The sequence below is a fragment of the Enterobacter sp. LM3 genome (genome assembly GCF_046622475.1).
Classification (GTDB): Bacteria; Pseudomonadota; Gammaproteobacteria; order Enterobacterales; family Enterobacteriaceae; genus Enterobacter; species Enterobacter cloacae_P.
Genome location: NZ_JBJURN010000006.1, coordinates 195,289 through 239,814, shown reverse-complemented (window position 1 = coordinate 239,814; position 44,526 = coordinate 195,289). Strand labels below are relative to the sequence as shown.

Annotated in this window: 44 protein-coding genes (1 of these 44 only partly in view); 23 read left to right on the top strand and 21 right to left on the bottom strand. The window is 53.6% G+C overall.

Annotated elements, in window-relative coordinates:
- The first annotated feature begins 381 nt into the window (after positions 1-381).
- Positions 382-1,488, top strand: coding sequence for a GGDEF domain-containing protein (locus ACJ9N4_RS10050; protein WP_182271328.1), 1,107 nt, complete (start codon positions 382-384; stop codon positions 1,486-1,488).
- Between the two features lie 39 nt (positions 1,489-1,527).
- Here ACJ9N4_RS10050 and ACJ9N4_RS10045 read toward each other — a convergent pair whose 3' ends face one another.
- Complete coding sequence (locus tag ACJ9N4_RS10045; RefSeq protein ID WP_182918478.1) at positions 1,528-3,027, bottom strand: aldehyde dehydrogenase family protein; 1,500 nt, start codon at positions 3,025-3,027, stop codon at positions 1,528-1,530.
- 241 nt (positions 3,028-3,268) lie between these two features.
- Between ACJ9N4_RS10045 and feaR the strand changes: the two genes are divergently transcribed.
- The gene (feaR, locus tag ACJ9N4_RS10040; RefSeq protein WP_182918479.1) at positions 3,269-4,177 is read left to right on the top strand and encodes a transcriptional regulator FeaR; all 909 of its coding nucleotides are present in this window, start codon (positions 3,269-3,271) and stop codon (positions 4,175-4,177) included.
- On the opposite strand, the gene ACJ9N4_RS10035 is transcribed toward feaR, so the two are convergent.
- The 4 genes from ACJ9N4_RS10035 to gstA form a co-directional block, all read right to left on the bottom strand.
- Positions 4,178-4,498 (bottom strand): YdbL family protein, encoded by a 321-nt coding sequence (locus ACJ9N4_RS10035; protein ID WP_182271325.1) that lies wholly within the window; start codon positions 4,496-4,498, stop codon positions 4,178-4,180.
- A gap of 7 nt (positions 4,499-4,505) precedes the next feature.
- Positions 4,506-4,697 (bottom strand): YnbE family lipoprotein, encoded by a 192-nt coding sequence (locus ACJ9N4_RS10030; protein WP_182271324.1) that lies wholly within the window; start codon positions 4,695-4,697, stop codon positions 4,506-4,508.
- Complete coding sequence (locus tag ACJ9N4_RS10025; protein ID WP_196391251.1) at positions 4,694-7,333, bottom strand: YdbH family protein; 2,640 nt, start codon at positions 7,331-7,333, stop codon at positions 4,694-4,696. The genes ACJ9N4_RS10030 and ACJ9N4_RS10025 overlap by 4 nt, the downstream gene beginning before the upstream one ends.
- Before the next feature lie 308 nt (positions 7,334-7,641).
- Positions 7,642-8,247, bottom strand: a complete 606-nt coding sequence (gstA, locus tag ACJ9N4_RS10020; RefSeq protein ID WP_411500437.1) for a glutathione transferase GstA — start codon at positions 8,245-8,247, stop codon at positions 7,642-7,644.
- Positions 8,248-8,376: 129 nt separating this feature from the next.
- On the opposite strand from gstA, the gene ACJ9N4_RS10015 reads away from it, so the two are divergent.
- From ACJ9N4_RS10015 to ACJ9N4_RS09990, 6 genes are all read left to right on the top strand, one after another.
- Positions 8,377-9,267, top strand: coding sequence for a LysR family transcriptional regulator (locus ACJ9N4_RS10015; RefSeq protein WP_182271321.1), 891 nt, complete (start codon positions 8,377-8,379; stop codon positions 9,265-9,267).
- A gap of 375 nt (positions 9,268-9,642) precedes the next feature.
- The gene (locus tag ACJ9N4_RS10010) at positions 9,643-9,954 is read left to right on the top strand and encodes a type II toxin-antitoxin system HigB family toxin (protein ID WP_182271320.1); all 312 of its coding nucleotides are present in this window, start codon (positions 9,643-9,645) and stop codon (positions 9,952-9,954) included.
- Entirely contained in the window at positions 9,951-10,370 is a 420-nt protein-coding gene (locus ACJ9N4_RS10005) for a type II toxin-antitoxin system HigA family antitoxin (protein WP_182918482.1), read from the top strand. Before ACJ9N4_RS10010 ends, ACJ9N4_RS10005 begins: the two co-directional genes overlap by 4 nt.
- A 69-nt stretch (positions 10,371-10,439) precedes the next feature.
- Positions 10,440-10,754, top strand: coding sequence for an Imm63 family immunity protein (locus ACJ9N4_RS10000; RefSeq protein WP_411500436.1), 315 nt, complete (start codon positions 10,440-10,442; stop codon positions 10,752-10,754).
- A 197-nt stretch (positions 10,755-10,951) separates the two neighbouring features.
- A complete protein-coding gene (locus tag ACJ9N4_RS09995; RefSeq protein ID WP_196391247.1) occupies positions 10,952-11,542 on the top strand; it encodes a hypothetical protein in 591 nt (196 codons plus the stop codon).
- Position 11,543: 1 nt separating this feature from the next.
- Complete coding sequence (locus tag ACJ9N4_RS09990) at positions 11,544-11,798, top strand: DUF2569 family protein (RefSeq protein WP_230857859.1); 255 nt, start codon at positions 11,544-11,546, stop codon at positions 11,796-11,798.
- A gap of 130 nt (positions 11,799-11,928) precedes the next feature.
- Here the strand turns inward: ACJ9N4_RS09990 and ACJ9N4_RS09985 are convergent, their stop codons facing one another.
- Positions 11,929-13,194: a Y-family DNA polymerase gene (locus tag ACJ9N4_RS09985; protein ID WP_182918483.1), complete on the bottom strand. Its 1,266-nt coding sequence runs from the start codon at positions 13,192-13,194 to the stop codon at positions 11,929-11,931.
- A 2-nt stretch (positions 13,195-13,196) separates the two neighbouring features.
- Positions 13,197-13,616 carry a translesion error-prone DNA polymerase V autoproteolytic subunit gene (locus ACJ9N4_RS09980; RefSeq protein ID WP_182274505.1) on the bottom strand — a complete coding sequence of 140 codons (420 nt, stop codon included), beginning with the start codon at positions 13,614-13,616 and terminating at the stop codon, positions 13,197-13,199.
- A 447-nt stretch (positions 13,617-14,063) separates the two neighbouring features.
- On the opposite strand from ACJ9N4_RS09980, the gene ACJ9N4_RS09975 reads away from it, so the two are divergent.
- The gene (locus ACJ9N4_RS09975; protein WP_182918485.1) at positions 14,064-15,053 is read left to right on the top strand and encodes a 2-hydroxyacid dehydrogenase; all 990 of its coding nucleotides are present in this window, start codon (positions 14,064-14,066) and stop codon (positions 15,051-15,053) included.
- Positions 15,054-15,092: 39 nt separating this feature from the next.
- On the opposite strand, the gene dcp is transcribed toward ACJ9N4_RS09975, so the two are convergent.
- Entirely contained in the window at positions 15,093-17,123 is a 2,031-nt protein-coding gene (gene dcp, locus ACJ9N4_RS09970; protein ID WP_182918486.1) for a peptidyl-dipeptidase Dcp, read from the bottom strand.
- A gap of 143 nt (positions 17,124-17,266) precedes the next feature.
- On the opposite strand from dcp, the gene ydfG reads away from it, so the two are divergent.
- Positions 17,267-18,013, top strand: a complete 747-nt coding sequence (gene ydfG / locus ACJ9N4_RS09965) for a bifunctional NADP-dependent 3-hydroxy acid dehydrogenase/3-hydroxypropionate dehydrogenase YdfG (protein WP_182918487.1) — start codon at positions 17,267-17,269, stop codon at positions 18,011-18,013.
- A gap of 91 nt (positions 18,014-18,104) precedes the next feature.
- Complete coding sequence (locus ACJ9N4_RS09960) at positions 18,105-18,791, top strand: GntR family transcriptional regulator (RefSeq protein ID WP_182918488.1); 687 nt, start codon at positions 18,105-18,107, stop codon at positions 18,789-18,791.
- A 41-nt stretch (positions 18,792-18,832) separates the two neighbouring features.
- Here ACJ9N4_RS09960 and ACJ9N4_RS09955 read toward each other — a convergent pair whose 3' ends face one another.
- The 5 genes from ACJ9N4_RS09955 to ACJ9N4_RS09935 all read right to left on the bottom strand — a co-directional run bounded on the left by ACJ9N4_RS09955 (position 18,833) and on the right by ACJ9N4_RS09935 (position 24,648).
- Positions 18,833-20,296, bottom strand: a complete 1,464-nt coding sequence (locus ACJ9N4_RS09955; RefSeq protein WP_182918489.1) for a mannitol dehydrogenase family protein — start codon at positions 20,294-20,296, stop codon at positions 18,833-18,835.
- A 224-nt stretch (positions 20,297-20,520) separates the two neighbouring features.
- Positions 20,521-21,888: an MFS transporter gene (locus ACJ9N4_RS09950; RefSeq protein WP_182918490.1), complete on the bottom strand. Its 1,368-nt coding sequence runs from the start codon at positions 21,886-21,888 to the stop codon at positions 20,521-20,523.
- Positions 21,889-21,961: 73 nt separating this feature from the next.
- Complete coding sequence (locus tag ACJ9N4_RS09945; RefSeq protein WP_182918491.1) at positions 21,962-22,981, bottom strand: Zn-dependent oxidoreductase; 1,020 nt, start codon at positions 22,979-22,981, stop codon at positions 21,962-21,964.
- Between the two features lie 14 nt (positions 22,982-22,995).
- Entirely contained in the window at positions 22,996-24,210 is a 1,215-nt protein-coding gene (manD, locus tag ACJ9N4_RS09940) for a D-mannonate dehydratase ManD (protein WP_182918492.1), read from the bottom strand.
- 111 nt (positions 24,211-24,321) lie between these two features.
- Positions 24,322-24,648 carry a YnfA family protein gene (locus ACJ9N4_RS09935; protein WP_182271304.1) on the bottom strand — a complete coding sequence of 109 codons (327 nt, stop codon included), beginning with the start codon at positions 24,646-24,648 and terminating at the stop codon, positions 24,322-24,324.
- Between the two features lie 153 nt (positions 24,649-24,801).
- Here ACJ9N4_RS09935 and ACJ9N4_RS09930 point away from each other — a divergent pair, with 153 nt between their 5' ends.
- Positions 24,802-25,140, top strand: a complete 339-nt coding sequence (locus ACJ9N4_RS09930) for a DUF1283 family protein (protein ID WP_182271303.1) — start codon at positions 24,802-24,804, stop codon at positions 25,138-25,140.
- Entirely contained in the window at positions 25,140-25,700 is a 561-nt protein-coding gene (gene speG / locus ACJ9N4_RS09925; protein ID WP_182271302.1) for a spermidine N1-acetyltransferase, read from the top strand. The genes ACJ9N4_RS09930 and speG overlap by 1 nt, the downstream gene beginning before the upstream one ends.
- A 16-nt stretch (positions 25,701-25,716) precedes the next feature.
- On the opposite strand, the gene ACJ9N4_RS09920 is transcribed toward speG, so the two are convergent.
- Positions 25,717-26,463 (bottom strand): YnfC family lipoprotein, encoded by a 747-nt coding sequence (locus tag ACJ9N4_RS09920; protein ID WP_395122927.1) that lies wholly within the window; start codon positions 26,461-26,463, stop codon positions 25,717-25,719.
- 69 nt (positions 26,464-26,532) lie between these two features.
- Here ACJ9N4_RS09920 and ACJ9N4_RS09915 point away from each other — a divergent pair, with 69 nt between their 5' ends.
- The 4 genes from ACJ9N4_RS09915 to clcB all read left to right on the top strand — a co-directional run bounded on the left by ACJ9N4_RS09915 (position 26,533) and on the right by clcB (position 31,554).
- Complete coding sequence (locus tag ACJ9N4_RS09915) at positions 26,533-26,826, top strand: DUF1161 domain-containing protein (protein WP_182918493.1); 294 nt, start codon at positions 26,533-26,535, stop codon at positions 26,824-26,826.
- A gap of 135 nt (positions 26,827-26,961) precedes the next feature.
- Complete coding sequence (ynfE, locus tag ACJ9N4_RS09910) at positions 26,962-29,403, top strand: selenate/tellurate reductase subunit YnfE (protein WP_182918494.1); 2,442 nt, start codon at positions 26,962-26,964, stop codon at positions 29,401-29,403.
- Positions 29,404-29,504: 101 nt separating this feature from the next.
- On the top strand, positions 29,505-30,119 hold the full coding sequence (dmsD, locus tag ACJ9N4_RS09905) for a Tat proofreading chaperone DmsD (protein ID WP_182918495.1): 615 nt from the start codon (positions 29,505-29,507) through the stop codon (positions 30,117-30,119).
- Between the two features lie 124 nt (positions 30,120-30,243).
- Positions 30,244-31,554 (top strand): voltage-gated ClC-type chloride channel ClcB, encoded by a 1,311-nt coding sequence (gene clcB / locus ACJ9N4_RS09900; RefSeq protein WP_182271297.1) that lies wholly within the window; start codon positions 30,244-30,246, stop codon positions 31,552-31,554.
- Here clcB and bioD read toward each other — a convergent pair.
- The 3 genes from bioD to ACJ9N4_RS09885 all read right to left on the bottom strand — a co-directional run bounded on the left by bioD (position 31,489) and on the right by ACJ9N4_RS09885 (position 34,562).
- Positions 31,489-32,184, bottom strand: a complete 696-nt coding sequence (bioD, locus tag ACJ9N4_RS09895; RefSeq protein WP_182271296.1) for a dethiobiotin synthase — start codon at positions 32,182-32,184, stop codon at positions 31,489-31,491. The two genes, clcB and bioD, sit on opposite strands and share 66 nt — an antisense overlap.
- A 130-nt stretch (positions 32,185-32,314) precedes the next feature.
- Positions 32,315-33,535: a sugar metabolism global transcriptional regulator Mlc gene (gene mlc / locus ACJ9N4_RS09890; protein ID WP_182918496.1), complete on the bottom strand. Its 1,221-nt coding sequence runs from the start codon at positions 33,533-33,535 to the stop codon at positions 32,315-32,317.
- Between the two features lie 121 nt (positions 33,536-33,656).
- Entirely contained in the window at positions 33,657-34,562 is a 906-nt protein-coding gene (locus tag ACJ9N4_RS09885) for a LysR family transcriptional regulator (protein WP_182918497.1), read from the bottom strand.
- Positions 34,563-34,683: 121 nt separating this feature from the next.
- Here ACJ9N4_RS09885 and ACJ9N4_RS09880 point away from each other — a divergent pair, with 121 nt between their 5' ends.
- The 5 genes from ACJ9N4_RS09880 (at position 34,684) to ACJ9N4_RS09860 (ending at position 40,026) form a co-directional block, all read left to right on the top strand.
- Entirely contained in the window at positions 34,684-35,937 is a 1,254-nt protein-coding gene (locus ACJ9N4_RS09880; protein ID WP_182271293.1) for an MFS transporter, read from the top strand.
- Between the two features lie 74 nt (positions 35,938-36,011).
- Positions 36,012-37,496: a carboxypeptidase M32 gene (locus ACJ9N4_RS09875; protein ID WP_182918498.1), complete on the top strand. Its 1,485-nt coding sequence runs from the start codon at positions 36,012-36,014 to the stop codon at positions 37,494-37,496.
- 161 nt (positions 37,497-37,657) lie between these two features.
- Positions 37,658-38,200, top strand: coding sequence for a thioredoxin fold domain-containing protein (locus ACJ9N4_RS09870; protein WP_182271291.1), 543 nt, complete (start codon positions 37,658-37,660; stop codon positions 38,198-38,200).
- Between the two features lie 178 nt (positions 38,201-38,378).
- Positions 38,379-38,927 carry an acid resistance repetitive basic protein Asr gene (asr, locus tag ACJ9N4_RS09865; protein WP_411500435.1) on the top strand — a complete coding sequence of 183 codons (549 nt, stop codon included), beginning with the start codon at positions 38,379-38,381 and terminating at the stop codon, positions 38,925-38,927.
- Positions 38,928-39,204: 277 nt separating this feature from the next.
- Positions 39,205-40,026 carry a trypsin-like serine peptidase gene (locus tag ACJ9N4_RS09860; protein WP_182271289.1) on the top strand — a complete coding sequence of 274 codons (822 nt, stop codon included), beginning with the start codon at positions 39,205-39,207 and terminating at the stop codon, positions 40,024-40,026.
- Between the two features lies 1 nt (position 40,027).
- Here ACJ9N4_RS09860 and ACJ9N4_RS09855 read toward each other — a convergent pair whose 3' ends face one another.
- From ACJ9N4_RS09855 to ACJ9N4_RS09840, 4 genes are all read right to left on the bottom strand, one after another.
- Positions 40,028-42,190, bottom strand: a complete 2,163-nt coding sequence (locus ACJ9N4_RS09855; RefSeq protein ID WP_411500434.1) for an EAL domain-containing protein — start codon at positions 42,188-42,190, stop codon at positions 40,028-40,030.
- Between the two features lie 84 nt (positions 42,191-42,274).
- Positions 42,275-42,604: a multidrug/spermidine efflux SMR transporter subunit MdtI gene (gene mdtI / locus ACJ9N4_RS09850; RefSeq protein ID WP_182271287.1), complete on the bottom strand. Its 330-nt coding sequence runs from the start codon at positions 42,602-42,604 to the stop codon at positions 42,275-42,277.
- Positions 42,591-42,953 carry a multidrug/spermidine efflux SMR transporter subunit MdtJ gene (mdtJ, locus tag ACJ9N4_RS09845; protein ID WP_182271286.1) on the bottom strand — a complete coding sequence of 121 codons (363 nt, stop codon included), beginning with the start codon at positions 42,951-42,953 and terminating at the stop codon, positions 42,591-42,593. Before mdtJ ends, mdtI begins: the two co-directional genes overlap by 14 nt.
- 440 nt (positions 42,954-43,393) lie before the next feature.
- Positions 43,394-44,341: a zinc-dependent alcohol dehydrogenase family protein gene (locus tag ACJ9N4_RS09840; RefSeq protein ID WP_182918500.1), complete on the bottom strand. Its 948-nt coding sequence runs from the start codon at positions 44,339-44,341 to the stop codon at positions 43,394-43,396.
- A 171-nt stretch (positions 44,342-44,512) separates the two neighbouring features.
- Here ACJ9N4_RS09840 and yajD point away from each other — a divergent pair, with 171 nt between their 5' ends.
- Positions 44,513-44,526, top strand: partial view of an HNH nuclease YajD gene (yajD, locus tag ACJ9N4_RS09835; protein ID WP_182271284.1) — the 5' portion only. Its footprint extends 334 nt past the window's final position; 14 of the gene's 348 nt are visible here — the first part of the coding sequence; its start codon is at positions 44,513-44,515; the stop codon falls past the right edge of the window.

Here is a 44,526-nt window from a genome sequence, read left to right as displayed (position 1 = left end):
ACAACGGAGGGTTAACACCTGCCGAGATGGAAAGACAAAGAACCTCAGGTCGTGTCCAAATTAAGTAGACCACTTCACTTGAGTCGAGCCGACCGCAGGCAGCGGGTCGGGAGGTGAGCGCAGTGCGAAGCACCGATTTCTCCGCGGGGCCGCGGGGATTGATAAGGGGGCCGCGGTGGCCCCCTTATCCCGTTCACAGGTTGTGAGCGTATTATTTTCTGCGGATATTAAGGTGAACGGAATTATCCACCATGCTTAACTGACAAGCATTAGGCGCGATGCCCGTTTTTTTCCCCGTAAATTTGAGGAATCATCGAGCCTGATTATAGTTACTGATACATCGCTTACCCCATCTCTCCCTTGGACGGGAAAACAACGCCAATGGAAAAACGAAAAAATTCGCCACCCGAACGTGCAACATGGCCGACGCGTCAGGCAATGGTACTTCACGGACTGGCAATGAACCTGCCGTGGCTGGCGTTTGTCAACGTGAGCTTTGCGCTCATGATCCTGCTACGCAACGTCCTGTTTCAGGACAGCGATACGCTTTACCCGATCCCGCTCCACCTGACGCGAATTGTCGATGCATCAATGTTCGGCATCATTATGCTGTCAGCCGCCTTAATCATCATGGCCTGGCAGCGCATTGCCGGTATCAGCGTTGTTCTGTTCGTCTGTAGTGCAATCTGGTCGATAACCTGTTACTGGTTTATCACCGACTGGCAACTTCCCCACGTCTGGCCGCTGTGTGCCATCCTGCTACTGGCAGGCCTGACGGCGCTGTATTTCTACCCGGAAGGATTATTGTCCTTCATGTTACCGCTCTGGCTCACCCTACCCGTTGCCAGTTGGATGCTAAATGACGGGGTCAACATTCGCTTTGCCACCATCTGGATAGTCTTCACCCTGATCCTCATCTGTGGCCGTTTTATCCTGCTGAGCTGGTTTGATGAAGCCTGGCGGCGTAATCAGCAGAACCAGCTGTTGATCTCTCGGCTGGATGCGCTGGCGCACCAGGATCCGCTGACCAAAACCGCCAACCGCCGGGCAATGGAAAACGTGCTGAACAATGCGGTTGACCAGGGTAAACCCTTCTCATTGATTATGCTGGATATTGATGATTTCAAACGCTACAACGACACTTACGGCCACCAGGCAGGAGACGAATGCCTGGCGCGTGTTGCGGACGTGCTGAAGCAAACGGTGCGCACACCGAATGATGTGGTATCGCGCTACGGCGGTGAGGAGTTTGTGGTGATCCTCTTCAACTGCAAGGAGAGCATGGCGGAACAGGTTGCCGCACGTATTCAGGAGGGGCTGCGCATGGCGGCTATTCCACACGTTGCCTCAACGGTCAGCGACCACGTTACCGCCAGCATGGGGATTACGGGAATGACGGCGGGACTTACCGCCCACGAGATCATCGCCCGCGCCGATGTTGCACTTTATCAGGCTAAAAATGCCGGGCGGGATCGCTGGTCTTTGTAAAAATGCCGGGTGACGGCTACGTCTTACCCGGCTTTGCTTTTAGTAGCGCACACAAACCGATTTGGTTTCACACCATCCATCCAGCCAGTCCGGGCCGAAGTCGCGCCCGGTGCCGGACTGCTTCATGCCGCCAAACGGCAGGTTGGCGTCGATCAGCGTATGGCTGTTCACCCACACGGTACCCGCCTGTAGCCTGTCGGTATATTCCAGCGCCTTGCTGATATTCTGCGTCCAGACGCTGGCCGTCAGCCCGTATTCAGTGTCATTTGCCAGCGCCAGTGCTTCTTCACCATCGGCCACGCGCACCAGGTTCACCACCGGACCAAAGACTTCTTCACGGGTCAGCCTCAGTGCGGCATCCGGGTTTACCACCAGCGTCGGGGAGACGTAATACCCCTTGCCATCCGGGCCTCGGTTGCCGCTGATAAGCTCCGCGTTGTGCGACTTCGCTTCATCAAGGAAGGTCTGTACTTTATCGCAGTGCGCACGCGACACCAGCGGATTAATAAACGCCTGGGGTGACATACCCGGGCCAACGCTCAGGGATTTCACCGCCTGTTCAAAGCCGCCGACCAGCGTGTCAAACAGCGGTGCTTCAATGTAAATACGGGAGCTGGCCGCACAAACCTGCCCCTGGTTAAGGAAGCTGCCGGTCATCAACCCTTCAATTACCCACGCAGGGTCGGCATCTTTGAGCACAATGGCCGGGTTTTTACCGCCCAGCTCCAGGGTAACGCCCGTCAGCGTATCCGCCGCCGTGCGCGCAATCTGTTTACCGGTCGCCGTTGAACCGGTAAAACTCACTTTCGCAATATGCGGATGCGACGTCAGCGCAGCACCACACACTGCACCGCTCCCCGTCACCACGTTAAACACGCCGTCAGGAATGCCCGCTTCGCTTGCCAGTTCCGCCACACGCAGCATGGTCAGCGGCGTGGTCTCCGAAGGTTTGATCACGATGGAACAGCCAGCGGCCAGCGCAGGCATCACTTTCCACATGCCGATCATCAGCGGGAAGTTCCACGGCACAATCCCGGCGACGACACCCACCGGCTCTTTGCGCGTCCACGCCTGGTAACGAGCCCCCTGCGGCAACGGGATAGAGAGATCGAGAGTCTTCCCGGCAATTTTGGTGGTCAGCCCGGCGGTATAGCGCATCCAGTTCAGGGTGCAGCCCACTTCAAAGGCTCGGGAAATGTTAATCGATTTCCCCTGCTCCAGCGTTTCCAGCTGCGCCAGCTCTTCGCTGTGCTGCTCCACCAGGTCAGCAAAATGCAGCAAGATACGTTCGCGTTCTGCCGGGAGTTTCCCCGCCCAGCGGCGACCAACAAACGCGCGCCAGCCGGACATCACGGCACGGTCAACATCATCTACGCTGGCATCTGCGGTTGACGCAATCACCTCTCCCGTGGCCGGGTTGAACACGTTCAACCGTTTTTCGCTGTCGGATGCAGTCTGACGGCCTTCAATCCACAGGCCATGATGTCGGTCCAGAAACTGCTGCACGCCAGGCAGTACGGCTACCAGTGATTCAGACATAAGGTACTCCTTCGTTATTATTCGCAGGGTGTTACTGCAGTCTAAGAGGGCTTTCGCATTCCTGCTTTTATCTCTGTGACATTCGCTTTGCCACCTGTGACAAGCTCCGCAATTCGGGATAATTCCGGCTTATAACGCTGTTCCCGGTGAGTGTTCTTTCCTATAGTCAGCCTCATAGCTCTGACAAAATGCAACACAAATGCAACAATACGAACACATTGACGGTGCGGCGAGATAAACGATGGCGGGTGCAAGCGAACAGGAAAAGTATCAGCAGTGGCTGGCGCAAATTAACCAGGTTTGCGGGCATTTCGACGCGCGTCCTTTAGAGGGACAATTCATTGGTGAACTGGAAACCAGCTATGCCCGCAGCCTGAAGCTAAGCACCGTGACCGCAGGTAGCGTAAACCTGTTTCGTACCCGTCAGGAGATAAAAAACGGCAACGATGCCTGGTTCTATACGGTGTTTCAGCTCGACGGTAGCGCAGAGATTGAACAGGACGACCGCCGTGCCATTCTCAACACTGGTGACATTACCCTCCTCGACGCCTCGCGCCCCTGCTCCATCTACTGGCAGGAAAAATCCCGCCAGATTTCGCTGCTTGTTCCTCGTCAGATTATTGAGCAACAGTGCCGTTTTCAGGAAGTCAGCTGCGCACTCACGCTGTCGCGCAGTCTGCCGACCGTACAGCTAAGCCATCGTTTGTTGCAGGAGAGTATGGGAAATGCCGACCTGAGCGATATAGAAAGTGAAGCGGCGCTGGAAGCGATGGTGTGTCTGTTACGCCCGGCCTTTCAGCAGCGTGAGTCTACGCAGCCACGTAAAGAGCGCCAGTTCCAGAATGTTCTGTCACTGATTGACGACCATATTCAGTCTGAAGCCCTGCGCCCGGAATGGATTGCCACAGAGAGCGGAATGTCGGTGCGCAGCCTGTACCGTATGTTTGCCGATAAGGGGCTGGTGGTCGCCCAGTATATTAAAAACCGCCGTCTCGACCTCTGCGCGCAGGTGCTGCGCTCCGCCAGCGATGATGAGAAGCTGGCGGGAATTGGCTACAGCTGGGGGTTTGCCGACCATAGCCATTTCTCAACGGCGTTTAAGCAGCGCTTTGGCGTGTCGCCCGGCGAGTACCGTAAGCGTTGCCGCTAACTACTTCTTCAGCCACTTACCGTTAATACCCTTCACGTATTCGCCCGGCTGTGCGCGCTCCACCAGTTTTTGCCCTGCCATTTTTGCCACTTCATCAACCGGTAAATTGTTGCTGTCGGCCAACTTTTGATAGTTTTCCGTGCGCGCGGCGTTGATGCGGTTAACCAGCGCCAGGGTTTCTGCATCTTTCGCGATCGGGGCAATATAACCGCTCAGCGTCTCCCCAACGCGCCCCTGCGCACGCGCGTCGTTCAGCGTCAGCGTGGCGGCCTGCACGTTCATCCCCAGTGCCAGTAAAATGAGAGCTAGTGTGCGTTTCATGGCGTCCTCAGAACAGATCGCTGCGTGATTTCAACAGGGTTTCAACGTCTTTATCGACCTTAATATGGATCTCATGTTCGATTTTCACGTTCATGTTGATGGTAATCGGCTCCTTCGGTGCTGCGACTTCAATGCGCGGCGTACAGCCCGTCAGCATCGCGACCACAGCAACGGTGAGCACACCAGCCATCTTTTTCATTGTTGTTCCTCACTTTCCTTGCCAGTCGAACTGCGGGTACTGGGTATTGCCGCGTGTTGCTCAAACCAGGTTTGCAGGTTGTCCCCAAAACGCAAGCTGCGCCAGAGGGTAAAGACATTCTCGTCATGGGTGTAGTTCAGGTTCACGGAGCTGCTTTTACCCTCTACCCGGCTCGTCCCCTTGATGGTGGCCTGCATGGTTAATTCGCCCAGATTATCTAAATTGATTCTCGTCCACGAACGTGAGATTTCCATATAGCGGAGCCAGTTGATTGCCGCGCCCGCTACCATATTATCGTTCACAATCGCATCAGCCGTATCTTTATCAATACGCAGCGTCATTGGCCCCGGGTTGGTCAACCAGCCATCTTTGATGATCCATTTTTCATTCTCCAGCCAGAACGGTAGCGCACCGCTCACCGGACCTGACACGGCAAACTGCTTCGGATTGACGGCGCTAATCAGTTCGCTGGAGGAGATATTGTCAACACGTAGAAGTGCGGGATCGTGCTGCGGCATTCTCAGTTGTTGCATGGTGATTTTCCCGCCGAGCGCTTCAACCTTCACGTTGGTGAGCAACAGCGGGTTTTCCTCACTCCAGGGATAGTTCCCCTGGAGATCCGCCGTGATATTCCGCGCGGTCACCAGGTTTTCCACTTCGCCAATGCGCAACGTAACCGGGCCACGCGTTCCCAGCGACCAGGTGCCCTTGCTAAACCGGAACGGCAGAACGAAGTCGACGCCGTTGATTTGGTTATCAGGCATCCAGGCGCTACCGGATTTCAGTACCCCGTGCCCGCCCGCCTCAAAACCTTGATCGGCAGCCGCAGAAAACGCGACCTGCGCATAGAGTTCACCTTCACGCAGCGTCATTTTCCAGTCCGGTGGGATCAACGACTGGAAAACGGTGAGAGACTGCTTCGGCCACCACGCTTGCCCGCGAAGACGTTCACCATCCCAGCGACCATTCATCTGAACCGGGCCGATTTTATCGGCATGGAGGTCGCCTTTGAACTGGAACAGCGTCGGGTCGGAACCGTCAACGCTGAAGGTCAGCACCGACGCTGGCAACACACTCCCCCCTGAGAACGTGGTTTGCCCGGCATTTAACGACAGTGCGCCACTGAATGCCGGTTTCGCGGGATCGCGTAGCCAGCGGATCGGTTTATCCAGCACCAGACGCGGTTTGCTGACCAGCATTGTTTCATACTGAAGTTTGTCGAACCCCGTCGACAGATCCGTCAGCGCGATCACCTTATCGCGCCATTCCCCTTTACCAGCCACATCCCAGCGCGCGTTCATCGGCGTGAAGTTCCCTTTACCCCAGTAACGCCACTGCCACAGACCGCTGTCCGGTAAAAAATCGTTGGCCTGGCCGTCCAGATGAAGCTCAAAATCCCCCATTTCATTTTCATGCGCCCGCAAAATGGCCTGCAGGCGACCATCCACGCCTTTCTGCGCCAGCTTCACGCCCGCCAGCGGCCAGCGGATTTCATCAATATTGAGGGAGTTAATGACGCGGCCACGCGAACGCAGCAGTGCGCCGGGTTCAAAAGTGAGCTGCGGATCGTTCAGGCTTCCGGTCAGTTTTGCCGGGAGTTTGGCATAGAGGACAAAATCGTTTTGTTTGGCTTCACCGCTCAGATGGAGCGGCATGTCACTGTTTTCCATACTGAGCTTGCCCGGCCCAATATTCAGTACCGCGTTCCCTTTCCCTGCATCGCCGTGGGTGAGCACATTCAGGCGTCCGGCAATTGTGGCTTTCTCCAGCCCTTGTTGCCAGTTGTCGATCCGCATACCCATTCGCCCACTCATCGGCATGCCTGACAGGTTCCAGTTCCAGCGTCCGTCGCTGATGTTCAGCTGTTCCGCCGTTATTTGCCACGGCAGATCGAGCAGCGGATCGGGGTTATCACGCGCCATGACCACCAGCTGCCCCTGGTTTTCTTCCCAGTTCAGATCGGCATCAACCAGAGACGTTAACTGTGGCACGCTAAAGGTGGCGAGCGCATGGCCTTTCACCGGCACGCCGTCCGGAACCAGTGGTAACGTAAACTCACCCACCAGTTTCACAGGCTGCGGGTAATCCGGCAACAGAGCGTCCAGTTGGCTGATGGTCAGCGTCTGGCCACGCAGTTTTCCCTTGATGCTCACCTGCTCACCTTTATAGGTGAGCTCCTGAATGGCTGGCGTCAGCGATGCGTGGAGTTCTCCCTGCCACTGTTGCCAGGGGGAAAGCGTCAGGCGGTGAATGGTGAGCCAGGTATTCGGCAATACAGCCTGCCACTGCGCCAGCGTTTTGGGTGCCACCGTGGATGGCGCAGTGGCAGGCAGCTTGCTGAGACACGCCGAATTAAGCTCAAGCGCACCAATATCAATGTTCCAGCGGCTGGGATGTGACAGCGTCGCGTTTTCTACGCGAGCCATTTCGCAATCCTCAACCAGATAGCGAAGATCGGGGATCGTAATGGCGTGACGCGTCAGTCTGGGGCTTTTTTCAAAAGCGATACGTGTCCCGACAGGCAGCCAGATCCCGGCTAGCGTCGGTACCCACTGCGCGAGCGTCATCAGCAGCGTCAGCGGCAACAAAATCAACAGCAGTAAAAGCGCGATTGCGGCTTTATATTTACCCTTCATGGGCAGTTAATATCCTGATTTAGCGAAATAATTAAGCCGACAGTGCCGATCATTGTCGCATGTTTAGTCATTCAGTTGAAGTGAGTGACCGTTTTAAGGATAGATGCTCTCACACTATGCGGTGAATTTTTTATTTTTAGCTATCTCAATAATTTATTTATTATTCAATGCGTTGAAAATCATCGCGAGTGGCTAATCGCGCAGAATAGTAGCAAATTATCAGCCCCAATTTATACACCAGGATTCCTGGTTATCGCCCCAAAATGCGCTTTTTTGCGTCGCGTTTTCTTATCAATCCCCCACTGACCTTAGCCAGACGCTTCAGTCAGTAATGCGGACTGCACAGCAGGTCGTGTATTAATTCTTGCCATATATGCTGACAGCAAGGGCCAGCAATTCAGGTCGATGGAAAAGAATTTACACCAGCCAAGTACGGTGAAAAGGTAGACATCAGCAACACTGAACGTTGAACCCATCAGATAGGTTTTACCGTTGAGCTGATCCTGAAGATAATTGAACCGCCGGAACAGCTTCTCTCGATAAATCGACTTAACGTCTTCGGGCAGTGAGGGATTGAATAACAACGCTGAGCCAGCGTGTATTTCACTGGTGATAAAGTTAAGCCATTCCTGCAGACGCACCCGCTCCCAGCTGCCCGCTCGCGGTGCCAGCCCGATTTCCGGTTTAAGATCCGCGAGATACTGCACAATGGCAGGTCCTTCAGTGAGGATCTTTCCATCGTCAAGTTCAAGCGCAGCGACATAACCTTTAGGGTTAATGGTCAGGAAATCACGTCCATCAGCGGTGAGCTTGCTACGGTTGTTCACTTTAACCAGTTCAAACTCAAGCTCCAGTTCACGCAGCACAATGTGTGGTGAAAGCGAACAGGTATCCGGGGCGTAATAGAGTTTCATTTTGTCTCCTTTTGAATGGAAAAGTTTTAATCAACGTTTAAGCCGATCCTGAAAACACTCTGCTTAATATGAATCTTTCTGTAAAATTAATTGTTCATAAACTCACTATTAGCTGAACTACTGATACTCATGATGAATCTTTTGCACTGGCGCTTATTGGTCGCAGTGGCCGATGCCCACAATATCTCGCGCGCCGCTGAGGAAATTGGCATGACGCAGTCTGGTGCCAGCCAGGCTATCGCTCAGCTAGAGGCGTCACTTGGGTTTCCTGTTTTCACACGTGAGCGGCGATATATCGGCGTCACCGCCCTGGGTGTGCAGGTTGTCGAACATGCAAGGAGCATGGTATTGACGCTGAATGCGATCCGTTTGCTGGCAGATGAGAGCCGGGAGTTAAACAACGGGCGCATTCGCCTGGCCAGTTTTCCCTCCGTGACGTCCACGTTTTTGCCCAGGTTATTGCGGGACTTTAAGCGCCTGCATCCCGGTATTGAGGTAGTGCTCCTCGAAGGTACAGACGAGGAAGTCGAGGAGTGGCTTGCAGCAGACACAGTTGAACTCGGGGTTGTCATGAACCCCGCCCCCGGGCGTGCAGATGTTGTTTTAGGCAAGGATGCCTGGGTAGCGGTAATGCCCGCCCGTCATCTGCTGGCAGGTCATGCCAGGGCATATGGCATAACGTTAGAACAACTGGCAGATCAGCCCTTTATCCTTGCCACCGGGGGGTGTTTAGTGAATGGACGCAGCCTGATGGAAAATGCGGGCTTGCAGCTCACTGACGTGCGCGTGAAAGTTCGCGATTGGGTCAGCGCCTGCATGTTGGTAGGTGAAGGTATGGGCGTCGCACTTGTACCAGAATCAGCCCTACCGGAGGAATTACACGGCCTGTGTGTGGTACCACTGACCCCTTCCCTGCATCGTGAATTTGGACTGGTTTGTTCGCCATCCGGAAACGCTTCTGCGACGACCCAGATGCTGCTCAAAGGGCTGGGCAAACGGGAGTCTACGACTTCACGGTGATCGTTTGATCACCTTGTTAAGTGTACGTTTTTGGTACGGAGCGGGCTTGCATGAAAACAGCAAGGTCTGCTTTGAGCTGTGAGTTCAACCGATGAATGCAACACACTTCCATATACTGCTGTAAACAAAACTATCACCCACAGCACTTCTTCTCCCCCCACAATTCCTGAATACGCTGCGCAAATCAAAGAAATACCCAAAACCAAGCCATGCCATCCACTTTTATCTGCCATCATCACCTCTTAAAGTGTTCGTACTCAATACATAAGCGCCGTAATCACGAGCATATGGAAACTGCAGCCCATTGCAGTTTCCACATTGTCAACTCACCACTCACCATCTATAATGTTTCCATCCTGGAAATAAGGGGCATGGATGCACGTAGTCTCAAGAGCGCCTTTCGACGCGGCCACCAGACAATTTCCTAATCAAGCACTCGCCCTGCACGATCTTTACCGGGTGCTAAAGAAGGAACACTACCCGTCACCGGACGATATGAGAAAGCGATTCCCCAGCCTGGACAGGATGAAATACAGGGAAAAATGGTGGGTCATTGATGTGGGTGGCGGGCATTTAAGAGTGATGTTTTTTACTGATTTTGAGAGAGGAAAGATTTTCATCAAACACATCAGCACCCACGCAGAGTATGACAAGCTCACGGACCTCTACCGGAGAACGAAAGAATGAATTATGCAGCAGTCATCAAAGCGGCAAACGATCTGACCAACGCGCTCCCTTTCCTGGGCTCAAGCCCGTCGCGACAAGATTATGAGGATGCGCTAGCGCTGGTGGAGTATCTGGTCGAACACGAACCCGATAGCCCGCTGGTGGAGATGCTCACCGCCAAAATCGATCAATACGAAAACGAGTCCCCGGAGTTTGCAGATTTTAACGCGCGTGTTGCCAGCATTCCGTCAGGCGTTGCGTTATTGCGAACGCTGATGGACCAGTACCAACTCACTCAGAGCGACTTCGAGACAGAGATTGGTAAAAAGTCTCTGGTGAGCCGGATCCTTAACGGACAGCGTACGCTAACGCTGGATCATATGCGTGCACTGGCGAAGCGTTTTGGCGTGCCGGTGAGTGCGTTTGTGGGGAATTGATCGATAGCAGGCTCTGTGCACCCAATCCGCGATAATGAGTCGTTTACATACAAGAAGTAAGAGATGCTTATGAAAACGATTGAAGAACTACGAAATGAGCTTCTAAAAATAGGTGAGAAATTAGGGGGAGGCACAAGGCCAAATCATTACTTCTTTATCCCTGACCAACCTGATGGGGTTGCAACTCCCTATCTTGAAATTCATGGAAAAGAATATCATTTTATCGTCGGTGAAAGAGGCCTTGAGATACAGCGAAAAGTAACGCTCAGTGACGATGAAATTCTTTATTGGTTTGTGGATAGACCCGTAGCGGGGCTTATGCGGCAAACCATTCATCTGAACGAGAATTTAGAGAGGTTTATTTTAGAAGGCAATATAGTTTAATGCTTTCTATCAAGCCTGAATGGGCAACAAGAAAGCGCAAAGAAATCACTGAGCTTCTCCATTCGCAAAGAAGCGAACGTCGTTAACCCAACCGGCTAGTTACATTTACTGCCCTCTTCCCCTATCTTTTCCTGGTAATTGCCTGCGATACACCATCTGTTATTCTGGCTGGACGTAAGGGATGACAAGGAAGAGAGATGCTGAACCCTGGATTCGTTACCCGCAAAGCGCTTGCTCAGTGGCAGGATGTTCCCGCTTTTCTCCCCCAGTTCCAGTTTCATGAAAAACACCTAACGGTCATTCACACTACCTACCCTGAAAATATTCTGCCGTTGATTGCAAACTTTGACGTCCGGCAAGATGCCGTGATTCGGCGGTTAATGTCTTTGCGTCAATTACCGCAAAAATTACTACGCAATCAGCACCCTGGCTCGAACGGCAACTTTGGCTTGCACAGTTTTACCCTTCTGAAAAACTCTGTATCTGAGCTCTGCTATGGCTTAAGAGGGCAATTCTGGCGTACCGATTTTGGTCTGGAAAACGTTCCGGATGCCAGCGCTTTTCAGACCCCAGCCGCGCCGGGCAGTGCGAAACTGTTGCTGCGCTACAAGGTAACGGAGGTGGCGTCTGGCAAGCATGAACTCTCTACGGAAACATTCATCTACTGTCCGGACAGACGCACTCAGCTAAAAATGTCAGCTTACTGGCTGATAATACGGGCGGGTAGCGGCTGGATCCGCAAAAGGACTCTGAAAGCGGTTAGGGCGAATATTGAAGGACTGGGGTGAAATGCAAAAGTTTACAGTCACAGTTCTTTCATTTTTCATAAGAAAGAAAAAGTCGCTACCAAAGCTTTATATTTTATTTTTGATATCAGTCGTAACGACGATGTCATTAAATATCTACATGCTTTACATGTTAATTCCTGGCACTGAGATTAGATATAATGAACTTGTGCCTGTTTTTAGAAATGTGATAACGGCTTTAATTTGGATTCCCTATTTCATTACATCAGTTCGTGTAAAAAGAACGTTTATTCGATAAAAAAGTACGAGTGGCTTCACCATTTTGATGATTGAACAGTCAGAGTTCTATTGATCCACCTCCTGTCATCAAAACCGAGCGGACGGTATCACCGTCCGCTTTTGGCACTGAACAGCCCCCCCTATAACACTCATCGCACACTAAGAAGATCAGAGTATCTTGTGGTGTAACGCGGTGAGAGCATTTCACGCTTCATCTGCCATTGTTGCTGTATGCCCTGCCCGGCAAAGTACAGGATACTTCGCCCATCCTTAGAATTAAGATGATCCAGTACCTCCATTAATTTGTCACTTCCCGCGCGCGGGGCATTCTCATCGAAGAGGTTAAGCTGAGCCACACCCTGGCTGAAGAAGTCACCCAGCATGACACCGGCTTTCTGGTACCGGTGACCCTCCTTCCAGATAGCGTCCAGGCATTTTGTGGCTGCATTGATGATGTCGCGACTATCTTGCGTTGGGGTGAGTAATTTTACCGATGAACTGTTGCCATAGTACGGTTCATTCAATGCAAACGGCGACGTTTTAACAAACGCCGAGATGAAACGGCAATATTGATGCTCACCACGCAGTTTCCATGCCGCCCGCGCAGCGTAGCTGCAGATGGCCTGCCGCATTTCTTCATAGTCGGTGATACGGCTACCGAAAGAACGTGAACAGACTATCTCCTGCTTCGCAGGTGCAAACTCTTCCAGATTGAGACATGGCTCGCCTCGCAGTTCCCGTACGGTACGCTCAAGCACCACATTGAAGTGTTTCCGGATAATCCACGTACTCTGTTCTGAGAGATCGAGAGCGGTTTTAATACCCATCGCGTTGAGCTTCTTGCTGATACGCCTCCCGACGCCCCAAACATCTTCTACCGGGATTAAAGCCAGTAGCCGACGCTGACGGTCGATGCTCGAAAGGTCCACGACTCCACCAGTCTGTCGCTGCCACTTCTTTGCTGCCTGGTTGGCCAGTTTAGCCAGCGTCTTTGTCTGTGCTATCCCGACACCGACAGTAAGATGCGTACGCTTCAAAACCGTCGCGCGGATCTCTTTGCCAAACTCCGTCAGATCCCGGCAATTGCGCACTCCGGTCAGGTCACTGAAGGCCTCATCAATGCTGTAGATTTCCACCTGCGGGCTCATTTCCTCAAGCGTCGTCATCACCCGGTTGGACATATCCGCGTAGAGTTCATAGTTGCTACTGAAGCACACCACCCCATGCTGCCTGAAGAGATCTTTCTGTTTAAAGAACGGCTCACCCATTTTCACGAAGGGTTTTGCTTCAGCTGAGCGAGAGATGACGCAACCATCGTTGTTTGACAAAACGACGACTGGACGACCCTTCAGATCCGGGCGAAAAACAGTTTCACATGAGGCGTAGAAAGAGTTCACATCACACAGTGCAAACATGATCAGACAGCAGATTTCACGATGTACGTCACTACACCAAAAATTTCCAGATTATCTTCACTACCTATAATAAATGGCCTGTATGCGGAATTTTCAGGTTTGAGCATGACAACAGGATGCAGCTGAAGACGCTTAACCGTGAATTCACCGTCGACAGCAGCAATGACGATATCCCCGTGCTCAGCAGTACGGGAGCTATCAACAACCAGTAGATCACCAGCACTGATCCCGGCCTCAATCATTGAATCGCCTGCGGCTTTGACGAAGTAGGTCGAGCTGGGATGAGAAACAAGCAACTTATTGAGATCAATGCGCTGCTCAACGTAGTCGGCAGCCGGACTGGGGGATCCACACTGCACTAAATCACTGAAAAGCGGGATAGCAATAATTTCCCGTAAATCTGCTGGTCTGTAGAATTCCATAATGCACATCTCAATGACTGTTTTTATATACAGTAGTTTCATTTGAGAATACGTGCAAGACACTGGATACGCTATGTCTGTGTAAAGCCTCACCGCTTCGCTTCTAAGTTTCTATCTCGCTTCGAATTATGGTCTTTGTAAATTTTCCGGCGATGGTTTCTTATGCTCATCATTCAGCCAGCATTTGATGTTTGTTCAACGTGGATCGGTGGTATGAACAGGATCAGGTGGACATGCTACACACCAGAATGCCAACGGCAATGTCCCCAGGACACCCCCAGGATAAATTCATGCTGAAGAAAGTTGTGTAGTTTGAATATCATAGAGTTAATGGGTATAGATGTTCTAAAATAATTCATAGAACCCATTGAATTCAATAATATTTTATAAATTGTAAGAATATTTTAATCATGCTAACGTGGATGCAAAATTAATGGAGAAAGTCTTATGAAACTCGCGATATACAGCACAAAGCAGTACGACAAAAAGTATCTGCAACATGTTAACGAGGCTTACGGATTCGAACTTGAATTTTTCGACTTTCTGCTGACTGAAAAAACAGCCAAAACGGCGCACGGTTGTGATGGTGTTTGCATCTTTGTAAACGACGACGGCAGCCGCCCGGTGCTGGAAGAGTTGAAAAAGCATGGGGTGAAGTATATCGCCCTGCGCTGCGCTGGCTTCAACAACGTGGATCTTGATGCGGCGAAAGAACTGGGTCTGAAGGTGGTGCGCGTACCGGCTTATTCGCCGGAAGCGGTCGCCGAGCACGCCATCGGGATGATGATGTCGCTGAACCGTCGTATTCACCGCGCTTATCAACGCACGCGTGATGCCAACTTCTCTCTGGAAGGATTGACCGGTTTCACCATGTACGGCAAAACCGCCGGTGTAATTGGTACTGGTAAAATTGGCGTCGCGACACTTCGCATTCTGAAAGGTTTTGGTATGCGCCTGCTGGCGTTTGATCCGTACCCAAGCGCTGCCGCGCTGGAGCTGGGCGTGGAGTATGTCGACCTGACGACGCTGCTATCCCAGTCAGACGTTATCTCCCTGCACTGCCCGCTGACGCCGGAAAACTATCACCTGCTTAACCAGGCGGCGTTTGACCAGATGAAAGACGGCGTGATGATCATCAACACCAGCCGTGGCGGGTTGATTGACTCTCAGGCCGCAATTGAAGCGCTGAAAACTCAGAAGATAGGCGCGCTGGGTATGGACGTGTATGAAAACGAACGCGATCTGTTCTTTGAGGATAAGTCTAACGACGTGATCCAGGACGATGTGTTCCGTCGCCTGTCTGCCTGCCATAACGTCCTGTTCACTGGCCACCAGGCGTTCCTGACGGCCGAAGCGCTGATCAGCATTTCGGAAACGACGCTGGGGAATTTGCAGCAGCTGGAGAAAGGCGAAGCATGCCCTAACGCGCTGGTATAAGCATTGTCACCCGGTGGCGTTGCGCCGCCGGGTGTTTTTTTAACTCAACCCACGATTCTTCAACATCGGTTCGATCTCAGGATCGTGCCCACGCCAGTTGCGGTACAGCGTTTCCAGGTCACTGCTGTTCCCGCGCGACAAAATCGCCTCACGGAATGCCTGCCCGTTCTCACGCGTTAACCCGCCCTGCTCGACAAACCACTGATAGCCATCGTCGGCCAGCATCTGCGTCCAGAGATACGCGTAATAACCTGCCGCATACCCGCCTCCGAAAATATGGGCGAAGTAGCTGCTGCGATAGCGTGGCGGTACGGCGGGCAGATCCAGCCCCTCTTTTTTCAGCGCTGCGGCTTCAAAAGCCTCAACATCATCCACCGCATCGCGGACGCTGTGCCAGTTCATATCCAGCAACGCTGCGCTCAGCAGTTCCGTCATGTCATAGCCTTTGTTGAACTGGGTCGCCTTGAGCATGTTGTCCCGCAGCGCTTCCGGCATCGGTTCTCCGGTTTCGTAATGACGGGCATAATGCGCAAACACCTGCGGATGGCTGGCCCAGTGTTCGTTGATTTGCGACGGGAATTCGACGAAATCACGCGGCGTATTGGTGCCAGAGAGCGTGGCGTAACGCTGACTGGCAAACAGGCCGTGCAGCGTATGACCAAACTCATGGAATAGCGTGACCACATCATCCCAGGAGATCAGCGCCGCCTGTTCGTTAGCCGGTTTTTGATAGTTACAGACGTTGTAGATAACCGGACGCGCAGCACGCTCATACGATTGCTCGACAAAATTCCCCATCCACGCGCCACCGCCTTTGGAATCCCGGGCGAAGAAATCACCGTAGAACAGCGCCATGCCTTCACCGGTGTGGTCAAAGATTTCCCATACGCGCACGTCCGGGTGATAGACCGGAATATCAAAACGCTCGACAAAACGGATGCCAAACAGCTGGCTGGCCGCCCAGAAGACGCCGTCATGCAACACGGTATTGAGGGCAAAGTACGGCCTGATCTGCGATTCATCCAGCGCATATTTCCCCAGGCGCACGCGCTCGGCGTAAAAAGACCAGTCCCAGGCCTGCACCGTGAAACCGCCCTGCTCGTCATCAATCACTTTCTGGATATCCGCCTGCTCACGCTCTGCCCGGGCGCGCGCCGCCGGCACGATACCGCGCATAAATGCCAGCGCTGCTGCAGGGGTTTTCGCCATCTGATCGGCAATACTCCAGCTGGCGTAATCGTCAAAACCCAGCAGGTGTGCCTGACGCGCGCGCAGCGCGACGAGGCGGAGGATCAGCTCACGGGTGTCATTTTCATCCCCTTTCTGGGTGCGCACCCATCCCGCGTTAAACAGGTTTTCACGCGTTTGCCGATCGGTCAGCGCAGCAAGCGCAGGCTGCTGCGTGGTATTGAGCAGCGGTATCAGCCAGCGATCGTTCAACCCTTTCTCTGCGGCAGCCTGCGCGGCGGTCGCCATCTCGTCTGCGCTCAACCCCTCAAGCTGGTACGCATAATCCACCGCCAGACCACCCGTTTTATCCGCCGCCAGCAGGCGCTGATTAAACTGACTGGTCAGTAACGCCGACTCGGTATTCAGCGCTTTCAGTTCCGTTTTCCCGGCATCGTTCAGGCGTGCGCCCGCCAGAATGAAGTGCTGATACGTCTCTTCCACCAGACGACGGGATTCGGCATCCAGCGCCGCGCGATCCTGCCAGACGCTCTCCACGCGGGTGAAGAGCGTTTCGTTGAGCCAGATATCGTTCGCCAGCCCCGCCAGCTCTGTCGAAAACTGTTCGTCCAGCACCTGTAAATCATCATTGGTGTGTGCAGAGGTCATGGCGAAGAAAACGTTGCTCACGCGCGACAGCATGGCACCGCTTTTTTCCAGCGCCAGCACCGTGTTGTTGAAGTCAGGCGCGGCGGTCTGTGCAACGATGGCAGCAATATCTGCACGCTTCTGTCGTATGGCTTCATCGAATGCAGGGCGATAATGGCTATCGTTGATTTCGTCAAAATGCGGAGCCTGATAAGGCAACAGGCTGATTTCAAAAAAAGGATTGCTGACCGACATCTTTCACTCCTGAGAACGGTGTATCTCCCCAGAGTAGGCCAGGCCGCCCTCACCTGCAATGCTGTCATACAAAAGTTGCCTTAACGCCGCGCCCGCGCGCGTGCTATGGTAGTTCAACACAAAAAGCGTTGAGGAACAGTGAGATGATTATTTTAGTTACCGGGGCGACGTCGGGTTTTGGTGAAAGCATCACGCGCCGCTTCGTTGCCAACGGGCATAAGGTGATTGCAACGGGTCGTCGTCAGGAGCGCCTGAAGGAGCTGAAAGATGAGTTAGGTGACTGTATCCTGACCGCGCAGCTGGACGTCCGCAACCGTGCCGCCATTGAAGAGATGATGGCGAACCTGCCTGCCGAATGGCATGCCATCGACGTGCTGGTCAATAATGCGGGTCTGGCGCTGGGTCTGGAGCCTGCCCACAAAGCCAGCGTGGAAGACTGGGAAAACATGATCGACACCAACAATAAAGGGCTGGTGTACATGACCCGCGCCGTACTGCCGGGCATGGTTGAGCGCAATCGCGGCCACGTGATCAACATCGGCTCTACCGCCGGTAGCTGGCCTTACGCAGGCGGTAACGTCTACGGCGCGACCAAAGCCTTCGTACGCCAGTTCAGCCTTAACCTGCGCACCGACCTGCACGGCACCGCCATTCGCGTCACCGATATCGAGCCAGGTCTGGTTGGCGGTACCGAGTTCTCTAACGTGCGTTTCAAAGGCGATGACGCAAAAGCGGATAAAACCTATGAAAACGCCAATGCACTGACACCGGAAGATATTACCGAAGCGGTCTGGTGGGTATCGACGCTGCCAAAACACGTCAACATTAATACCGTTGAAATGATGCCAGTCAGCCAGAGTTTTGCCGGACTTAGCATCCATCGCGGCTAATTTTGCCCTTCCCGGCCTGCGGGCCGGGTTTGTCGCAGATCCCAAAAGAATGGTAGTATGTTCAGGCTAACTCTCTGAGAAATGACAACTCATGGCCGCTGAATCACAACTTAATCCTACCCAGCCTGTTAATCAGCAAATCTATCGCATTTTGCGACGTGATATTGTGCACTGCCTGATCCCGCCGGGAACACCACTCTCTGAAAAAGAGGTCTCGGTACGTTTTGACGTTTCCCGTCAGCCGGTGCGAGAGGCATTTATTAAGCTGGCTGAAAACGGCCTGATCCAGATCCGCCCCCAGCGCGGCAGTTATGTGAATAAGATTTCACTTTCTCAGGTTCGTAATGGTTGTTTTGTCCGTCAGGCCATTGAATGTGCCGTCGCGCGCCGCGCCGCATCGCTTATCAATGACAACCAGTGTTATCAACTGGAGCAAAACCTGCATCAGCAGCGTATTGCGATTGACCGTAAACAGCTGAATGACTTTTTCCAGCTCGATGACGAGTTTCACCAGAAGCTGGCGCAAATTGCGGATTGTCAGCTGGCGTGGGACACCATCGAAAACATCAAAGCCACCATTGACCGCGTGCGCTATATGAGTCTTGATCATGTCTCGCCGCCGGAAATGTTGCTCCGACAGCACCACGATATTTTCAATTCGCTGGAAAAACGCGATCCTGATGGCGTGGAAAAAGCGATGACGCTGCATCTGCAGGAAATTAGCGAGTCGGTCTTGTTGATTCGTCAGGAAAACAGCGACTGGTTTAGCGAAGAATAATGCTTGCCGCATCCCACCGCGTGCGGGATGCGGCAGTGGTGTTACCGCTGTGCCGCGTACTGCGCCACCGTAGCTTTCGCTCCTTTTTGCAGTAATGTCTGATAAGCCTTCATCACCGCATCCACAAAAACGGCTTCCTGCGGTAACTCTTTGCCAAAGATAGTCTCAATGCCCAGTAGCGCTTTCACGCGATTTTCGCCCTCTGGGCTACCGTTTACCGCAGCCTGAATGACCGCCAGTTGCGGGTCGACCACCTCAATGGCGTTACCCTGCTCATCCACGCCGCCGACATAGCGCATCCAGCCCGCCACGCCCAGCGCCAGCAACGGGAACGGTTTCTGATGCACCAGATGCCAGTGGACAGAATCCAGCATACGCTGTGGAAGCTTCTGGCTGCCGTCCATCGCGATTTGCCAGGTGCGGTGACGCAGAGCCGGGTTGCTGTAACGTGCAATCAGCAGATCAGCGTAGCGACCTAAATCAACCCCTTTCACTTTCAGCGTTGGGGCCTGTTCTTTTAGCATTAACGCGTGTGCGGCGGCGCGGTAGTGCTCATCGGCCATGCAGTCGTTGATGTGCTGGTATCCCGCCAGGTAGCCGAGGTATGCCAGGAAGGAGTGGCTGCCGTTAAGCATACGCAGCTTCATCTCTTCAAACGGAATAACGTCTGCCACCAGCTCCGCGCCGGCTTTTTCCCACTGCGGACGCCCGGCGACAAAATTGTCTTCAACCACCCACTGACGGAACGGTTCACAGGCAACCCCCGCCGGATCGCGTACACCCGTCAGCTGCTCGATTTTATCCAGCGTTTCCGCCGTTACCGCTGGCACGATGCGATCCACCATCGTTGACGGGAAGGTCACGTTGGCTTCAATCCAGTCTGCCAGTTCACCGTCAACAGCACGGGCATAGGCGCAGGTCACATTGCGCATCACGTGGCCATTCTCTGGCATGTTGTCGCAGGACATCACGCTAAAAGCAGGCAGGCCCGCCGCTTTACGACGCGCCAGCGCTTCAACCACAACGCCCGGAGCAGATTTTGGCTGGTGAACATTTTGCAGGTCGGCAGCAATTAACGGGTGATCGAGCATCAGTTTCCCGGTCGCCGGTGAGTGGCAGTATCCTTTTTCGGTGATGGTCAGTGAAACAATGGCCACCTGCGGTTCGCACATCGCCGCCAGCACGGCTTCCAGCCCGTCAACCTGCGCATGCAGCGCTTTTTTGACAACGCCAACCACACGAGATGTCCATGCATCGGCGGACATCTCCGCCACGGTGTAAAGGTTATCCTGTGCCTTCAGATCGGCAATTTGCTGTTCGCCACCAATCAGGTTAACTTCGCAGTAACCCCAGTCGCTGCCGTGTTCAGCGGCGAGAATGTCGGTATACACCGCCTGGTGCGCACGGTGAAATGCACCAAACCCTAAATGAACAATGCGTGCCCTGAGGCTATCGCGATCGTACTGAGGAAGGGTCGCTTTCGCCTGTAATAACCGGTTTTCCATGATTGAGACTCGTTAAGTAAAGAAAGCTGTGATCCACTGCCGCCCTCTTACCGGAGCGGCAGCGCCTGTTGACTACACCAACTAGAATGGTAGATGTCGTAAAAAAATATCTGCCATCAACCATACGGATACTTCAGATTCATATATTGATTTATATTAACTTTTGTCCATGTGGTGTGACACGAGCAAAAAGTTGTGTGACAAGTACCTCAAGATATAAACCATCAGCGGCGTGAAGAGAGCGCCCCGTACCCGACAGATCCGTGACGCGGGGCTTCAGCCGCGTCTTCCGCCAAACTCAAATCCCGGTCACGCACTTCTGGCATCAGGATGGCGGACACCAGCCCAATCACGGAGTACGCTACCAGCATTGCGACAATCGGCCACCAGGAGCCGGTCATATTGCAGAAGATCCCCGCCAGTACCGGGCCGAAACCAACCGCCACCAGACCACCCGCCTCTTTTGAGATAGCCATCCGGGTAAAGCGATTACGCGAACCGAACATTTCCGCCATCGTGATGTTTTCCAGCGCGAACAGCCCCAGTACCGCCACGTTATGAATCACAATCATGGAGAGCATAATGACGCCTGGTGCATAGCTTTTATCGACGATTACCGACAGCATTGGGTACGCCAGGATAATGGCCGAGATATTCAGAATAATGTACGGTAAACGACGCCCGACTTTATCGGACAGCCAGCCCAGCAGCGGGATGGAGAGGAAGCCCAGGATGGAGCTTATCATCAGCGCATCGGTTGGGATCGCTTTATCGAACAAGAGCGTCTGTACCAGATAACCAGCGAGGAACGTCTGGATCAGGCCGGAGTTCCCCGCCTGGCCAAAGCGCAGACCGGTCGCCAGCCAGAACGATTTGCTCTTAAACATCGCCCCCAGCGACGTATCCGGGGCGGCAGTTTCAGCGTCGTTCACTTTCTCAAATACCGGGCTTTCTTTAAGGTTCATTCGCAGCCAGATGGCAAAGATCATCACCACCACACTGGCGAGGAACGGCACGCGCCAGCCCCAGGCGAGCAACTCTTCGCGGTCAAGGGCAAAGAACATCACCGCCCAGATGGCCGTTGCACTCAGCGTTCCGCAGTTGGTGCCCATCGCCACCAGCGAGGAGATGATGCCGCGTTTTCCTTTTGGTGCGTACTCTGCCAGCATGGTTCCTGCCCCGGAGATTTCCGCCCCGGCCCCCAGCCCCTGAATAATACGCAGCGTGACTAACAGAACAGGTGCAAAAATCCCTATCTGCGCATAGGTTGGCAATACACCAATCAGGGTCGTACAGATCCCCATCATGGTAATGGTGATAAACAGCACCTTCTTACGCCCGATGCTGTCGCCCATCCTGCCGAAGATAAACGCGCCGACGATGCGGGCAATATAGCCTGCGCCGTAGGTGCCCATCGCCAGAATCAGCGCCATTGCCGCAGACTGTTCCGGGAAGAAGATTTCGTGGAATACCAGCGCGGCACCCAGTGAGTAAAGCTGAAAATCCATGAACTCCAGCGCGGTACCCAGCCAGCCTGAAACGGCGGCTTTCACCAGATCGGAGGTTGTTCTTTGAGGTTGTACTTGCGTCATAATGGCTATCTCTGAAAGGTAAGATGCGTACCACTCAGAGCCTGTCTGTGCAGGCTCTTAACCGCGTGAATTATTATTGGCCGAACGTGAGCAAGACTTTGCAGCACTGCCGCTGGTCTTTCTCAAACAGTTCGAGGGCGTCTGTTACGTGGTGATAGTCAAAAGTATGGGTAATCAGTTTTTCAGGGTCGATCAGCCCCTTTTCCAGCCAGCCGATAACGACCGGGAATTTGTTAGCATTCAGGCGCGAGGAGAATATCGCCAGTTCTTTGCCGGTGATCCCCTGCTGAACAATCTGGCTCGGTTCACTGGAAAAGCCCATCAGCACAATGCGGGCTGCCGGGGAGGCCAGGGTAATGGCTTCCTGCAAAATAGACGGATGACAGGCGGCATCAATGATTAACGTCGGTTTGATCCCTTTCTCCTCCAGGGCTGCCTGTAATGACTGTTCGCCGTTATTCAACACCCAGTCCGCGCCGCTGCGCTGAGCCATCGCCAGGCGTTCGTCAATGCGGTCAACGACGATAACCTGCTTCACCTTGTAGACCCCCTTCAGCGCCTGCACGGTAACCAGCCCCATTGGGCCTGCGCCGTAGATCAGCGCAATATCCTGTTCGGTGGGTTTCGCCTGGCCCGTTACGTTGGCAGCAATGGTGAATGGCTCAACCATCACGGCATGTTTGTCCGGGATCGCGTCCGGGATTGGCCAGGCGTTTTTAGCGGGCACAACCGCGTATTCGCTGAACCCACCGTCACGGTGGACGCCCAGCACCACGAGCGAAGTACAGACGTTGGGTTTGCCGACGGAACATGGGTAACAGTGACCACAGCTGATCACCGGGTCAACCGAAACGCGCTGACCCAGACGGGCGTGCTCAACGCCCTCGCCCACAGCATCAATGACGCCAAAAAATTCATGACCGATTACGCGTGGATATCTGGCGAACGGGTTATGACCACGGTAGATATGGCTGTCTGAACCGCAGATCCCGGCGAGCCTGATTTTGACGCGCACGTCATCTGCACCAGGCGTCGGGAGTGGACGCTCTTCAATCACCAGTGCGTTCGGTTGTTGGATCACTACGCTTTTCATCGTTCGTTCCTCGTTTACCAGTTCCACAGCGTGCCATCTTCAAGACGAGCCACCGGCAGGTAGGCGGGATCATACGGGTATTTCGCCGCCCGTTTTTCGTCAAACTCAATGCCCAGCCCGGGTTTATCACCCGGGTGCATATAACCGTTATCGAAGCGCCAGCTGTGCGGGAAGACCTCCAGCATCTGCTCCGAATAACCCATATATTCCTGTACGCCAAAGTTCGGTACCCACAGGTCAAAATGCAGTGCGGCAGCGTGACAAACTGGTGATAAATCCGACGGACCGTGCGAGCCGGTACGCACCTGGTAGAGTGACGCGAAGTCCGCAATGCGGCGCATCCCGGTGATCCCCCCTGCGTGAGTAATGGTGGTACGGATATAGTCGATAAGCTGTTCTTCAATCAGCTGTTTGCAGTCCCAGATACTGTTGAACACCTCCCCCACGGCAATAGGCGTGACGGTGTGCTGGCGGATCAGACGGAAACACGCCTGGTTTTCCGCAGGTGTTGGGTCTTCCATCCAGAACATACGGAAGTCTTCGATGCTCTTACCGAAACGCGCCGCTTCGATTGGCGTCAGACGGTGGTGCATGTCGTGCAGCAGGTGTTCATTAAAACCAAATTGACTTCGCACCGCATCAAACAGCTTCGGCGTGAAATCGAGGTATTTTTCGGTGGACCACAGCTGCTCTTCCGGCCAGTCGCCTTTGGTCGCTGGCTCGTAGGCCAGCCCTTTTCCTTTAGACATACCGTAGGTGGTTTTCATACCCGGTACACCGCACTGGACGCGGATCGCCTTAAAGCCCATCTCTTTGTGACGGGCGTAATCTTCCAGTACGTCGTCGATGGTGTGCCCGGTGGTGTGACAATAAACCATCACCCCTTCGCGGGATGCGCCCCCCAACAGCTGGTAGAGTGGCATATTGGCCGCTTTGGCTTTGATGTCCCAGAGCGCCATGTCGACGGCCGAAATCGCCGACATGGTGACCGGCCCACGACGCCAGTAAGCGCCTTTATAGAAGAACTGCCAGATATCTTCTATGCGGTGCGCATCGCGGCCAATCAGCTGCGGACACAGGTGATCTTTCAGGTAAGAGGCAACGGAGAGTTCACGTCCGTTCAGTGTGGCATCGCCAAAACCGACAATGCCCTCATCGGTGGTGATCTTAAGGGTGACAAAGTTACGCCCCGGGCAGGTAACAAAAACTTCAGCCCCGACAATCTTCATGATCCAGTTCCTTACATCGCTCGTTGTGATGCAGGAAATTTATCCAACTGCACTACTACCATACAAGTATTGCGATCAAAAAATCAGCGAGAGATCACAAATTATGGGGGCTTACGCCCGCCCCCAGCCCGCGACAATAATCAGCATACCGCACAGTGCAACCAGCGCGCCGGCCCAGTCATACAGGCTGAGTCTGACGCCATCAACAACGCGCAGCCACAGCAGTGCGGTACAGACGTAGACACCACCGTACGCCGCATAGACGCGTCCACTGGCTGCCGGATGCAGCGTTAATAGCCAGACAAACAACGCCAGCGCAATACCCGCAGGCACCAGTAACATCACCGATGCCCCCTTCTTCAGCCACAGCCAGGGCAGGAAGCATCCGAGAATTTCACACAGTGCGGTGGCAAAAAAAAGCAGCGTCGTCTTAATCATTTTGGACATTACGTGAGGATTGATTTAACTATCATACCTGATAATGCCCTTTACTTTTCAATACCTGCGGCGTGGGTATGACGCCATTTCGGTTTGATGTAGAATCGGGACTGGGTAACTTAATTTTCTGCGCCCATTAAAAAAGGAAACGCTATGACTACATTAAGCAAACGCCTTTGTCTGACAGCCCTGCTGGCGCTGTCATCGTTCGCCTTTGCCGCAACGGCTACAGCCGAAACCAGCAAACTCATTATTGAGTCTGGTGATAGCGCGCAGAGCCGTCAGAACGCTGCGATGGACAAAGAACAATGGAATGACACCCGTAACCTTCGTCAGAAGGTCAACAAACGTGCTGAAAAAGAGTGGGATAAAGAAGATGTTGCTTTTGATGCACGTGACAAGTGTCAGCAAAGTGCAAACGTCAATGCCTACTGGGAGCCAAACACACTGCGCTGCCTGGATCGCCGTACTGGCCGCACGGTTGCACCTTAATGTCGGGCATAAGTGACATTAAATTGCGTCCGCTGGAGCGTGAAGACCTGCGCTTTGTTCACCAGCTCGACAACAACGCCAGCGTGATGCGTTACTGGTTCGAAGAGCCATACGAGGCGTTTGTGGAGTTGTCGGATCTTTATGACAAGCACATCCACGATCAGAGCGAACGCCGTTTTGTGGTGGAGTGCAAAGGTGAAAAAGCCGGTCTGGTCGAGCTGGTTGAGATCAACCACGTCCACCGTCGGGCGGAATTCCAGATAATCATTTCGCCGGAGCATCAGGGGAAAGGTCTCGCCTCGCGGGCAGCAAAGCTGGCGATGGATTACGGGTTCAACGTATTAAACCTGTATAAGCTCTATCTTATTGTTGATAAAGAGAATGAAAAAGCGATCCATATCTACCGCAAGCTTGGCTTTATGGTGGAAGGTGAACTGATCCATGAGTTCTTTATCAATGGTGAATACCGCAACACCATCCGCATGTGTATCTTCCAGCACCAGCATCTGGCCGGGCACAAAGCATCCGGCACGACTCAACTGAAAGCGACCGCGCAGTAAACTGCGCGGTTTTTTCTTAATAGTAATCAATACTGTTTTTTATGGTGTATTTGTGCTCAACGGCGGGTTTGACGCTGTCGTCGATGATCATCAGATCGCAACTCACCGGGTTATTGTGACGGTCGTAATCGCAGCTCTGCTTCACATTTCCCAGCGGCTTATCGTTTAGTGTGCTCACCGCCGTATAATCCATTCGCTTGCGCAAATCCTTTGACGGTGTCGACTGCACGGACAAGTGCTGTTCGCCGGAAACCGTCGTTTTACCCAGCGGGTAACCGTCGGCATCGTAGCGGTACTTCACTTCCATCTCTTTTCCGTGTGCTGCCACCACAAAGCCGTTGTCGTCAGTGTCCCACGTCACGCCCGCCGACGGTAATTCAGCCAGCTGACATTTCCCCTGCAGCTTCACTTTGCGCTGCTGTGTTTCAGCATCAAGGTAGTAGTTGGCATCCAGTACCAGCGCGACGCCCGTATTATTTTCCAGGTCGTGCAGCTCCAGCGTATCGAAGCACCCTTCCGATGACATCGTGCCAGTCACCTGTTTGGATACCTCACCTTTGTCGTTGAACAGCGTCTGGGAAAAGTCTTTAACCGGCCCGCGCAGTGGGTCAAAATCAAATTCGTTCGAGAAGCTCGCCATCTCAGGCGTAAACGACAGCGGCGCAGAGTTGTTATCACACCCCACCAGTGCCGTTGCCAGTAACGTTATCACTGCGTATTTCTTCACATCATTTACCGATACAGGGAGATTATTCCCAATCATATTAGCAAATACAGATGTTTACACGATCCCTGCTAAAATTAATCTACACACAGAGAAAAGGAGCGACAGATGAAACGGTTACCCTGGATTACCGCCCTGCTGTTAATGAGTGTTTCAACGGCCACTCTGGCCGCCCCGGATTCCTGCGAGCGCGTGAAGAGCGACATTCAGCAGAAAATCATCAACAACGGTGTACCAGAGTCCGGCTTTACGCTGAGCATCGTGCCAAACGATCAGGCCGACCAACCGGATGCACAGGTGGTTGGTCATTGTGCCAGTGATACTTTTAAAATCTTGTACACCCGCACAGGGAACAGCGCAGCTTCAGGCACTCAGGACAATGCGCAAGGTGAACCTCAGTGATTTTTAGGCACCAGTACCCCTTGAATTGATGAGGATTAATATTTAATACCGCCAAATAAGTAACACTCACCCCATCATTAGCCCGGTTTTAATAACGGGAGAAAATAATACGTAACAGCAATGATGGGGTGAGTCATGTCCGATATTGAACGTCACGGCGGGATCAGCCGCCGAATGCTGGTTAAATCCACGGCGATAGGTTCTCTGGCGCTTGCTGCTGGCGGGCTTTCTTTTCCTTTTGGCATGAAAAGCGCCGCTGCGGCGGTACAAAACGCCATGCAACCCGCGGAAGATAAAGTGGTATGGGGAGCCTGTTCGGTAAACTGCGGTAGTCGCTGTGCGCTGCGCCTGCACGTCCGTGATGATGAAGTGTACTGGGTCGAAACGGATAATACCGGCGATGATGTTTATGGCAATCATCAGGTGCGTGCGTGCCTGCGCGGTCGATCTATTCGCCGTCGAATAAACCATCCCGACCGCCTGAATTACCCGATGAAACGCGTCGGTAAACGTGGCGAAGGCAAGTTTGAACGTATCAGTTGGGACGAAGCACTGGACACCCTTGCCACCAGCCTGAAAGGTGTGGTGGAAAAATACGGTAACGAAGCGGTTTACATTAATTACTCTTCCGGGATTGTGGGCGGTAATATCACCCGCTCCTCCCCCTACGCCTCGCTGGTGGCTCGCCTGATGAACTGCTACGGCGGATTCTTAAGCCACTACGGTACCTACAGTACGGCACAAATTGCCTGTGCAATGCCCTACACCTATGGCAGCAACGATGGCAACAGCACCTCTGATATTGAAAACACCAGACTGGTGGTGATGTTCGGTAATAACCCGGCGGAAACGCGCATGAGCGGCGGCGGGATCACGTATTACCTCGAACAGGCACGCGAACGTTCTCACGCGCGGATGATCGTTATCGATCCTCGCTATACCGACACCGCCGCAGGGCGTGAAGATGAATGGATCCCGATTCGTCCAGGCACTGACGCCGCGCTGGTGGCCGGTATCGCCTGGGTGTTAATTGATGAAAACCGGGTAGACCAGCCGTTCCTCGACAAATATTGCGTGGGATACGATGAGAAAACGCTGCCGGAAGGCGCGCCAGCAAACGGTCATTACAAAGCCTATATTCTCGGTCAGGGTGACGATGGCACGGCCAAAACGCCGGAGTGGGCCTCACGTATCACCGGGATCCCAGCCGATCGCATCATTAAGCTTGCACGTGAGATTGGCTCAGCGAAACCGGCGTATATCTGTCAGGGCTGGGGCCCACAGCGTCAGGCCAACGGCGAACTGACATCCCGCGCTATCGCCATGCTGCCGATCCTGACGGGCAATGTGGGGATCAACGGCGGTAACAGCGGCGCACGTGAATCCACCTACACCATCACGATTGAGCGTATGCCGCTGCCGGACAACCCGGTGAAAACGCAGATATCCTGCTTTAGCTGGACGGATGCCATCGTCCGTGGCCCGGAAATGACCGCCCTGCGCGACGGTGTACGCGGCAAAGATAAGCTCGATGTGCCGATCAAATTTATCTGGAACTATGCCGGTAACACTATCATTAACCAGCACTCCGATATCAATAAAACCCACGATATTTTGCAGGATGAAAGCAAGTGCGAAACCATCGTGGTGATCGACAACTTTATGACCTCGTCAGCGAAGTATGCCGATATTCTGCTGCCGGATTTAATGACCGTGGAACAGGAAGACATTATTCCTAACGATTACGCGGGCAACATGGGATATCTGATTTTCCTGCAGCCCGTTACCGCACCGAAGTTTGAGCGCAAGCCTATCTACTGGATCATGAGTGAAGTGGCGAAACGTCTCGGGTCAGATATCCATCAGCAGTTTACCGAAGGCCGCACCCAGGCGCAGTGGTTACAGTTCCTGTATGCCAAAATGCTCGCAAAAGATCCACAGTTGCCGTCCTATGACGCGCTGAAACAAATGGGTATATATAAGCGTAAAGATCCGGCTGGGCATTTTGTGGCCTACAAAAAATTCCGCGACAACCCCGAGGCAAACCCACTCAAAACCCCATCGGGCAAGATTGAAATCTACTCCAGCGCGCTGGCCAGGATCGCCAGCACCTGGGCGCTGGAAAAAGATGAAACCATCAGCCCGCTGCCGGTCTATGCCTCTACGTTTGACGGCTGGGATGCCCCTGAGCGCAGCACCTTCCCGCTTCAGCTGTTCGGCTTCCACTTTAAAGCCCGCACCCACTCCAGCTACGGCAACATTGATGTTCTGCAAGCGGCCTGCCGCCAGGAGATCTGGCTCAACCCTGTCGATGCCGACAAACGTGGCATTAAGAACGGCGACATGGTGCGCGTCTTTAACGATCGCGGTGAGTTGCGTATTCCGGCGAAAGTGACGCCACGCATCATGCCTGGCGTGAGCGCAATGGGCCAGGGAGCCTGGCATGATGCCAACATGAACGGCGATCGCATCGACCACGGCTCGTGCATCAACACATTGACCACGCACCGTCCGTCACCGCTGGCAAAAGGTAACCCGCAGCACACCAATCTGGTGCAGGTTGAAAAGGTGAGCTGATTAACCGTGAGCTATTCTATGGTCTGCATATGACCGTCGGTATGGCAATTGCGGGTTAACATAAACGTGCGGGGCAACCCGCGCGAGTAAGGAATATAGTCATGAATAACGTATCACACCGCGAATCGTTCGCGTTTAGTGCCAGAGTATTAGGCGCACTGTTCTATTTTGCTCCGGACAGCGAGCAAGCCGCACCTCTGGTCAATGCGCTCACCGCTGGCGGCTGGACGCAGGACTGGCCTCTGGCGCAGGATGTTTTACAGCACATAGAGGAATCTTTCAAAGTGCCCGCCGATGAACCACTAATGGAGGTCTGGCAACGTCTGTTTATTGGCCCGTATGCGCTTCCCGCCCCGCCGTGGGGTTCCGTGTGGCTGGATCGCGAATCTGTGCTGTTTGGTGACTCAACCCTCGCGCTGCGCCAGTGGATGCGTGAGAACAACATCGTCTTTGAAATGCAGCAGAATGAACCGGAAGATCAGTTTGGTGCGTTGCTGCTGCTGGCCGGGTGGCTGACCGAAAACGGTCGCGATACGGAGCGCGACCAGCTTCTGGCCTGGCACCTTTTGCCGTGGAGCACCCGTTTTCTTTCTGTATTTGTCGAAAATGCCGGACACCCGTTCTACACCGCACTCGGTAAACTTGCTCAGTTGACGCTCGCGGACTGGCAATCCACATTAATTATTCCGGTCGCTGAAAAACCGCTTTATCGTTAACGAGGTTCTGGCTTGCTCACCGATACCGGGCAAGCCGGGTTCTCCACTTTTCCGCACGTATACCTTTTGCTAACACCGCGATTTCACTTCACAATACGGTATCTGCCCTGTTCAATTGCGGCCCATGCAACGTCTTCACACTTACCCTGACATCCGAGCGATGTTTCGCAGACTCCTGATTGCCACCATCACTGGCGTGCTGGCCGCGCTGGCCGTTGCTGTATTCCGCCACGCCATGTATTTGCTGGAGTGGGTATTCCTCAGCAACGAAAGCGGCAGTCTGGTGGATGCTGCCGCGGCATTGTCGCCCTGGCGTCGTGCACTGACACCGGCGCTTGGCGGGCTGGCTGCCGGGCTGTTGTTGTGGGGATGGCAACGTTTGACGGCGCAGCGTCCCCATGCCCCGACGGATTATATGGAAGCGCTGGAAACCGGAGACGGACAGTTTGATTACGGAGCCAGCCTGGTCAAATCCCTTGCGTCGTTGCTGGTCGTCGCCAGCGGAAGCGCTATTGGTCGTGAGGGTGCCATGATCCTGCTTGCAGCACTGGCGGCCTCCTGTTTCGCCCAACGCTTTACGCCGAAATCCGAATGGAAATTGTGGATCGCCTGCGGAGCCGCCGCCGGGATGGCCAGCGCCTATCACGCACCATTGGCCGGTAGCCTTTTTATTGCTGAAATTCTGTTTGGCACTCTGATGCTGGCCTCGCTCGGCCCGGTTGTGATTGCCGCCGTGGTGGCGCTGCTCACCACGCGTCTGTTAAGCCCCGGAGCCAGCACACTCTACGAAGTCCATCTTAGCGAAATGCTCACGGCGACGGATTATTCGCTGATCGTTGGAATAGGCTTGCTGGCAGGTATCTGCGGCCCACTGCTGATGTGGTTGATGACGTTCAGCCACTCTCTGTTTCTGCGTCTCAAACTCTCACCGCCCTGGCAACTGGCGCTTGGCGGGCTGATCGTCGGACTGTTGTCACTGATGACGCCAAAAGTATGGGGCAATGGCTACAGTGTGGTGCAGGCGTTTCTTCTTTCCCCACCATTACTGTCGGTGATTGCTGGTGTGTTTCTGTGCAAATTACTGGCGGTACTGGCGAGTAGCGGCTCGGGCGCTCCGGGTGGAGTCTTCACCCCGACGCTGTTTGTCGGTATGGCAACAGGGATGCTGTTTGCGCAGATCTCCGCGCTGTGGTTTCCGGGATCAGAGATGGCAATTTTGCTGGGGCTGGCGGGGATGGCAACGTTGCTCGCCGCGACGACACACGCGCCAATTATGTCGGCGCTGATGGTCTGTGAAATGACCGGGCAGTATTTTTTGCTGCCCGGTTTGCTGGTAGCCTGCGTGGTGGCGTCTGTGCTGTCGCGAACGTTACGCCACGACTCTATTTATGGTCAACACGCTGCCGAAGGCAGAGAGATCGATGTACTGCGCTAACTCGCGCTGCTCGGCGCGAGGCAGATAAGGCAGTTCCCCCACCAGTGGACCTGGCAGTTTTTTGCTCAGCACCTCGATGATTTCTGCATAGTGCGCCAGACCCGGGTTGATACGGTTTGCCACCCAGCCAATCAACGGCAGGCCGTCGTTGGCAATGGCCTGCGCCGTCAGAAGCGCATGGTTGATGCACCCTTCCTGGATCCCAACCACCATCACCACCGGCAGTTGCTCTTGTACTACCCACTCGGACAACGGGCGCAAATCGTTCATCAGGCTGCGCCACCCGCCCGTGCCTTCAACGACCACATGGTCAACCTTCTCACTCAGGTTCGCCAGGCCGTCAGACAACAGGGTGTAGTTGATCGGACCGCTGTGTGCCACGCTGCTCTCATCTTCGCTCAACGCAATAGGGTTGACCGCATGATAAGGCAATTCCAGGGATGAAACGCTTTGCAAAACCAGTGCGTCTTTATTACGCAGTCCTTCTGGCGTCTCTTTACTGCTTTTTGCGACCGGTTTGTACCCTGCGACGCGCTCACCGCGTGCCGCCAGGGCTTGCAGCAACGCGCGAGACACCACCGTCTTCCCGACAGAGGTATCAGTACCAGTAACAAAGAAACGCTTAAGCATGACTCACTCCACCTCTTGGGTATGCTTCGGAAATATAAACCAGGTAAATAATTCAGTGGGGGAAGTCTACGGGATGCATGCGCTACCCGGCTTGAGATAGCGCAATCTTTCTTGCATCTGTGGAAAAGAGTTAACCCTGCAGTAAGCGAATAAGTAACGAGCCGTTGTACATCGCATCTTTCACCAGCGCAGCACCGGCCATCGTGCCCTGGTTCGAGAATTGCGTACTTTCGACCACAATATTCTTGCTGTACGCCGGGAGCGACTGCTGATGAATACAGGCCGAAATGGTCGGGAAAAGGATCTCTGCCGCCTGGCTAAGCGGTGAGCCAATCAGAATTTTTTGTGGGTTGAAGAGATTCACCATGATGGCCAGAATGCGACCGACGTTATTCCCCACACCGGTAATGATGTCCTTCGCCAGCAGATCGCCCTGACGCGCCGCGGCGCAGAGCGAGTCGACGGTTAACGGTTGCCCGTGGAGTGTCGAACTCATTGACTGGCTGAGTCTCACCTGCGCCAGCTCCAGCACGCTTTCCACGCTGGCAATGGTTTCCAGACAGCCGTGGTTTCCGCAGTAACACCGTTTCCCGTAGGGATCGACCTGGGTGTGACCAATTTCCACCAGGCTACTGCTCCCGGCGTGCAGAAGGCGTCCGTCGGTGATGACACCCGCCCCTACGTTGTGATCAATCACCACCTGAATAACATCCCGTGCACCGCGTGACGCACCAAATAGTGCCTCGGCCATCGTCCAGGCACTGATATCATGCTGAATATAGACCGGCACACCCGTATGACTTTTCAGTGCTTCACCCAGCGGCATCTCTTTAACATCGTCGTAAAACGGCATGCGGTGCACAATGCCATTTTCGGTATCAATAATCCCCGGCATGGTGATGGCGATCGCCGTTAAACGCTCAAGCCGCTGCTGGTGACGGATAAAGAACTGATCGATATGCGTGATGATCGCATCGAGGAGCGATTGTTCCGTGTCGAGCGGCAACTCCAGTCGATCTTCCACCACCAGCTTGCTGCTCAGATCACGCAGCGCAAGGAAAATTTCGCCGCGACTGATACGCAGCGACAGGTAGTGCCACGCTTCCGTTTCCACCACCAGCCCGACTGCCGGACGGCCGCGGCTGCCCGGCTCCTGAATTTCCGTCTCCTGAACCAGGTGGGCTTCCAGCATTTCGCGGACAATCTTGGTGATACTGGCAGGTGCCAGTTGTGCCAGGCGCGAAAGATCGATACGCGAAACCGGACCAAGCTGATCAATCAGGCGATAAACCGCGCCAGCGTTGGTCTGCTTAATCTGATCAATATGCCCTGGCTGACTATCAGCAACCACCTCGTACTCCCTTATTTTCGAGCTTCGAAATAAACTGTGGGCTATGGTGAAGCACTTCAATGGCCGTCGTCAAATATTTACTTAGCCATGTGATTTACTGCACATTTTTATCCCCATTTCGCTATAAATATCGTCCTGCAGAGGCGGCGATAAGCTGCTTTTTGAAACGCTGTGCCGCATGGCTCTGTTCATGGTGTTTTGACCAGACCAGCCACATCTCTGAAACCGCATCAGATTCAGCAATGGGAACCCAGCGCATTTCACGCAATTGTACCCGTTTAAAGGAGGCCGGGAGAATAGAAACACCCAGCCCTGCCGCAACCAGCCCAATAATGGTCATTGCCTCTCCCACTTCCTGGGTAATCACCGGGGCAAGATCGTAGCGCCGCATCAGGCCGAGAATATCGTCATACAGACCCGTGCCTACCTGAGGGTCAAAAAAGACAAACGGCTCTTTTGCCAGCTCTGACAGCGTGACGGCGGGGCACGAGGCTAGCGGATGGTCATGCGGGATCATCGCCATCAGCGGTTCGCGCAAAATCACCTGCCACTCCAGCGTGTCAGGCAACTGGGTATTACGCATCAACCCCAGATCGAGCGAACCTTCATTAAGCGGGGCAATCTGTTCGCGGGTGTTAATTTCGCGCGTCTGAATATGTACATCCGGGAAGTGACGACGAAACGACGAGAGCGTTTCCGAAACGGCGCTGATAAACGGAGCGGATGAGGTAAAACCGATGCGCAGTTCACCGGCTTCCCCCAGATAAAGCCGTTCGGCCCGGGCGGCTGCGTCATCAACCATGCTCAGAATTTGTCTGCTGTCGGCCAGAAACTGCTTTCCTGCCGCCGTCAGGCTCACGCTGCGGTTAGTACGTGCAAGCAGACGAGCCCCCACCTGCTGCTCCAGGATCTGAATTTGCTGGCTCAGCGGTGGCTGAGAGATGTTCAACCGCGCGGCAGCACGGCCAAAATGCAGCTCTTCCGCTACAGCGACAAAATAGCGCAGATGACGCAGTTCAATATTCATATCTTTAAAGTATCATTTGAGATTATTAATATATTAGACAGAATATTTACAATTTCCTACTCTGATCATGTGGTCATACCCGTCACCAGAAATCACGGGGATGTTTAAGCAAGGAACATGTGTGAGTCGTACAACTACCATTGATATCGCTCCGGCAAGCGATGTTGATGATTTACCCGCAGCATCACAGCCGGTGCAGTTCATCAAACGTGGTACTCCCCAATTTATGCGCGTCACGCTGGCGCTTTTCTCTGCAGGACTGGCAACCTTCGCCCTGCTTTATTGCGTTCAGCCCATCCTTCCCGTTTTGTCTCATGAGTTTGGCGTGTCGCCTGCCAGCAGCAGTGTCTCGCTGTCGATCTCAACCGGGATGTTGGCTATTGGCCTGCTTTTTACCGGACCACTTTCCGACGCCATTGGCCGCAAACCGGTGATGGTCACCGCGTTGATGCTGGCGTCCGTCTGTACCCTGCTTTCCACCATGATGACCAGCTGGCACGGTATTCTGATGATGCGCGCGCTGATTGGGTTATCGCTGAGCGGTGTGGCGGCGGTCGGGATGACGTATCTCAGCGAGGAGATCCACCCCAGCTTTGTCGCATTCTCAATGGGACTGTATATCAGCGGAAACTCTATCGGTGGGATGAGTGGCCGCCTGCTGAGCGGGGTGTTTACGGATTTATTTAGCTGGCGCATTGCGCTGGCCGTGATCGGCTGTTTTGCCCTCGCATCTGCACTGATGTTCTGGAAAATTCTACCCGAGTCACGCCACTTCCGCCCGACGTCCCTGCGCCCAAAAACGCTGTTTATCAACTTCCGCCTGCACTGGCGTGATAAAGGGTTGCCACGGTTGTTCCTGACCGGTTTCCTGCTGATGGGGTCATTCGTCACGCTGTTTAACTACATTGGTTACCGCCTGATGCTCTCTCCCTGGCACCTGAGCCAGGCAGTCGTGGGTCTGCTCTCCGTCGCTTATCTCACGGGAACCTGGAGTTCACCGAAAGCGGGTGCGATGACCGCACGTTTTGGCCGCGGCCCGGTGATGCTGGTGTCAACGGCGGTGATGCTGCTCGGCCTGCTGATGACGCTCTTCTCATCCCTGTGGCTGATTTTTGCCGGGATGCTGCTCTTCTCCGCCGGTTTTTTCGCCTCTCACTCCGTGGCAAGCAGCTGGATAGGCCCACGTGCGCGGCGCGCCAAAGGTCAGGCGTCGTCCCTGTATCTTTTTAGCTACTATCTCGGCTCCAGTATCGCCGGGACGCTTGGCGGCGTGTTCTGGCATAACTACGGCTGGAACGGCGTGGGCGGGTTTATTGCGCTGATGCTGTGTGCGGCGTTGCTGGTAGGTGCCAGTCTGCATAAACGTCTGCATTAACATTCAACCGTCTTCGTGTTTAAATCGAGCCGATGCTATTTTTTGTCATCGGCTGATTCAGACACGAGGACTTCATGAAAAACAACAACTACCAACAACTCACCCGCACCTACCAGCGTCTCTCCCGCTTCTCGCACCTCTCCTCCATCGCCAGCTGGGATATGTTCACCATGATGCCGCCAGGCGGCAGTGCCGCGCGTAGCGAAGCGCTGGCCGAAATGAGCGTATTGCAACATCAAATCCTGACCGACAAAAAAATGGGCGAATGGCTGGCTGCTGCCGCGAGCGAAGATCTGAATGACATTGAGCAGGCCAATCTGCGCGAAATGACGCGCCATTATCAGCAAGCCACGCTGCTGCCTGAATCACTGGTGGAAGCCAAATCGCTGGCGGGCAGCAAGTGTGAACACGCCTGGCGTACCCAGCGCCCGGCGAATGACTGGCACGGGTTTTCCGCAAACCTGAAAGAGGTGGTCAAACTCAGCCGCGAAGAGGCTCGCCTGCGTGCTGAGGCCAAAAGCTGTTCACCTTACGACGCGCTGCTGGATATTTTTGAACCGGACATGACCAGCGCTCGCCTGGACGTACTGTTTGGCGACATGAAATCCTGGCTGCCGGATCTGCTGGCTAACGCGGTGGAAAAACAGTCTCAGCAATCGTTCGTTCCGCCACAAGGCCCCTTCCCGACCGCCACGCAGCGTGAACTGGGGCTGGAAGCGATGAAAATGCTCGGTTTCGATTTTAACGGCGGTCGCCTGGACGTCAGCGCGCATCCGTTCTGCGGCGGCGTACCGGAAGATGTGCGAATTACCACACGCTATGACGAGGAGGAGCTGCTTAGCGCCCTCTTTGGCGTGGTTCACGAAACCGGACACGCCCGTTATGAACAAAACCTGCCGCGTGCATGGGCTGGCCAACCTGTTGCGCTGGCACGCTCAACGGCAATCCACGAATCCCAGAGCCTGTTCTTTGAGATGCAGCTCGGGCGCAGCAATGCCTTCCTGAAACATCTGCTCCCTGCCGTCCAGGCCCGCTTTGGCAGCCAGGCCGCATTCAGCGAAGAAAACTTTATCGCCTGGAACCAGCGGGTAAAGCCGGGTTATATTCGCGTCGATGCAGACGAAGTGAGCTATCCGGCGCATGTGGTGCTGCGCTACGAGATTGAACGGGCGCTGATTAACGGTGACATCGAGGTCGACGATATCCCGGCGCTGTGGGACGAGAAAATGCAGGCCTGGCTCGGGTTATCCACCAAAGACAACTACCGCAACGGTTGTATGCAGGATATCCACTGGACTGACGGTGGTTTTGGTTACTTCCCATCGTATACCCTGGGTGCAATGTACGCCGCCCAGTTGTTCCATGCCGCGAAAACGGCGCTGCCGGATCTGCAGGCATCCATTGCTGATGGCGATTTTTCGGCCCTGTTCGACTGGCTGCGCCAGAACATCTGGCAGCACGGCAGCCGCTTTACCACCTCACAGCTGATTACCCTGGCGACAGGTGAAGATCTGAACATCCGTTATTTCCGTGAACACCTGACCTCGCGCTATCTGTAATTCACCTGCCGGAGCATGCTCCGGCAGCGTCTTCTCCCGCTACGCAATAAGAATATGATTTTGTGCATATCATTACACTCTCGCCTGATGTATTAACTCTTTTCCTGGTCACACAATAAAACTGTTATCAGGCCAGGGTTAAAAAATATATAAAGGGATGAATGATGAAAGGCATAATCAAAACGATAGCGTTAGCCATGCTGTGTACGGCGAGTGTGAGTACCTTAGCCGCCACGGATAACACACCAAAAGAAGCGTACGACGACATTACCCACTCTCTGGCCGACCTCCAGCCCATCACGTTTCAGGCTCCCACGGAAAAGTACAAACTGCTGGTGTTTATTGATAACCAGTGCATCTACTGCAGTAATGTGGTGAAAAACGTTAAGCAGTATACGGACGCCGGTTTGACGATGTCATTTCTGACCGTTGCGCCCGATTCCATTCGCGATTCCGTGATTGAAGATATGGGACGCGTCTGGTGTTCCACCGATAAGGTGAAAAGCCTGCAAAAAGCGATGGCGGGTTTTTTACCGGATAACGACACGACCCCAGCCTGTTCTGACCTGGTTACGCGCCAGTCCGCGCTGGCAGAAAGGATGGGCATCCGCGTCACACCATTCATGGTGGTGATCGAGCCCGAGCCGCGTTCGATTGTCGGCAGTCAGCCGCCGGCAGCTATCCTGGCCACACTGAAGAAATAGCCCTGACGTGTACGAACAGGCTGGTGTAGCCTCGTTCGTACATACCGTTCCTGCCCGTTGTACATTACGTTACACGCCGATACCAATCACTCACGGAAACCTCGGTTTTACAGGGATATAGTTCTTTCAACGGCCCCGCAGTGGGGTTAAATGAAAAAACAAATTCGAGGGTATGAGAATGAACAAAGTATTAGCTCTGGTTGTTGCCGCTGCTATGGGTCTGTCTTCTGCTGCGTTTGCTGCTGAAACTACTGCAACCGCAACACCTGCTGCAGCGCCTGCTGCAACTGCAACTGCAACCACCGCTGCTCCAGCGAAAACAGTTCACCATAAGAAACACCACAAAACCGCTACAAAACACAAAGCAACTGCAACAAAAGAAGCAGCAGCTCCAGCAGCCGCAGCACCAACCGAGCAAAAAGCTCAGGCTGCTAAAAAGCACCACAAAAAAGCAGCAAAACCCGCTGTAGAGCAAAAAGCTCAGGCTGCTAAAAAGCACCACAAAAAAGCAGCAAAACCTGCTGTAGAACAGAAAGCTCAGGCTGCTAAAAAGCACCACAAAAAAGCAGCAAAACCTGCTGTAGAACAGAAAGCTCAGGCTGCTAAAAAGCACCACAAAAAAGCAGCAAAACCTGCTGTAGAACAGAAAGCTCAGGCTGCTAAAAAGCATCACAAAAAAGCAGTAAAACACGAAGCTGCTAAACCAGCTGCACAGCCAGCTGCGTAAGAGTACAAGCTTAACCGTGCCCTTCGGGGCACGTTGGTAAACCGGCGCTGAACCGGAAAGGTACAGCGCCGTTTTTTTATCCGGAGGGCGTATGCTGCGGCGCTATCGGTTTGAGCTCATTCTTATTCTGCTTATTTTATGCGCGCTCATCGCAAGCCATTTTTATCTTTCCTGATTGTAGCACGCTGATTTTACTCCCACTTTAACGCTGTCCCGTCTATAGTATTTCCATAGGGTTCACTTTTAATAATCATAATTACCCCCACCAGAGTGTGATATGCGTAAATCTGTTGTGTTGTTACTGGGAACGTTTGGTCTTTTTTCTGGGCTCTTGCATGCGGATGATGGCGGTGATGACACCATTAGCGCCAAAGAACTAAAGACGCTGTTTTTTGGTCATGATGACCGCACGCGTGTCGCTAATCCTGCCCAGGCTCCCTGGGATGCCATCGGGCAACTGGAAACCGCCAGCGGTAACTTATGTACCGCGACCCTGATTACCCCTCAACTTGCACTGACGGCGGGCCACTGCCTGTTGACACCGCCGAACGGTAAGCCGGATAAAGCCGTTGCCTTGCGTTTTGTGTCGCAAAAAGGCACCTGGCGCTATGAAATCCACGGTATTGAAGGCCGGGTTGATCCTTCCCTCGGCAAACGCCTGAAACCTGATGGCGATGGCTGGATAGTGCCCCCCGCTGCAGCCTCCTGGGATTTTGGCCTGGTCGTCTTGCGCTACCCGCCGTCTGGCATTACACCGCTACCGTTATTCGACGGGGATAAAGCTGCGCTGACTGCCGCGCTGAAAGCCGCCGACCGTAAGGTGACGCAGTCAGGCTACCCTGTCGATCATCTGGATGCGCTTTACACCCACACGGACTGTATTGTGACGGGCTGGGCGCAAAATAGCGTGCTCTCACATCAGTGCGATACGTTACCGGGTGATAGCGGCTCACCGTTGATGTTAAAAACGGAGAATGGCTGGCAGCTGATTGGGGTGCAAAGCTCCGCCCCGGCCGCCAAAGACAGATATCGGGCCGATAACCGGGCCTTGTCGGTGACCGGTTTTCGCGACAAGCTGGATGCACTGGCACAACAATAGGTTAGCACTGTCTTACCTGGCGTAATGCCATAATCGCCTCAATTGGCATCGGCTGGCTGAACCAGAACCCCTGCAACTGATCGCAACCAGCCAGCCGCAGCAGTTTCATCTGTTTCTCGTTTTCCACCCCTTCGGCGACCACCGCCATCCCCAGGGCATTGGCGATCCGTACCGTTCCACTCACCAGAGCCGCCGCCTGCTCGTCGTTATCCACCAGCCCGGCCAGCGATTTATCTATCTTGATGGTGTCAAAATTAAAACGCCGCAGGTAGCCAATGCTCGAATAGCCCGTACCAAAATCATCCAGCGCCACCGCCGTTCCCAGCGCTCTCAGGTTGGTTATCGCCATGCGGGCACGCTCCGGATTTTCCAGAACATAGGTTTCCGTTACCTCAAGCTGAAGTCTGGTCGCCGGGAACCGGGTGACCTTCAACACGTCTGCCACTTTGTCTTCAAATTCGGGATCGCGAAATTGTGCCGGAGAGATGTTAACTGACAGTTTTAATTCACCGAAAGGCTCCAGATCCTGACAGGCCCGATGCAAAACAAACTGCCCCAGTTTGTAAATCAGACCGCTGGTCTCTGCAATGGTAATAAACGTATCCGGGCCAAGCTCCCCACCCGGGCGACGCGGCCAGCGCACCAGTGCTTCCACACTGCTCATTTTCTGGCTGCGCGCATCAATAATCGGCTGATACCAGACCTCAAACTCATCGCGCTCCAGTCCATTACGGATCTGATTTTCAATCGCCAGCTGGCGTTCCCGAACGCTGTTTAATTCCGCATCGTAGTGCGTGACACGCCCTTTTCCGGTAATTTTGGAGTGATACATAGCGATATCGGCACGGCGGAACAGCTCGGAAGTGGTGCATTCAATCAGCGTTCCGCTGGCAATGCCGATGCTGGCACCAATATGGATAGTACGCTCACCCAGGCGAATCGGTGTATTGAGGAAATCAAGCACTGACCCGGCAAATGCGGCCGCCAGCGCTTCTGCGCGGTCGCCGCCAATGGTCATGGCGAACTCATCGCCCCCCATTCGCGCCAGCATCCCACCAGACGGGATCCGCGCATTCAGCTCTTTTGCTATCTTAATGATGAGATCATCGCCGACGCTATGGCCATACACATCATTCACATCCTTAAAGCCGTCAAGATCGATAAACACGACGCTTTTCACGTCAATATCACCGCGCAAACTCACTTTATCCAGCGCTTCAATTAACGCACGGCGGTTCGGCAGATGGCTTAACCAGTCCGTTCTCGCCACCAGCCGCGCCTGGCTTTCCCCCCTGGCAAGTTTGTACAGACCCACACTACTTACCAGAATAAACAGCAGGATCAGCGCTGCCGCCAGCACCACAATGTGCGTAATATCGGATGATGCAGCACGGGCTGCCTGAGCACCGGGAAGGCGCGCCTGCCAGTTGAGATAGCCCAGAAGTTCCCCTGCCGAACTGTGCAGCGGCATACTCAGGTTATTGATTTTGTCAGCGGTATAGTTGAGGTTATCAATCTGAAACGTTTCGCCCAGATCGGATAATATCTTGTCGTTCAGATGGCGGGTAATCACCAGATAACGCCGGGTATCTCCGTTAACCTGTAATCTTCCGATCATCGGCCGGACCAGACCAATCCCCACGAAAGCAACACCGTTTCGTGTTCGGGTGATCCCGGCATAGATATTCTTGTCGCTGGATAAGGCTCGTCGGTGTTGGTCAATCAGCGCCTTCAGGCCATTGCCGAAAAAGTCGAGATTCGTTTCATTAAAGGGTTGGCTCTGGAACGAGCCCCAAATCACGTTAAATTTTTCATCCAGCACAAACGTGCCGTCATAGAGATTATTGATTTTAAAACCTGCCCCCCAGGTGTTGTACAGCCATTGCGTATCAAGCCTGGGGCTGTAAACCTCGCGCACCGCATCGTCCCAGACGGCATTATCAATGACCAGGGAGGAGACACGAGTGACCGACGTCTCGATGGCACCCTGCACAGAAAGTGCTGAGCGATGTTCATCAATTTCATTGGTTTTGCTACTGATGAGATGCAGGGAAAGATAAAGCAGTGCGACGATGGAAATGATTAAGCCGATCCCCGCCATGAATATCATGATAAACAACGTTTTTGCTGTGGGGATATTGTGCCAGCTTAATGTGCGGTACATTCGCCATCCTCTTCAAAGTTTTACTTTTCTAAGCGTAATACAGGCAGCGAATTTCGCTGCCTGTAAATAATGGCGATGATGGTTTCAGGCGAGTTTTATCATAATCATACCCGCCAACAACAGCAGTAACCCTATCCAGCCTTTGTTATTTAAACGCTGACCAAAAAGCACCCAACCTGCCGCCAGCGTGGCGGTGATACCAAAACCGCCCCATAGCGCATATGCCACCGAAAGATCGATACCTTTTACCGCCTGGGACAAGGCGCTGAACGCCCCCAGCACGGCAGCAATCGACATCAGGCCGTAGAATTTACCACGAAAACCATCTGAGAATTTAAGAAAGACGTTAGCCACAATTTCCAGAACGATTGCGAGCGCCAGCCAGGCCGCATGGATCCACTCAAACTGCGGCATGGGTCTGCTCCTTCTGCTGTTTTGTCGGTTTACGTGTACCTGATTTAATCAGCACGATACCTGCTACCAGGGTCGTTAATCCGGCAACTTTCATCGTGGATAACGTTTCATCAAATAACAAGACGCTGAACAACGTAATCAACAAAATACCAATGCCTTCCCACAGTGCATAAGCCACACCCAGCGCTATTTTCTTGACTGCAAATGAGAGGAAAATATAGGACAGTGAGATCATCACCAACATTAAAATAAAACCCGTGTTGCCATCACTGACGCTTGCCCATTTCATAGAGAGCGTGCCGGTAATCTCAGTGATGATCGCCAGAGCTAGTAAAATCCAGTAAAACATGTTTTTCTCCTGCTTGAGAATATAATCCATCAAGGCTCGCTGCGTGCAGCAAACCCAAAAAATATGAAATTAAATCAGATAGCTAAACGCATAGCGTCAGCTCAGGCAGAAGGTATGACTATAGCGCGGTGCGCCAGTGTTGCTCACCAGACAGAGGGTAAAGAGATGTGGAAAATACAGCGGTGTTTTTAAAAAAATACGTCCTGAACACATTGTCCATAAAATTACAATTATCCGCGGTGTTGCTTCTCGTCTTTGCGGATGAAAATTGTCCTCGGTAGTTGAACACTCCTGATTTGTACCATAAGCCAGGATTTTACTCAAAGCCTTTGCAATTCTTTACCCATCCGGTGCGATTTCGGTTAGTTTGTTGAAATGGTTTTCGCATTTATTATAAATAAAATATCACTCAACATTATGCTGACGATGTTTTTTCACCTTCAGATGTCCATCGATAATACAGGTTTACTGCACCTCCCGGCCTGCCGATAAGCGTTCAGTGCCGCCTTCCACTCCGCCAGCGGGTATACTGTGACATCGCTATACTGACTGGCACACAGCTTAGGCCAGATGTGACAAAATTCGTCCTGCCACGCCTCAACATTCAGTGCATCAAGATAGTTGCGAATATGAAACCATTCCACGCGCGGTAAGGCCTGCCGCTGGCGGAATATCTGCCCGGAAAGCAGCCCATAACAGACAAATGTCCCCTGCACGGGCATCACGCTCAGGATCGTTTCCGCCAGCGCTCCCCCTGTGGCGTCGTAAACCACGTCAGCACGCGCGGCAACGGCGCGCACTGCCTGCGTGTCGTGTTGCGCAAGGGGGATAATGCCTGCCGCGGCAAGGCGCTCAGCATGAATGGGAGAACGGTGAATACCGTACACCGCCTCCGCACCTGCCCGCAGCGCCCACTGACCAAGCAGAAGCGCGCAATCGGAGCCGGCAGCGGTTAGCAGCACCTGCTTATTCTGAGGTGAATAGCGGGTCAACATCATCTGTGCCGCCAGCGGATTGATGTACGCCCGTGCGGCCAGATGCGAATCGATGTGTTCCGGAACCGGGATAGCATACTCTGCCGGACAATCGACAACATGCTGCCAGGTACCCTGCCCCCGCAACGGCAGGACGCGGCAGCCTGACAGATGCGCAAACGATGCGGGTGCCTGCGTCACGATACCGACACCTTCGTAGCCCGCCACTGCCGGCAACGGTGTCCGGTGGCGGTACGCACCGGTGATGGGAATAAGATCGGATGCATTGATCGGAGAAAACAGCATACGTACGCGGAGATTTCCCGGCATCAGCTCGCCAGGTGGTCCAGCCTCAGGTTGCAGAACAGATTCCGGTTCGCCAAAACGACGATACCAGAGAGCCAGGTTATCCATTACGATCTCGCTGTACAGAGTCAGGCGGCAAAGCTTAGCGCTTCTGCGCTGACAGGTCACGGCGTAATGAACGAAGATCGTATTGCTCCCTGAATATCAAAATTGGTTCTCCCTCTGTTCCATCGGGGGAGATATGGTAAAATTTTCTCTTTTCACAACAGGTAACTCAGCATGGCACTGATCCC

Excerpts from the sequence above, each read along its gene's own strand:
- ACJ9N4_RS10050 (WP_182271328.1), top strand. The coding sequence starts at position 382 with ATGGAAAAACGAAAAAATTCGCCACCCGAACGTGCAACATGGCCGACG.
- ACJ9N4_RS10045 (WP_182918478.1), bottom strand. The coding sequence starts at position 3,027 with ATGTCTGAATCACTGGTAGCCGTACTGCCTGGCGTGCAGCAGTTTCTG.
- feaR (WP_182918479.1), top strand. The coding sequence starts at position 3,269 with ATGGCGGGTGCAAGCGAACAGGAAAAGTATCAGCAGTGGCTGGCGCAA.
- ACJ9N4_RS10035 (WP_182271325.1), bottom strand. The coding sequence starts at position 4,498 with ATGAAACGCACACTAGCTCTCATTTTACTGGCACTGGGGATGAACGTG.
- ACJ9N4_RS10030 (WP_182271324.1), bottom strand. The coding sequence starts at position 4,697 with ATGAAAAAGATGGCTGGTGTGCTCACCGTTGCTGTGGTCGCGATGCTG.
- ACJ9N4_RS10025 (WP_196391251.1), bottom strand. The coding sequence starts at position 7,333 with ATGAAGGGTAAATATAAAGCCGCAATCGCGCTTTTACTGCTGTTGATT.
- gstA (WP_411500437.1), bottom strand. The coding sequence starts at position 8,247 with ATGAAACTCTATTACGCCCCGGATACCTGTTCGCTTTCACCACACATT.
- ACJ9N4_RS10015 (WP_182271321.1), top strand. The coding sequence starts at position 8,377 with ATGATGAATCTTTTGCACTGGCGCTTATTGGTCGCAGTGGCCGATGCC.
- ACJ9N4_RS10010 (WP_182271320.1), top strand. The coding sequence starts at position 9,643 with ATGCACGTAGTCTCAAGAGCGCCTTTCGACGCGGCCACCAGACAATTT.
- ACJ9N4_RS10005 (WP_182918482.1), top strand. The coding sequence starts at position 9,951 with ATGAATTATGCAGCAGTCATCAAAGCGGCAAACGATCTGACCAACGCG.
- ACJ9N4_RS10000 (WP_411500436.1), top strand. The coding sequence starts at position 10,440 with ATGAAAACGATTGAAGAACTACGAAATGAGCTTCTAAAAATAGGTGAG.
- ACJ9N4_RS09995 (WP_196391247.1), top strand. The coding sequence starts at position 10,952 with ATGCTGAACCCTGGATTCGTTACCCGCAAAGCGCTTGCTCAGTGGCAG.
- ACJ9N4_RS09990 (WP_230857859.1), top strand. The coding sequence starts at position 11,544 with ATGCAAAAGTTTACAGTCACAGTTCTTTCATTTTTCATAAGAAAGAAA.
- ACJ9N4_RS09985 (WP_182918483.1), bottom strand. The coding sequence starts at position 13,194 with ATGTTTGCACTGTGTGATGTGAACTCTTTCTACGCCTCATGTGAAACT.
- ACJ9N4_RS09980 (WP_182274505.1), bottom strand. The coding sequence starts at position 13,616 with ATGGAATTCTACAGACCAGCAGATTTACGGGAAATTATTGCTATCCCG.
- ACJ9N4_RS09975 (WP_182918485.1), top strand. The coding sequence starts at position 14,064 with ATGAAACTCGCGATATACAGCACAAAGCAGTACGACAAAAAGTATCTG.
- dcp (WP_182918486.1), bottom strand. The coding sequence starts at position 17,123 with ATGTCGGTCAGCAATCCTTTTTTTGAAATCAGCCTGTTGCCTTATCAG.
- ydfG (WP_182918487.1), top strand. The coding sequence starts at position 17,267 with ATGATTATTTTAGTTACCGGGGCGACGTCGGGTTTTGGTGAAAGCATC.
- ACJ9N4_RS09960 (WP_182918488.1), top strand. The coding sequence starts at position 18,105 with ATGGCCGCTGAATCACAACTTAATCCTACCCAGCCTGTTAATCAGCAA.
- ACJ9N4_RS09955 (WP_182918489.1), bottom strand. The coding sequence starts at position 20,296 with ATGGAAAACCGGTTATTACAGGCGAAAGCGACCCTTCCTCAGTACGAT.
- ACJ9N4_RS09950 (WP_182918490.1), bottom strand. The coding sequence starts at position 21,888 with ATGACGCAAGTACAACCTCAAAGAACAACCTCCGATCTGGTGAAAGCC.
- ACJ9N4_RS09945 (WP_182918491.1), bottom strand. The coding sequence starts at position 22,981 with ATGAAAAGCGTAGTGATCCAACAACCGAACGCACTGGTGATTGAAGAG.
- manD (WP_182918492.1), bottom strand. The coding sequence starts at position 24,210 with ATGAAGATTGTCGGGGCTGAAGTTTTTGTTACCTGCCCGGGGCGTAAC.
- ACJ9N4_RS09935 (WP_182271304.1), bottom strand. The coding sequence starts at position 24,648 with ATGATTAAGACGACGCTGCTTTTTTTTGCCACCGCACTGTGTGAAATT.
- ACJ9N4_RS09930 (WP_182271303.1), top strand. The coding sequence starts at position 24,802 with ATGACTACATTAAGCAAACGCCTTTGTCTGACAGCCCTGCTGGCGCTG.
- speG (WP_182271302.1), top strand. The coding sequence starts at position 25,140 with ATGTCGGGCATAAGTGACATTAAATTGCGTCCGCTGGAGCGTGAAGAC.
- ACJ9N4_RS09920 (WP_395122927.1), bottom strand. The coding sequence starts at position 26,463 with ATGATTGGGAATAATCTCCCTGTATCGGTAAATGATGTGAAGAAATAC.
- ACJ9N4_RS09915 (WP_182918493.1), top strand. The coding sequence starts at position 26,533 with ATGAAACGGTTACCCTGGATTACCGCCCTGCTGTTAATGAGTGTTTCA.
- ynfE (WP_182918494.1), top strand. The coding sequence starts at position 26,962 with ATGTCCGATATTGAACGTCACGGCGGGATCAGCCGCCGAATGCTGGTT.
- dmsD (WP_182918495.1), top strand. The coding sequence starts at position 29,505 with ATGAATAACGTATCACACCGCGAATCGTTCGCGTTTAGTGCCAGAGTA.
- clcB (WP_182271297.1), top strand. The coding sequence starts at position 30,244 with ATGCAACGTCTTCACACTTACCCTGACATCCGAGCGATGTTTCGCAGA.
- bioD (WP_182271296.1), bottom strand. The coding sequence starts at position 32,184 with ATGCTTAAGCGTTTCTTTGTTACTGGTACTGATACCTCTGTCGGGAAG.
- ACJ9N4_RS09885 (WP_182918497.1), bottom strand. The coding sequence starts at position 34,562 with ATGAATATTGAACTGCGTCATCTGCGCTATTTTGTCGCTGTAGCGGAA.
- ACJ9N4_RS09875 (WP_182918498.1), top strand. The coding sequence starts at position 36,012 with ATGAAAAACAACAACTACCAACAACTCACCCGCACCTACCAGCGTCTC.
- ACJ9N4_RS09870 (WP_182271291.1), top strand. The coding sequence starts at position 37,658 with ATGATGAAAGGCATAATCAAAACGATAGCGTTAGCCATGCTGTGTACG.
- asr (WP_411500435.1), top strand. The coding sequence starts at position 38,379 with ATGAACAAAGTATTAGCTCTGGTTGTTGCCGCTGCTATGGGTCTGTCT.
- ACJ9N4_RS09860 (WP_182271289.1), top strand. The coding sequence starts at position 39,205 with ATGCGTAAATCTGTTGTGTTGTTACTGGGAACGTTTGGTCTTTTTTCT.
- ACJ9N4_RS09855 (WP_411500434.1), bottom strand. The coding sequence starts at position 42,190 with ATGTACCGCACATTAAGCTGGCACAATATCCCCACAGCAAAAACGTTG.
- mdtI (WP_182271287.1), bottom strand. The coding sequence starts at position 42,604 with ATGCCGCAGTTTGAGTGGATCCATGCGGCCTGGCTGGCGCTCGCAATC.
- mdtJ (WP_182271286.1), bottom strand. The coding sequence starts at position 42,953 with ATGTTTTACTGGATTTTACTAGCTCTGGCGATCATCACTGAGATTACC.
- ACJ9N4_RS09840 (WP_182918500.1), bottom strand. The coding sequence starts at position 44,341 with ATGGATAACCTGGCTCTCTGGTATCGTCGTTTTGGCGAACCGGAATCT.